39 protein-coding genes and 1 pseudogene (1 of these 40 running past the window's edge) are annotated in these 57,671 nt (G+C 57.2%); 16 read left to right on the top strand and 24 right to left on the bottom strand.

Going from position 1 to position 57,671, the window contains the following annotated elements; translation table 11 throughout:
* A pseudogene (locus tag LEPTO7104_RS41040) lies at window positions 1-289 on the top strand (IS1634 family transposase); the annotation flags it as partial.
* A 508-nt stretch (window positions 290-797) separates the two neighbouring features.
* Here LEPTO7104_RS41040 and LEPTO7104_RS0100010 read toward each other — a convergent pair.
* The 12 genes from LEPTO7104_RS0100010 to LEPTO7104_RS0100065 form a co-directional block, all read right to left on the bottom strand.
* Window positions 798-2,213 carry an oligosaccharide flippase family protein gene (locus tag LEPTO7104_RS0100010; RefSeq protein ID WP_040695214.1) on the bottom strand — a complete coding sequence of 472 codons (1,416 nt, stop codon included), beginning with the start codon at window positions 2,211-2,213 and terminating at the stop codon, window positions 798-800.
* A gap of 70 nt (window positions 2,214-2,283) precedes the next feature.
* Complete coding sequence (locus LEPTO7104_RS0100015; RefSeq protein ID WP_017296489.1) at window positions 2,284-3,849, bottom strand: hypothetical protein; 1,566 nt, start codon at window positions 3,847-3,849, stop codon at window positions 2,284-2,286.
* A gap of 53 nt (window positions 3,850-3,902) precedes the next feature.
* On the bottom strand, window positions 3,903-5,060 hold the full coding sequence (locus tag LEPTO7104_RS0100020; RefSeq protein WP_026072232.1) for a glycosyltransferase family 4 protein: 1,158 nt from the start codon (window positions 5,058-5,060) through the stop codon (window positions 3,903-3,905).
* A 35-nt stretch (window positions 5,061-5,095) separates the two neighbouring features.
* Window positions 5,096-6,517, bottom strand: a complete 1,422-nt coding sequence (locus LEPTO7104_RS0100025; protein ID WP_026072233.1) for an O-antigen ligase family protein — start codon at window positions 6,515-6,517, stop codon at window positions 5,096-5,098.
* A 58-nt stretch (window positions 6,518-6,575) separates the two neighbouring features.
* Window positions 6,576-7,748, bottom strand: coding sequence for a polysaccharide biosynthesis/export family protein (locus LEPTO7104_RS0100030; protein WP_083886966.1), 1,173 nt, complete (start codon window positions 7,746-7,748; stop codon window positions 6,576-6,578).
* Between the two features lie 13 nt (window positions 7,749-7,761).
* Window positions 7,762-9,936 carry a GumC family protein gene (locus LEPTO7104_RS32035; RefSeq protein ID WP_017296493.1) on the bottom strand — a complete coding sequence of 725 codons (2,175 nt, stop codon included), beginning with the start codon at window positions 9,934-9,936 and terminating at the stop codon, window positions 7,762-7,764.
* 149 nt (window positions 9,937-10,085) lie between these two features.
* On the bottom strand, window positions 10,086-12,179 hold the full coding sequence (locus LEPTO7104_RS42690; RefSeq protein ID WP_017296494.1) for a calcium-binding protein: 2,094 nt from the start codon (window positions 12,177-12,179) through the stop codon (window positions 10,086-10,088).
* A 134-nt stretch (window positions 12,180-12,313) separates the two neighbouring features.
* Entirely contained in the window at window positions 12,314-13,465 is a 1,152-nt protein-coding gene (gene wecB, locus LEPTO7104_RS0100045) for a non-hydrolyzing UDP-N-acetylglucosamine 2-epimerase (RefSeq protein ID WP_017296495.1), read from the bottom strand.
* A 60-nt stretch (window positions 13,466-13,525) separates the two neighbouring features.
* Complete coding sequence (locus LEPTO7104_RS0100050; protein WP_017296496.1) at window positions 13,526-13,873, bottom strand: STAS domain-containing protein; 348 nt, start codon at window positions 13,871-13,873, stop codon at window positions 13,526-13,528.
* Window positions 13,874-13,985: 112 nt separating this feature from the next.
* Window positions 13,986-15,146, bottom strand: coding sequence for a glycosyltransferase family 4 protein (locus LEPTO7104_RS0100055; RefSeq protein ID WP_017296497.1), 1,161 nt, complete (start codon window positions 15,144-15,146; stop codon window positions 13,986-13,988).
* Between the two features lie 10 nt (window positions 15,147-15,156).
* Window positions 15,157-16,377: a glycosyltransferase gene (locus LEPTO7104_RS0100060; protein ID WP_017296498.1), complete on the bottom strand. Its 1,221-nt coding sequence runs from the start codon at window positions 16,375-16,377 to the stop codon at window positions 15,157-15,159.
* 389 nt (window positions 16,378-16,766) lie between these two features.
* Window positions 16,767-17,420 carry a sugar transferase gene (locus LEPTO7104_RS0100065; protein WP_017296499.1) on the bottom strand — a complete coding sequence of 218 codons (654 nt, stop codon included), beginning with the start codon at window positions 17,418-17,420 and terminating at the stop codon, window positions 16,767-16,769.
* Window positions 17,421-18,467: 1,047 nt separating this feature from the next.
* Between LEPTO7104_RS0100065 and LEPTO7104_RS0100070 the strand changes: the two genes are divergently transcribed.
* The 12 genes from LEPTO7104_RS0100070 (at window position 18,468) to LEPTO7104_RS32050 (ending at window position 43,450) form a co-directional block, all read left to right on the top strand.
* Window positions 18,468-19,688: a glycosyltransferase family 2 protein gene (locus LEPTO7104_RS0100070; protein ID WP_017296500.1), complete on the top strand. Its 1,221-nt coding sequence runs from the start codon at window positions 18,468-18,470 to the stop codon at window positions 19,686-19,688.
* A 107-nt stretch (window positions 19,689-19,795) separates the two neighbouring features.
* The gene (locus LEPTO7104_RS0100075; RefSeq protein WP_026072235.1) at window positions 19,796-21,031 is read left to right on the top strand and encodes a DegT/DnrJ/EryC1/StrS family aminotransferase; all 1,236 of its coding nucleotides are present in this window, start codon (window positions 19,796-19,798) and stop codon (window positions 21,029-21,031) included.
* 126 nt (window positions 21,032-21,157) lie between these two features.
* Window positions 21,158-22,183: a Gfo/Idh/MocA family protein gene (locus tag LEPTO7104_RS0100080; protein ID WP_017296502.1), complete on the top strand. Its 1,026-nt coding sequence runs from the start codon at window positions 21,158-21,160 to the stop codon at window positions 22,181-22,183.
* Between the two features lie 11 nt (window positions 22,184-22,194).
* On the top strand, window positions 22,195-22,821 hold the full coding sequence (locus LEPTO7104_RS0100085; protein WP_017296503.1) for an acyltransferase: 627 nt from the start codon (window positions 22,195-22,197) through the stop codon (window positions 22,819-22,821).
* 47 nt (window positions 22,822-22,868) lie between these two features.
* On the top strand, window positions 22,869-24,242 hold the full coding sequence (locus LEPTO7104_RS0100090) for an NAD(P)/FAD-dependent oxidoreductase (protein ID WP_017296504.1): 1,374 nt from the start codon (window positions 22,869-22,871) through the stop codon (window positions 24,240-24,242).
* Between the two features lie 113 nt (window positions 24,243-24,355).
* A complete protein-coding gene (locus LEPTO7104_RS0100095) occupies window positions 24,356-25,348 on the top strand; it encodes a class I SAM-dependent methyltransferase (RefSeq protein ID WP_017296505.1) in 993 nt (330 codons plus the stop codon).
* Between the two features lie 34 nt (window positions 25,349-25,382).
* Window positions 25,383-26,762, top strand: coding sequence for a protoporphyrinogen/coproporphyrinogen oxidase (locus LEPTO7104_RS0100100; protein ID WP_017296506.1), 1,380 nt, complete (start codon window positions 25,383-25,385; stop codon window positions 26,760-26,762).
* Window positions 26,763-27,764, top strand: a complete 1,002-nt coding sequence (locus LEPTO7104_RS0100105; RefSeq protein ID WP_017296507.1) for a polysaccharide deacetylase family protein — start codon at window positions 26,763-26,765, stop codon at window positions 27,762-27,764. It begins immediately after the preceding gene.
* Complete coding sequence (locus LEPTO7104_RS0100110; RefSeq protein WP_083886967.1) at window positions 27,761-28,834, top strand: lysylphosphatidylglycerol synthase transmembrane domain-containing protein; 1,074 nt, start codon at window positions 27,761-27,763, stop codon at window positions 28,832-28,834. The genes LEPTO7104_RS0100105 and LEPTO7104_RS0100110 overlap by 4 nt, the downstream gene beginning before the upstream one ends.
* A gap of 1,113 nt (window positions 28,835-29,947) precedes the next feature.
* The gene (locus LEPTO7104_RS0100115) at window positions 29,948-31,309 is read left to right on the top strand and encodes a diguanylate cyclase domain-containing protein (RefSeq protein WP_017296509.1); all 1,362 of its coding nucleotides are present in this window, start codon (window positions 29,948-29,950) and stop codon (window positions 31,307-31,309) included.
* Window positions 31,310-31,608: 299 nt separating this feature from the next.
* Window positions 31,609-40,872 (top strand): PAS domain S-box protein, encoded by a 9,264-nt coding sequence (locus LEPTO7104_RS39715; protein ID WP_017296510.1) that lies wholly within the window; start codon window positions 31,609-31,611, stop codon window positions 40,870-40,872.
* A 742-nt stretch (window positions 40,873-41,614) separates the two neighbouring features.
* Window positions 41,615-43,450: an EAL domain-containing protein gene (locus LEPTO7104_RS32050; protein WP_017296511.1), complete on the top strand. Its 1,836-nt coding sequence runs from the start codon at window positions 41,615-41,617 to the stop codon at window positions 43,448-43,450.
* Window positions 43,451-43,573: 123 nt separating this feature from the next.
* On the opposite strand, the gene LEPTO7104_RS0100130 is transcribed toward LEPTO7104_RS32050, so the two are convergent.
* Window positions 43,574-47,194 carry a WD40 domain-containing protein gene (locus LEPTO7104_RS0100130; protein ID WP_017296512.1) on the bottom strand — a complete coding sequence of 1,207 codons (3,621 nt, stop codon included), beginning with the start codon at window positions 47,192-47,194 and terminating at the stop codon, window positions 43,574-43,576.
* Window positions 47,195-47,740: 546 nt separating this feature from the next.
* Here LEPTO7104_RS0100130 and LEPTO7104_RS36495 point away from each other — a divergent pair.
* From LEPTO7104_RS36495 to LEPTO7104_RS0100140, 3 genes are all read left to right on the top strand, one after another.
* Complete coding sequence (locus LEPTO7104_RS36495) at window positions 47,741-49,423, top strand: hybrid sensor histidine kinase/response regulator (RefSeq protein WP_017296513.1); 1,683 nt, start codon at window positions 47,741-47,743, stop codon at window positions 49,421-49,423.
* The gene (locus LEPTO7104_RS39720; RefSeq protein ID WP_155523456.1) at window positions 49,420-49,563 is read left to right on the top strand and encodes a hypothetical protein; all 144 of its coding nucleotides are present in this window, start codon (window positions 49,420-49,422) and stop codon (window positions 49,561-49,563) included. Before LEPTO7104_RS36495 ends, LEPTO7104_RS39720 begins: the two co-directional genes overlap by 4 nt.
* 162 nt (window positions 49,564-49,725) lie before the next feature.
* Complete coding sequence (locus tag LEPTO7104_RS0100140) at window positions 49,726-50,370, top strand: TraX family protein (protein WP_017296514.1); 645 nt, start codon at window positions 49,726-49,728, stop codon at window positions 50,368-50,370.
* Between the two features lie 58 nt (window positions 50,371-50,428).
* On the opposite strand, the gene LEPTO7104_RS41050 is transcribed toward LEPTO7104_RS0100140, so the two are convergent.
* From LEPTO7104_RS41050 to LEPTO7104_RS0100195, 11 genes are all read right to left on the bottom strand, one after another.
* Window positions 50,429-50,593 (bottom strand): hypothetical protein, encoded by a 165-nt coding sequence (locus tag LEPTO7104_RS41050; RefSeq protein WP_017296515.1) that lies wholly within the window; start codon window positions 50,591-50,593, stop codon window positions 50,429-50,431.
* A 240-nt stretch (window positions 50,594-50,833) separates the two neighbouring features.
* Complete coding sequence (locus LEPTO7104_RS0100150) at window positions 50,834-51,316, bottom strand: SH3 domain-containing protein (RefSeq protein WP_017296516.1); 483 nt, start codon at window positions 51,314-51,316, stop codon at window positions 50,834-50,836.
* A gap of 53 nt (window positions 51,317-51,369) precedes the next feature.
* The gene (locus tag LEPTO7104_RS0100155) at window positions 51,370-52,890 is read right to left on the bottom strand and encodes an AAA family ATPase (RefSeq protein ID WP_017296517.1); all 1,521 of its coding nucleotides are present in this window, start codon (window positions 52,888-52,890) and stop codon (window positions 51,370-51,372) included.
* A 162-nt stretch (window positions 52,891-53,052) separates the two neighbouring features.
* Window positions 53,053-53,562 (bottom strand): YceD family protein, encoded by a 510-nt coding sequence (locus tag LEPTO7104_RS0100160; protein ID WP_026072237.1) that lies wholly within the window; start codon window positions 53,560-53,562, stop codon window positions 53,053-53,055.
* A gap of 39 nt (window positions 53,563-53,601) precedes the next feature.
* Complete coding sequence (locus LEPTO7104_RS0100165; RefSeq protein WP_017296519.1) at window positions 53,602-54,117, bottom strand: Jag family protein; 516 nt, start codon at window positions 54,115-54,117, stop codon at window positions 53,602-53,604.
* Window positions 54,118-54,119: 2 nt separating this feature from the next.
* Window positions 54,120-55,262 carry a membrane protein insertase YidC gene (yidC, locus tag LEPTO7104_RS0100170; protein ID WP_017296520.1) on the bottom strand — a complete coding sequence of 381 codons (1,143 nt, stop codon included), beginning with the start codon at window positions 55,260-55,262 and terminating at the stop codon, window positions 54,120-54,122.
* A 106-nt stretch (window positions 55,263-55,368) separates the two neighbouring features.
* Entirely contained in the window at window positions 55,369-55,764 is a 396-nt protein-coding gene (locus LEPTO7104_RS0100175; RefSeq protein WP_017296521.1) for a PH domain-containing protein, read from the bottom strand.
* Window positions 55,751-56,122, bottom strand: coding sequence for a ribonuclease P protein component (gene rnpA, locus LEPTO7104_RS0100180; protein ID WP_017296522.1), 372 nt, complete (start codon window positions 56,120-56,122; stop codon window positions 55,751-55,753). Before rnpA ends, LEPTO7104_RS0100175 begins: the two co-directional genes overlap by 14 nt.
* Before the next feature lie 103 nt (window positions 56,123-56,225).
* Window positions 56,226-56,363 (bottom strand): 50S ribosomal protein L34, encoded by a 138-nt coding sequence (gene rpmH, locus LEPTO7104_RS0100185; RefSeq protein ID WP_017296523.1) that lies wholly within the window; start codon window positions 56,361-56,363, stop codon window positions 56,226-56,228.
* 63 nt (window positions 56,364-56,426) lie between these two features.
* The gene (locus tag LEPTO7104_RS32060) at window positions 56,427-57,005 is read right to left on the bottom strand and encodes a DUF2808 domain-containing protein (RefSeq protein ID WP_017296524.1); all 579 of its coding nucleotides are present in this window, start codon (window positions 57,003-57,005) and stop codon (window positions 56,427-56,429) included.
* A gap of 255 nt (window positions 57,006-57,260) precedes the next feature.
* Window positions 57,261-57,671, bottom strand: partial view of a DEAD/DEAH box helicase gene (locus tag LEPTO7104_RS0100195; protein ID WP_017296525.1) — the end only. Its footprint extends 2,886 nt past the window's final position; the window shows 411 of its 3,297 coding nt (coding positions 2,887-3,297); its start codon lies beyond the right edge, outside the window; its stop codon occupies window positions 57,261-57,263.

Below are 57,671 nucleotides of genomic sequence, written 5' to 3' on the forward strand. Positions count from 1 at the left end.
GCGGCTGTTAACGCTGGTGGAGTTTCAGATGCGTCAAGCCTTAGCTGGTCACCAAGAAACCCTCTCAGGGCTATATATCGGTAATCCCAAGCGGGCGACGGCACGTCCGACAGCCGAATTACTGTTGGCCAGTTTTCGCGACATTACTCTAGTCATGGTGAATGCACGAGGGCAGACCTATGCCCATCTGACGGAGCTGACGCCTTTACAGCAGCAGATCTTAAAGGCTCTCAACTTCCCGGTAAGTATTTACACCCTGCTGGGGCCCGTATCTGACGAACCACCTTAGAAATGAGCGAACCGGGAGTATTGATTAGGGGGAGCCGCATTGGGGTTCCCTATTTTTTTGCCCCTCCATTGTCTCAAACCCCTATACCGTATGATGTTGATGGCCCTTGTCACCCGTTAAGGGACGGCGGTTATCTCCGGTACTCTATTTAGCTTTGGCCGTATAGATTTTCTCCTTAAAAAAAGTCAGGCAGGCAACAATATGTGCTGGATTTTCAAGTCAGCACTGCTCGACCCAGAAGATCCGGGATGTAGCTCAGGGTGTTGCTGCAAGGCTAGGTATTGCCTGCACAACTTGACTGTAGGGTGCGATCGTCAAGAAACCGGCAAGACTGCTAGGAGAAGAATTTCAAAAATGTCTAAGTAGCTAACTTTGATTATTAGAAAGGCATCACTGCCTGATGAAATCTACCATAATGAGCTTTGAAGGTTGTTAGGCGATCGCAAAGACATATTCTACAGCATCGCTTAATTCAATCTATCCATTGATATCTCTACTCAAGCGATCGCTAAGCTGCGGCCTTCCTTTTCAAAGATGCTAGTAAACCTTTAGGGATTTTCTGGAGATCGGGGTGCAGCAGAAAAACTAAGCTGTAACTAGCAACAAAGATGGATGTCGAAACTAGAGGCGAATAGAAAATGCTGGCGACTAACGGAGGGATAGCTGCTAAAACTAGCAAAGCAGCATCTTTATAACTAGGAGATCCAAAAAAGTACTTAAAGGATTTGTGCATAACCCAAAATGCCGGTAAAGCCAATATTTCTGAAAGCCCATACCCCCAGAGTCCCGCTACAGGCAACAGTAGCAGACAACTTAACCACAACACGCCCACATACCAAAAATTGCCTATGGCTACCTGTCGGTTATTTCCGACGGTATAAAGTACCGAAGCATGCAGATCAAACAGTGCACTGATTAGCGTGCCCAAAGCAATTAAAGGAAAAATGCGAGCACTCAGCAGCCAAGTTTCGCCAAACATTAGCGGAATAATCCAGATTCCAAAGCACGCAAAAAGAGCACATAGAGGACCTATTAAGAGCGCCTGATAGGCCATACCAGTACTAACAGCTCGGCGAGTAGCTGAGGCATCCTCTACCAATCTGGACATAACACTAATCGACATGCGACGTACAATAAAGCGCAGCATAGACATCTGATCAGCAAAACGATTTGCTATACCAATCAGACCAGCCGCTTCAACACCTAATAAACCGCTAACTAGTAAGGGGACACGCAGAGCACGAAAATGTAAAATCCAGTCAGAACTAGAATAGGTTATTCCATAGTGCAGCGCTGGTTTTAGAAATGCCCAATCCCAACGCCAACGCCAGCCTATAGGATAAAAGTAATTAGCTAACCCTAGCTGTAAAACATACTGAACAGCTGTTCCAAGTATTGGCCCCCAATAACTCCAGTGAAAGATCACTAAGATGATGGATACAGCGTAATTACCTAGTTGCGCAAATATCTCGATCAAACCAACCTGAGCAAATCGAAGGTCTCGTTCCAGCATGGCGATAGAAACCATGCCAACCATATCTAGCCAAACTGCTGGGATTAAGACTCTCAAAGCCTGGGTAACCTCCCCTTGTCCGCTCCAATGGCCTATTACGGGAGCGCATGTCCAGAGCAGTGCACAAAGCAAAATACCAAAGGAATTATAAAAAGAAATGACCTGCTGTGGCCCACTTTCTGGCAGGTTAGGTTGTCGAACTAAATAGGTGTTAAGGCCTAGTCGACAAGTCCAAATTAAAAAGTAAAAAATACCAATGGCGACCGTGGCAATACCGTAATTTTTTGGCCCTAATATTCTTGCAATCACCAGAACACTGACCAGGGAAAGCAAGGCTGCTAAAATATTTCTAAGAGTTAAATAAATGCCACCCGTGAGCACCTTTGATTTAAGATTTTCAGAATTAGGCATTATTTGGATATTTTTATGAGAGATCTTTAACAGTCAAACTTTTTAACCAGTCAATTAATCAGTCAAGTAATTATCTGGAATATATGACTGAATCTATATTGGCATCTTTCTTAGTAAGCTTTAAAAGCTTAGTACCATAAAAAAGCTTATGATCTATGACCTTATAATGATCGCCTATATAGGTGTTTAAAATTTTAAAACTAGGCTCAAAAACCTCTTGGCCTTTTAAGACTTTGTTGTCTGCCACTAGCCAAATCTCAGCAGTTGCATTCTGCTGAGCACTGCTCAGGACTACATCGATTTGATCTGGACTTGTTAGCAAAAAGTCATTGATGTTAAAACTTCTATAGTCTATGGGTTTAGGTAAGGGTAAAAGAATATTTTGCCCTGTGTAATAGTAGCTGAGGGCCATGCTAACTTCTTGGTTATACACCAAAATCGGCTGGCTTTTGCTTTCATGGGCCATGAGATAGTCAGCAACTCGCCGATAATCGCCAGGTTTTGCTAAAGGAGTGTAGAGAATACCAATACAGATTAAGCTCAGAGTTAGATTGACTAAAACATAAGCTTTTATCATAGGCCATCGGTAACGAGAACCTGCGACACACATTCCTATCATTGTCATCAGACTGACTATAAACATGGGACTAGCGTGTCGATAATGCAAGTCTTCTATAACCGCAAAAACAACAGAAAACTGTATTAACATAGCTATCATCATTAGCCAAATCAAAGAAATTTGAGGCCGAATTAAACGATAGTTGAGTAGAACAGAACACAGCAATACCACAAATAATGCTAATCTTATCCCGGCCCATGTCTGAGGGGTTAGAGCTGGCAGCCCATGCAAGAAAAAACTCCCGAATGATTTCTGGAGGCCTTTAATTAGGTATGTAAGTATTGTAGGCTGGTCGCTAGCAGTTGATCTTGCAATGTTGTCAGATAGGTTAGATAGTTGATATATGATCATGCCCACAATGGGAAGCGAAATAATCAGAATTAAGACTGCATGAGATAAGTAGTCTTGCCAAGCTTTAGTCTGTCTAAAGATCAGTAAAATAAGCCCATTAGCAACTAAAATAGAGCCCAGAAAGTAGTGCGTATAAAGGCTAATACAGGCTACTAGGATAAAAAGCCAGCGATATCTCTGTGCTTTTAGATATCTATCTTCATCCTGGAGATAGCCGTCATAGAATAACCACAGCAAGACAGTAGATAAAAATATTGAGAATGCGTAGAGACGAATCTCAAGGGCAGCCCAAATTGAAAAAGGATTAACAGCTATTAGTAGAGGCAATATCAAGGGATTAACGCCAGGCAAATATCGCTTAGACAGGTCGGCGCTAAGATAAATAGCAGCCCCTATTGACAATATAGAAAACAACCTAGCGAAAAAGATTCCACCAATAATCTTTTGCCATAAAAAAATAAAGATAAAATACAAGGGAGCTTGTTCTTCAAAGATAATAGCTTGCGAGAATGCTCTTCTCAAAGTGCCACTAGTTGTGTCTAAAGTGTAAGCTTCGTCAAACCAAATGTTTAGCGTGTTTGCCAAGCAAATAGTTGCTACTAGAAAAATTCCCAAAATCAATATTAAGCAGCTTTTGGTTTTATTGAATTTTGCTAGTCCGTACATGGTTAAAATGCTGTAGATTTATTGAGGCAATCAGTCCAAAATTTATCAATAACCTATTTAACTAAGGCTTCTTCGATTTGTTCACATATATTGCTAGATATAGAGTACCAATTTAATTTTTCTCTTACCTTGAGTCGGCCTTGTTCTGAAAAATAGTTTAGCCTTTCTTGATTCTGAATTAATGCAATAACGTTTTCTGCCAGACACTCTGAACTGTGCTCAGAAAGGATCAAGCCATTAATATCGTGATCAACAATTTCTGGCATTCCCCCCACGTTAGAAATGATGGTAGGCAGACCATAGTTCATTGCCTCAACTAATATTTGTCCATAAGGTTCACAGAGAGCCGGGGCTAATAAAATATCAGCTTCTAAGAAGATTCTTTGCATGGCTAAGGGGTCGGAAACCATACCCATGTTATGAATACCATTTTGATTTATTTTATCTAAAGAAAGTTCGTGGCCGACAATAATCAATTCGGCCTCTGGAACAGAAGCTTTTATTTTCTGAAAGGCAGGGACTACTAGATCGCCACCTTTCCGCTCAAAGTCTGAGCCATTAAACAAAATTTTATGACTGCCAAACTTCTTGTGCCCCTTGTATGGATTCAAGAATTGACCAGAGGCTCCAATAGGAAATATTTTATGAGGACTTATTCCGTATTCTTCAATAAGCGACTGCTTTACTAGTTGGCTAAATGTAAAAATACAACTAGCTTTTCGATATGCTATTTTTTCGCATTCTTGCCATGCTTGAAGATCTTCTTTCTTGGAAAAGGGTGCCCATGGGCTCCAAGTTCTATGGGCTAGAGCCATAGTATAGTCTAAATACATCGAGAATGGAAAGTCAGAATAATGCCAAGAAGGACAATACATGCCAAACAAATGAAACACGAAGCTTGGTGGCTTCTTCAGCGATCGAACCTTTCTCTCACATTTAATAGATTGCTTTGTGAAGGTGCTTGCTTGCTTCCTAATGGCGCTTGCTCGACCAGATGTAGAAACAGATAAAGGTACATGGCTAATCACGTCTTTAGCTATTTTCTTTAACCATTTTGAATCATAAAGATTGTCAATTGGAACTAGTTGGACATCTTGAGTATGCTCTGCTAACGCTTCAAATAAAAGCGAAAATCTTTTCTGTCTCAAAAAATTTAGATCACCTGTTACCGCTATTCTTTCTATCTTTTTTTGAACTGATAATGATGACATGGTTAACTCCTAATTTGATTGGCAAATCCGCAAAACTAAGTAGTTTTACTATCAAGCCAGTCCCAGCTTAAAATAGCAAATAGTGTCCACCAATAATAGAAAAGAGTTGTGTGAGTCCAAATATTTTCGGTGCCCATGCCGACCATAAGTGCTCCTAAGAACGCCAGCATAATCTGGGCTAATGCGCGGCGAGGATGGTTGGGGGGAGTACAGATAGCTACTCGACCCAGCCAGATTGCTTGAACTCCAAAAAACATCAAAAATAACCCGAATCCAATGATTCCACCCTCTGCTAAAGATCGGACATACTCGTTGTGGGCGTAGTTCTCAAGTACCGTTAAATAAGAACTGCTATTCAGTCCGTGCCCCAATAGCGGTGCATCCTGCCAAGCGTCGAGTAAAAAAGTCCATTGGGCAATGCGCCAGTTAAAGCTATTTCCGTCGTACCACGACAGCAAAACCGAGCGTGACCAGTTAATGTTTGGATTTAGGAGAGGGGTGTCATAGAGGGAAGCAAGCCGTCTGCGGCCAAATTCAGTACTAACAAACAGCGCTACAATCACCGTGGCTAATATGCCGCTGCCCACCAGCCGAGAGAAAGTAAGCCGGGGAATCGTCACTAGCAAAATAAAAGTGCCGAACATAGCCATGGCACCTAATGCCTTTGTACTTACGAGAAAGAACGCTAGTAATCCCAGCAGCATTAGCCAACCTATCCGCCGAGTGGCGTAGAGTGCTTTCCAATAAGTTAGCCCTAAGAAAAATAAAACGTAGACGCCGAAAGTATTTGAATGGCCCAGGCTACCGCTGATTCGAGAGTTGGCTTCAAATGCGCCGCCGCCATCAAAAACTAAAACGCTCGGCAGCAGGTGGGGGGGGAGCAGCAACTGCAGGAAGGCCGTGAACAGCGGTATGACCAGAGCCAAAAACAAGAGTCCCATTACGCGCTCGGGCGGCAGCCGATCTTTGAACTGCAAAATCAGCAGATAGCCCAGTACCCACGAGAACAGCCGAATCCATTCGCGCAGGGAAACCGACAGCAGGGCACTGTCCATGCCAGTCGCTCCCAGGGCCATCAGAACGACCCAAACCCCTTGTAGCCCGGTCCACAGTGCGAAGAAAACCCAAAACCCATCGAGGTGAACGCGGCGACGGGCCATTAGCAATGTCACGACATAGCCGATCGCTAAGCCATCAATACCCAGGGCAAAGGCCACCGGCAGCTGATAGCCTGAAAATAGGTCCATGCCGCTGCGCAGAATAAACAGCGCCAGCACGGTGTATTCAAACCGGGTGACTAGACTCAGGCCCAAGCCAAAGACTACGATGCCTACGGCAATCATCAGGGGGGAGGCGCTAACCACTAAGCCCACACCCAGACCCACAACCATAGCAATAACGCCTACCAGGAGTGAGCGTTGCCAGGGGAGTGGACCGGAAGATTCAGAAGCAGTCATAGGTTGTAGACTCAGGCAGAATGATGACGCGAAGCCCAGATCTGGGCTGGTGAGAGCGCTAATTATTGTTGTTGAAAATGTTGGACAGAGCGCTAAACGGATTCAGCAGGGTGCCTAGAAAGTTGAAGACACCGCCGACGGCGCTAGTGGTGTTGCGGCCAACTAAAATTACGTCTCCCTGATAGAGCGGACCTGAGTCTTCGCCAAAGTGGTAGGTCTGCCGAAGCATCTGGCCGTTGGCATCCATCCGCAGCAGCTGAATCTCGTTGAGATTGGCCTCTGTGGTTGGTCCCCCGGCGGCGGCGACAGCAGCACTCACCCCGCCGGAGGGATCGACTAAAATGTGGCCCGGTTGGCGTACCTCTCCGGCTACGCTTACGGCTAGCTCGGTGGGGGCAACGGTGGATCTTAAAAACAGCTGCTGCTGCTGGGGTGAGAGCGCTTCGGCTCGAGCCACAACGATCTCGTCGCCATCGGTAATCATGGGATCGTCGGCCAGGCTGCCCTGCTGAATAGCGTCCCAGAGGTTGATATTGATTTCAGCTTTATCGGCGCTGGGGGCACCGGCAGCTTGGGGGGCGCTAGGGCCGCTTTCTGGCGATCGCCGAATTAAGATCCGGCGCAGGTCGGCATTGGGAGTGATGCCCCCGGCCAGGCTGAGGGCGGTGCTGAGGGTGGGGAAGGAGGCCCCCCCTAGCTCCTCGCGGCTGATCTGATAGATGCCTGGCTTTGAGACCTCGCCAGTGATGCTGATGCGCAGGGGCCGAGTCTCGACGACCACTAGCCCCACCTGCGGGCGGCGTACGTAGGGGATGAGGGCCGCCGTCAGCACGTCTACGGCCTGCTGGGGCGTCAGCCCGGCTACGTAGAGGCTGCCTACCAGGGGGAGTTGAAGGGTGCCATCGGCGCTAATGGGCTGCTCCCCTGAGAGATCGGGAAAGCCTACGACGGTGACCTGAATGCGATCGCCCGTCTTCAGAAGTCCGTAGGGGCGCTGGGTTGCCGCCAGGGCCTGGGGCTGACTCTGGGCGAGAGCGGGGGCAATGCCTATCGGGCCTGGGCCGAGGCCAATGGGCAGAGCCGCGATCGCCAGCAGCACCCCCGTCCCAGTTCTGCGCCGCCCTGGGGTGCGTTGCTCGCAGTCGATACCGGCCTGGCCCTTGGTTCTAGCGGGGGTGGCAGGCCACGGCCCCCCCGAGAAGAAACGTTTAAGACTGGATTGGTAGTGCATAGGGTTTGTCGCGCTATCGAGTAGATCTAAGGTGGCTGGCGTAGCCAACCGACTCTACGGGGAAGCCCTGGACAGAGGCTTGAGCCTGGGTCGGGTAGCCGGAGAACAGTTCCTCGGGCAGATAGGTTTGGTTGAAAACGACGCCCAGAATGGAAGTGCCGCTGTTGCGCAGATCGGCGACAGCCTGCTGTAGCTCCCGGCGGCGCGTGTAGCCCGGGCGCACCACCAGGACCAAGCCGTCGGCGTACCGACTGAGGGAGACGGCATCGGCGCTGAGGCTCACCACCGGGGTATCGACAAAGGTCCAGGCGTAGCGATCGCGCAGGGTCTCCAGCAGATCCTCGGTGCGAGGCGATTCTGAGAGGGTGGCCGGATGGCCCTTGACCCGGCCACAGGGCAGCAAAAACAAGTGCTCTAGCAGCGTGGGCTGTATGGCCGTCTCCAGGTCGTGGCTCTGGGTCACAAGGTCGCCAAAGCCGGGCCTGGTGGCGGCGCCAAAGAACCGGGTGGGAGAGGGCTGGCGCAGATCGGCATCCAGAATGACCGATCGCCGCGACAGCATGGCGGCGATCGCCCCTAGATAGATGGCCGTAGCCGATTTGCCCTCCCCCGGCGACATGCTGGTAAATACCACGGTGCGACCGGCACCGTCCAGGCGGCGCTGGCTGCACTGCTGGCTGATCAGGTTGAGCAGCCGCCGGTAGGGTTCCACAAAGACGTCCTCGTCTAGAAAGTCGCGCAGGTGGTAGGGGCTGAGCAGGCCGACGGGCAGAGGGGGCAGCTGCCCCAACACCGGCAGGTCCAGCAGCGCTTCCACCTCCGCCGGACTGTGCACGGTATCATCCAGCAGTTCCAGGCCTGCGATCGCGCCACTCGCCAGCAGCAGCCCCGCCACCGTACCGAGCACCAGCACCACCTTGGCATTCGGGCTCACGGGGTCTTTGGGGGGCACCGGCGACCCCACAATGCGAACGTTACTAACCAGCTGGGCCTCGGCGATTCGGGCTTCTTCCAGCTTGTCCTGAAGCCGTCGCAGCGTTTCTTCTGCGTCCGTGCGCCGCCGCACCAGAGCGGCAAGATTTTGCTGCTTTTCGGGCAGCACTCGCACCACCTGGCTCAGGCGATCCTTCTCCTGCTGAACCAGCCCCAGTCTCTCCACTAGGGCCGACTGCTGAATCCGCCCCAGCAGGTACTGGTTGAGCAGCTCCTGGCTGACCTGACTTTTAGCCTCCTCCGGTGCCCCAGGCACGCCCCCCAACTGCTGCAAATTTTCGGCGTAGAGGGCCTGTAAATCGTCGCGCTGGTCGTACAGGGCCAGCAGGTCTGGGTGCTGATCGCCCAGCCGCGAGCGGGCGGCGGCAATTTCTGCCTCGACCTCGGTCAGGCGCTTGGTCAGATCTTGCAGGGTTTCGCTCTGCCCGGTCTGCAGCGCCTGATAGGCCTGGGTTAGCGTATCGGCTCCGGTGACGTTTTGCAGCAGCCGCTGCTGCTCTTGGTTATCCTGCAAGTCGGCCTGGAGCGAAAACTCTTCGTTTTGCAGATTGCTGAGGGTATCGATCAGATTCTTGGTTTGGGCCTCGATGTCAACCAGGCCGTTTTGCTCCTGAAACTGGCGCTCTGCCTCCTCGGCCTGGGCCAGCAGCGTCTCCTGCTGGGGAATTTTGGTCTCCAGAAAATAGCGCACCGACGACGCTTCCAGGCGAATGGCCGTGATATTTTCCTCAACGCTGCTCTGGGCGATCGCCCTCAGCAGCTGGGCCGAAAACTCGGGGTCGGTATGCCGATAGCTAATTTCTAGGATGTTGGTAGCGGGCAAAATTTTGACGTTGAGGTTGTGCTGAAGCTCCTCAATGGTGGGTACTTCCTCCGGGTTAGGGCCGTCAGAATGGCTAACAGAGTCCAGGGCTGGCCCCAACACCTCCCGCGACATAATCAACTCCGCCTGGGTGGCCAGGGGGTTAACCCCGATGGGGGTATTGCTGTTGAGCTCCGAGAGAGCCTGGCCCAGGGCTGAAATGCTGGTGTTTTTCTGATCGACCATCAGCCGCACGCTGGAGGCATATTCCGGCGGCACCAGCAGCAGATACAGCAGCGAGGCCCCCAGGGTTGACGCCAGGGTGGCCGCGCCGACGGGCCAGTGGCGCCGCAGCGACGACAGCAGGACGTGGAGTAGGGGTGGTTGTCCCATAGGTACCTCGATGTATACAAAGGGCTGTGCCGTTTAGAGTTCAGCCTCACGCAGCAAAAACAATGGCGGCGCTTCCCTGATCCGGGCTCTGTCCAGGCGAGCTGCGTTTCCTGTGCCAGCCTGCGCCGCCAGGGGTTACCCCCTCCACCTCAGGCGCTAGAGTCGTAGATAAAGGCCTGACTCTGGAGCGAGATATCCAGCAGTTCGGGGGGACCAAACAGTACCGCCAGCAGATCTGGCGCTGAGGCCGAGCCTCGGGTCCAGACGAGGCTCACCGCCGGGCGATCGCTCGGCAGAATGCCCGTCAAGCCCGGTAGAACCGACGGCACCAGGCGGTAAGACTCGGCGGTGTCGATCAGCTGAATCTGATCCTGGCTGGGATCAAAGTCCTCGATCACGGCGTAGTTGGGCTGGCCATTGCGGTCCAGGTAGTGCTGATCGCCCGCCTGGGCCAGGATAAATAAATCGCTCCCGCCCCCGCCCATCAGCCAGTCGATTGCTCCCTGCTGGAGCTCGTTGCTGCCCCGCAGGACGTCATCGCCGGGGCCGCCTATTAGACCATCGCTGCCCGTGCCCCCGCGCAGGTCGTTGGCCCCCGTGCCCCCGATCAGCCAGTCGTTGCCCTCGCCGCCGTCCAGGTGTGCGGCACCGCTAAAGGCCGCCGCATCCAGCCAGTTATCGCCCTTCCCACCGACTAGGGTGGCCCGCTCAATACTGGCCAGGGTGCTGCCGGAAAGCTGGCTGGGGCCAATTTCTGCAGGGCCAATGCCCAGGGCTGTGGCGAGCTCGGGCCGGGGCGAGCGTTCGGCAGCCTGCGGGCCGCCGAGGGTGGTATCGGTGAGCTGGATGGCGGTATCGGCGGCGACCAGCAGCGTGTCGGTGCCTTCCCCACCCTCCAGCTGCTCGCCGCCCAGGCGGGCGGCGAGCAGGTCGTCGCCCCCGTCGCCAAACAGCTGATTATTGCCGGCAACGCCATCCAGGTAGTCGTTGCCCTCGCCGCCGTGGAGAATGTTATTGCCCCCATCTCCGTAGAGAAAATCCCCCTGGGGACCGCCGTAGAGAATGCTGTTGTTTTCGTCGGCGGTCAGGTACTGGCTGCGGGGCGGATTGGTGTCCGGAGGTGAGTTTGGGTCGGCGGCCGCAGGCGAGTCTGGGTCGGCGGCCGCAGGCGAGTTTGGGTCGGCGGCCCCCGCTGCGGTCGGATCTGTGACTGGCGGGGCGATCGCCAGGTCTGCCTCGCTCAGCGGTGGCGCCAAAGGCGCGCGGGGCACGCCACCGCCGCCGATGGACTCTGGGCCGTTGTTGTCCACCACCGCCAGGGCCGAGAACAACGTCATCACGTCGTCGTAGAAGGGGCTACTGCTGTCCTCAAACGAGTAGCCATAGTAGGCTTCAAACTCCTCCTTGGCCCCGACCTCCAGGGCAAAGGCGTGGGCATTAAAGGCGGTGTCATCGGCAATGTAGGCCCCGTAGTCCTGAAAGGCGTAAAACAGCTTGAGGGCCGCTTCGGTCTCTAGCCCCAGCTGCTCTGGGGTTAGATCGGGCGGCAGGGCCAGCAGGCTGCCCAGCATCAGGGCGGGGTTAGAGCCGCCGTAGGTGTCGGGGGAGGCGTAGCTGTCGGCGCGATCGGCGGGCCAGCGGTAGCCCCGTCCACCCCCGGCCCCCACCTCGTAGCTAAAATAGCGCTGGGCCCAGAGATTGATCTTGAGGGCGTGGTGAATGGGGTCTGGCCCCGTTAGCTCACCGGTCCGCAGGGTGCCACCGATGCTGGAAAGGCCCGACCCCGCGTGGCCCCCGCCAATGCCCGGTCCCAGAATATCTTCATTGGGGGCCCGCCAGCCGTAGACAAACTCCTCGGTGCCGGGGGTCGCAGGCAGCCGGGTGAGGGCATTGACCTGCACCAGCGTGCGGCCGTCGGGCAGCAGAAAGGCGGCCGAATTGTTGGGTGTATCGCCGGTTTTAGAGTCGGCGATCGCAAAATCATCGGGCAGGGGCAGCGCAATATTTTGGTAGATGGTGCCCGTGGCGCGGCCGTTTTCCCAGTTGCCAATGGAAAACAGCGGCCGCAGGGGGTCGCCATCGGAGAGCACGTAGAAATGGTCTTCATCGACCTGAAGATTGGCCGCGGGCGCGAGGTCGATCGCCACGTATTGGGCCTCAGAACCAATCGGCTGATTCCAGATGGAATCTGAGGCAAAGGGCCAGTCTAGGGGCGATCGCGAGGTGGGTGGAGACGTTGTCATGGCAGTGGTTGCAGGTGGACTAAACTCTCTCTCAGCAGAGGTTGGGGGAAGCTGGGCAACCGTGCAGGAGTAGAACCCAGCGATCGCCAGCCCCAAACCCACGAACCCCAGCCATCGCCAACCCTTCGGCATAGCTATCGAGCGCCCAGGGGCTGCAAGACAGGAGATTTTACGGTCTGCTGGAGGTAGGCCTGCGTAATCTCCAGAATTCGCTGGGCCGCCTGGCCGTCGCCAAAGGGATTGATCGCCTCGGCCATGGCCCGATATGCCTCGGGGTCGGCCAGCAGCGCGGTTGCCTCAGCCAAAATGCGATCGGCATCGGTGCCGATTAGCTTAGCGGTGCCCGCCATCACCGCCTCGGGGCGCTCGGTGTTGTCTCGCAGCACCAGCACCGGCTTGCCCAGGCTGGGAGCCTCCTCCTGGAGACCGCCGGAGTCGGTCATCAGCAGGTAGCAGCGCTGAATTGCTCCCACCAGCTGGGTGTAGTCGAGGGGCTCGGTCAGAAAGGCGCGGGGATGATCGCCAAGGGCCGCCTGGAGCGGCTCTCGCACCGTAGGGTTGCGGTGCAGGGGCAGCAGCAGGGCCGTATCGGGAAACTGATCGAGCACCTTGAGAAAACCAGCCGCGATCGCCCCCAGGGGTTGGCCCCAGTTTTCCCGCCGATGCACCGTCGATAAAATCACCCGATAGTCGCCCCAGTTTAGCCCCGGCACGGCGCATTCGGGCTGGCGATCGGCGACCGCCAGCAGGGCGTCAATCACGGTGTTGCCGGTCTGGTACCTGTGGCCGGTCACCCCCGACTGCTCCAGGTGCTGCATCGACAGAGTCGTGGGGGCAAAATGCAGCTGGGCAATCTGGGAAACCAGGCGGCGATTGGCCTCCTCAGGAAAGGGATTGTAGATATTGTCGGTGCGCAGGCCGGCCTCCACATGGCCCACCGGGATCTGCTGGTAAAAGGCCGCCAGCGCCGCCGCAAAAGCCGTCGTCGTATCTCCCTGCACCAGCACAATGTCGGGGCGGTGCTGCTGAAATAGAGCCTCCAAGCCCTGCAGGCTGCGACAGGTAATGTCGGTCAGGGTTTGGCGCGGCTGCATAATTGCCAGATCCCCGTCGGCGCTCAAGTCAAACAGCGCCATCACCTGATCCACCATCTCCCGATGCTGGCCCGTGAGCAGCACCTGGGTGTCAAAGTCGGGGGACTGGCGGAAGCGCTGGATCACCGGAGCCAGCTTGATCGCCTCAGGGCGAGTGCCCAGGACGATGCAGGCTTTGAATTTTCGGGTCATAGGGAATAGCCCTCGAGGCAAAACATCATAGTCAATATACTTGGGGTCAATACACCGGAGTCATGGAGCCGTTATGGGCAGCGAGTCATTGTGGGGTATGGGAGATGGAATCAGCGTGAGGTACTGATCCAGGCCGGTGAGTTCTAAAATTAGCCGCACCGGAGCCGAGGCCTGATAGAGCACCATCTGCTGCCCCCGCTGCCTTGTCAGGGCGTAGGCCGCCAGCAGCGCCGAAAAACCCGCGCTGTCCATAAACTCCACCCGGCTCATATCGATCCACAGGGGAGCATTGTCATCGCCCTGGAGTGCGGCCTGAAACTGGGCGCTAATCTGGGGCGCACTGTGCTCGTCCACCGCCCCACACAGGTGAATAACAATCTGTCTTGGCCTGATATCCAGCGTTTCCATCTCCAGTGCTCCTTGGCGCAGGTACGATTCCAGTCAGAACCCATTCCCATAAATTCAGTTCCACAGCACCCAATTTCCCAATTTTCAGGCAGTAGCCCCCTATCTCTGTCGATCAAGATTTCAGCGTTGACGCCAGTGCTGGCTGGCCAACCAAATGCCCATAGACCTGAAGCCAATCTGTGGTGATTTGCTCCCAGCTGTGGTGGCTTTGCACATAGGCCTGGGCCTGGGTCGCCATATAGGCCAGGACATCTGGATTCTGAGTGGCCCATTTGAGAGCCGACACGCAGTTGTCAACATTGCCGACCTGAAACAGCAGCCCCCGTCCATCCTCCAGCAGCTGGCGATGCACAGGAATGTCGCTGGCCAGGGCCGGTACGCCCTCAAACATGGCTTCCAGCAGCGCCAGCGGCAGCCCCTCTAGCTCAGAGGGCAACACAAACAGGCCTGCACCCCGCATCGCGTCTGCCAGCTGCTCACCGTGGAGCTCACCGGTAAACTGAATGGCTGGATCGTTGGCTACCAGCTGCTTGAGGCCGTGGATGTAGCTGCTGGTATCGCTGGTACCACCGACCAAAACGAGTTTCCAACCCTCGGGGCGCAGCTGCTGAAACGCTCTGATCAGCAGATCCGGGCATTTTTCAGGGACAATGCGCCCCAAAAAAAGCAGGTAGCGCTTAGGCTCCAGTCCGTAGGCGCGATAAAACTCAGACGAGGTGTCGGCGGTGACATAGCTAGCCGGGGCATTGCTGATGTACACCGAGTCGCGACCATAGGTGGTGAGCAGATAGCGCTGTAGATCTTGGGAAACCACGCCAATGGCGTGGGCAAAGCGAACCGCCGCTTTTTCGCCCAGGTGAATTAGACGGCTGGGCAGCTTCCCCCACTTAGAGCGCTGCCAGTCAAGCCCGTGGCAGGTTACCACCACCCGAGCACCGGGGGAAATAAGGCGGGGGATCCAGGTGAACAGGGATGGGCCAAGGGCGTGAAAATGAATAATATCGAAGCCCTGGAAACTGGCCAGCAGAGCCGCTAGGGCGGAGTTGCAGAGGGCATCAAACCCGCGCAGGGGAATGGAGGGTAGGCTCACCACCCTAACGCCCTGGTACAGGTAGCGGCGGCAGCGATACGAGCGGTCGCTGTAGGAGGAGCGCCCAAACACCACAACCTGATGGCCGCGCTCGACAATGCGCGGATAGATCTCAGCGCAGTGGTGCTCAATGCCTCCCTGCCTAGGTGGAAGTCCCTTCGACCCAATCACTGCAATTTTCATCCCTCACTCCTCAGGTAAATGCGCGCTGGACAGACATCAAATTGTTGTTGTGCCAGCGGCTAAGCATGTCGCTATAAACGCCTTCAACCACGGTTTTGGCGCTGTAGGGACGGGCATTTTGCACACAGGCCAGGCTGGGAAATTGGTCGGGGTGCCGCAGCACGGCTTCCCACGCGGCGGCAACGGTGGCTGGCTGGCGATCGCGGCACACTAGGCCGCACCCTGCCTCCAGCAGACGGGGCGTTTCACCAGCGATGGTGGTCACCACTGGCGTACCGCAGGCCAGGGCCTCTAGCACCACCAGCGGCAGGCCTTCGTAGGCGCTGGTCAGCACAAAGGCGCTGGCCAGACGGTGCAGATGGGCCAGCGCCATCTGATCCACCGGCCCCAGCAGCGTGACGCGGCCTTGCAACCGCAGGCGATCGCGCTCGGCGGCCAGAGTTGCCGCCAGTTCTCCGTCGCCCGCAATCAGGAGATGAACTCTGGCATCGGCCAGGCAGGCCAGCGATCGCAGCAGCAGCAGCGGATCCTTCTGGGGGTGCAGCCGCCCCGCAAACAAGAGAAACTGAGTGTTTTCAGGCAGACCCAACTGCTCTGCCTGCTGGCGGCGACTCTGCTGCCGTTCCTCCTCAGCCAGCGGATAGAAGACATCGCTGTCAAAGCTATTGCGCACCAGTGATATACGCGCGGCCAGCCGGGGGTAGCGCTGCTGGTAGAGCGCCGTCGACTCTGAGTTACAGGAGAGAATCTGCTCAAACTGCGGCAGCAGCTGCCGCTCCAGGGCGAAGTAGAGGCCGGGAAACTGTCGCCACAGAATGCCCTTGACCTCCTCTGAGCGCATCTGCTGGTGGATGTCGTTGTGGACAAACAGCATCTTTTGCCCCGGCCAGTGGTAGGTAAACAGCGTCGGCTCTAGCCGGTGAAAGTGCATGAAATCGGAGGCCAAAGACTGCCGCCAAAGCCCCAGGGAATAGCGCAGAGAGGTGGGAATCAGGCGGCGGCGATCGTCGTCCGCCTGTTGAAAAAGCGGAAAAAACTCTACCTCTCGACCCGCCAACTCTCGCCGCTGCCAGGTACCCACAGCGCCATTACCAGCCTCAATGCCGACTAACCGCACATCAAATTCGGCGGGCGCAAACTTAATAAAGTTGCGCACCACGGTCTGAATCCCGCCGATAGATGATCGCCAGGGATCAAACTGATAAAAGATAGTTAAAACCGGCTTTCTCATAGATGCTTAGTGAATGGATATCTTCCGGCTGCTAGCCAGCGATCGCTGCCCTCAGCAGGGGCGATCGAGAGTAAGCACCTTCAGGGCCAAAATTAAAAAATCCGCCGTTTCCAAAAAATTTAGACTACAAACCCCCTGCCCATACGAGTGAGCCAATCAATCGGATTTAAAGATTCTCATCTTCCTTACAATTCCTCACAAACCGGAATAAACCCAGGAATTTGAGGCCAAGCTAGCGCCGATTCTGAAGCACTTTTGCCCGGCATAAAAGCAGGTACAGACGCTAACTCGGCCTGCTTAAATCAGCAAGACCTGACCTGACTGTAAACTGTAGCTATGGATGCAGAAAACACGCTGAATTAACGCATCTGCCCGGGCCATTATGAGCCTCAGCAGGAGCCCGATCGCTTCAGCAAAACTCCCAAGGTTCTAAGGATTAGCAAGACGTCGTACCAGATAGTCCAGACGGCCTGATACCTCAGGTCGAGGTCTATGATGGCCTCAAAATCCTTGATATTCGATCGCCCCGCAACCTGCCATTCCCCCGTCATACCAGGCTTTACGCGCAGTCGCTGCCAGTGGCGATCGCTGTAATGCTGCACCTCATCGGGGGTGGGCGGGCGAGTGCCCACCAGGCTCATTTCCCCTCGGAAAACGTTCCAAAACTGGGGTAGTTCATCCAGGCTGGTCCTCCTTAAAAACCGTCCTACGCGAGTGACTCTGGGATCGTTAGCATTCTTAAAAACATGGCCAGAACTCTCATTGGCTACCAAACGCTTGAGTGCTTCAGCCCCCACTACCATCGAGCGAAATTTGTAGAGTGTAAACTGATTACCCCCCAGTCCATGGCGCCGCTGGCAAAAGAAAACTGGCCCCGGACTATCTAAACCAATAGCGATCGCAATCGGCAGAATAGCAATACCCAAAACAACCAGCCCAACCAGGCTGCCTAGAAAATCTAAGCAGCGCTTAGGGGTTGAGTACACTGACCTATGGTACGAAAGCACCCTAGGGTCTGAGACCACCTCTCGACCTTTGAGCATAGACCCTGATCCACTCCAATCACCCTACTTGTTGCTACACCACAAACGTTCGGAACACAACTGTCTGGAACACACAAAATCAGCGGTCGTAGAACTTGTGCCAGGCCTAACCAAAGAACCATTGAGACAGGCGACGGCCTTTAACAGCACTGAAGTTCTACTGAGAATTGATTTATCAGATCTATTGAGAAAGCACAATGAATGATAAGAGAAGCTGAAGCATCGCAACTTCATCCGGAAGGTTTTTAGTCTCTTGACTGAATTTAGGTCGCTTTATGACCTAAGCATAAACTTGCCCAAAATCATTTGACAAATCTAGGCATGCATTGGTACCGTAACCGGCCGCACCGCATTTTTAGGACTTCCTCGCTGGAAAGGCCTGAATGTACCGACTCAAGCCTTACAGCAGCAACAGTCTAGGACAAAACAGCAGTGCCACGCCGATGCGGAGCTAGTCTGCTTAGGGAATCAAGCCCAAGATCTAGTTGGTAGCTTTTGTAAAGCAGAATAATTAAGTCAGCCCTATGGGCGACTCCCAACTTAATTGTATTTTTTGTTACTAGCGGCAATCGCTCGATTTTTGAATTTCAATCAAAATATTTTCTGAATTCTTTTGTTTGCAAGCATTTTGGGATTCGAGGGGCAGGCAGGGGATGACCGTATTTTCCGAAATTTGGGTAGCTTTCGCAGTTATTTTTCTTCCAGCGAAATCCGTATTGATACTTATAAGTCTTTCTTATAAAAGATTGACAACGCTGGTGCTCTAGTGAGATACACGTAGACATCCCTGTAAAGCACTGTAGTTAGGCATTGGACCTGGGCATAGGAGTCTCGGGCTAAAGGTTTTGGTCGTTCATGTGGTCGTTGTTTATCTCACGTTGTAGGCAAGTCAAGGGTTTATAAGGTTTCTAGATATTCCAGTTGTTGTGTGTCCCAGGACTGCTGTGAGCCAGATTTAGGATTGGCTTACTGCGGGAGTTAGCGGTTGGGGTCTGGTGAAATGATCCTCAAGCTAAACGACTTTTTGGAGTTAGTTAGGGTGTGGCGATGGTTAGTTTTTCCCGTTTGGGCCACAGTTTGAGGTCATCGGAGGGCAACCGCGATGGCGCCGATGCCGTTAGCACTGATGGCGTCAGCGGTTCAGCCGTTGCTGTACCGAGCCCCGATCGCCCTGGCCCAGGCAGAGACGCGACCAGACCACTGGTTTCGCTGGTTGTGCCTGCGTTCAATGAAGCGGCTTTGCTAACCCAAAACTTGACCCGACTCTGCGACTACATGGCAGCGCTGGAGTCAAGCTATCGTTGGGAACTGATTGTGGTCAACGATGGCAGTTTTGACGATACGGCGGCGGTAGCTGAGCAGTTTGCCCGGGGCAAGCGCCAGGTTCAGGTCTTGCATCACCTGGTCAACGGTGGGCTGGGCCAGGCGCTTCAGTCGGGGGTAGGGGTGAGCCGGGGCGACTATGTGGTCACCCTGGATCTCGATCTATCCTACGCGCCAGAGCACGTAGAACATCTGCTGACCCACCTGCGCCGCACCCAGGCCAAAGTGGTGGTCGCTTCTCCCTATATGACGGGGGGCCAGGTCTCTAATGTTCCCTGGCTGCGGCGAAAGCTCAGTCTCTGGGCCAACCGCTTTCTGGCAGTGACCGCAAAGCGCCAGGTGTCAACCCTAACCGGCTTGGTCAGAGCCTACGACGGCGACTTTGTGCGGTCTCTGAGCCTGCTCTCGCCGGGGATGGAGGTAAACCCAGAAATTCTGCACAAGGCGATGCTGCTGCACGAGCGGATTGAGGAGGTGCCAGCCCATCTCTGCTGGAGTTCACAGCGCCAGCAGCGGGCGATAAAGAAGCCCCAGCGTCGCTCCAGTATGAAAATCCTGGGGCATACCTGGTCAATGTTCTTCTTTGGGTTTTTGTTTCGCCCGGTCATCTTTTTCGTGCTGCCCAGTCTGGCCTTCTTTGGGCTGGCCATAGGATTGAGTCTGCACGGTCTGCTGGCCTACCTGGGCAGTCTGCGATCGCTCTCCCCCCAGGAAACCGCTCTGGGACTGGGGGGCGGCATGTTTCCCCACTCCTACCTGCTGGCCGGAATGGCCCTGATGCTGGCGATTCAGCTGTTTGGCATGGGGCTGCTGGCGGTGCAGAACAAGCGCTACTTCGAGGAAATGTTTTACCTCGGCATGACCGCGAGGCGAAGGTCTCAGTCGGGCCAGGGCGACCAGGGCGATTCGCATGCTGAGACAGTCTGCGATCGCCCCAATGACTGAGATCCCTATAGATTTTGTGTTCCCGTTTCAAATTTTGCCCTCGGCCCCGGCGGGGCCAGAGCTTAGATTCTGAATTTCCTAAACAGTATTTTAAGGAGCCACGTCCTATGGTTAATACCCTTCCTGCCACCCCTGTGCGTATGCAGTTGCCGAACGATCAGGACAGTACTGGTCGCACCCTGGGGTCTGAAGAAATTTTGCTGCTGACCGAGGCCATCCAGAGCGGCACCCTGACCAGCACCAAGGGGACGTTTGTAAAATCTCTAGAGACTCAGTTTGCCGAAAAAATTGGGGTTGGCTACGCCTACGCCTGCTCATCGGGGTCGGCGGCTATTCATACGGCGGTGGCGGCGATCAACCCCTGCCCCGGCGATGAGATTATTACCACCTCCATTACCGATATGGGGGCACTGAGCAGCATTCTGTACCAGAGCGCGGTGCCGATGTTTGCCGATGTCGACCCCCGCACCTGGAACGTGACGGCGGCCACCATTGAACCCTGCATTAGCGACCGCACCCGCGCCATTATCGTCACCCACCTGTTTGGCAACCCCTGCGCCATGGGCGAAATCATGGAGCTGGCGCGATCGCGCGGCATTCCCGTGATCGAAGATGCGGCCCAGGCTTTCATGGCCACCCAAAACGGTCAGCCCGTCGGCACCCTGGGCGATATTGGCTGCTTTAGCCTGCAGCAGGGCAAGCACATCACCACGGGCGAAGGCGGCATTGTGGTCACCAACAACCCGATCATGGCCCGCAAGATGTGGCTGTTTATCAACAAAGCCTGGGGCTACGGCGACAAAAAACCCGATCACTACTTTTTGGCCCCCAACTACCGCATGACCGAGCTCCAGGGGGCGGTGGCCTGCGCCCAGCTGCCCAAGCTCGATGGGGTTGTCGCCCAGCGCCAGGCCGGGGCCGCCAAGCTAACGCAAAAACTTCAGGGCCTGGCCGGGGTTGAACCGCCCTACCACCACCCCAACGATACCCACGTCTACTGGAAGTACTGTCTGCGGGTAGACGGCGACGTCATCCAAGGGGGAGCCGTGGGCCTGGCCCAGTGGCTAAAAGCCGAGCGCGGTATTTTCTCGGCCCCCCGCTACATTCAAAAACCCGCCTTTCGCTGCGAAGTGTTTGCCAAGCAGCGCACCTTTGGCAACTCCCGCTTTCCCTTTACCCACGCTCGCCCCGAAGCCCTCGACTACAGCGCCGAGAAGTTTCCCGGCACCTTTGAAGGGCTAGAGAAAGTGCTGGTGCTGCCCTGGAACGAAGCCTATACCGACGAGCACATTGACTACATTGCCGAGGCGATTCACAGCGCGATCGCGGCACTGAAGCAATAGAACGATTTAGCGGCGTTAGCCCTCCTGTTTTTGCCTACGCCACAGGGCGCAGGCAAAAACAGGAGGGCTAATTGCCCGGATTTGAGCGTATTGTGCAGACTTTTTAGAAATTTGAGGTAGATAACGATGTCTAAGCAGACCGTAAAGTTTGGCCTGGTTGGGGCCGGAGGAATTGCCCAAGCCTACGCCCAGGCGTTTGAAAAGTCCGCTGTGGCCGAGCTGATGGGCGTTGCCGATGTGCGCTCCGAGGCTGCCGCCGCCATGGCCGAAAGCGCCGGTTGCCAAAGCTTTACCTCCTACGAGGCGATGGCGGAAGCGCTGGATCTAGATGCTGTTGTCATCTGCACTCCCCCCGTCACTCACCGGGAAATCGGCGTTTACTTTCTGCGGCGGCAGATCCACGTGCTCTGCGAAAAACCCCTCAGCATCAAGGGAGAAGATGCTCGGGCCATGCGCACCGTAGCCCAGGAGGCCGGGGTGATTTTGACCATGGCCTCTAAGTTTCGCTATGTGGACGATGTGATCAAAGCCAAGAGCATCGTTGAGTCGGGCATTCTGGGCCAAATTGTGCTGTTTGAGAACGCCTTTACCGCTCGGGTAGACATGGCTAACCGGTGGAATGCCAACCCTGCGATCAGCGGCGGGGGCGTGCTGATCGACAACGGCACCCACTCCCTAGACATCATGCGCTATTTTCTGGGTCCCCTGGCCGAGGTGCAGGTGGTAGAAGGCAAGCGAATTCAGGGGCTGCCGGTGGAGGATACGGTGCGCATCTTTGCCAAGAACCACAGCGGCATCATGGGCAATATCGATCTCTCCTGGAGCATCAACAAAGAGCTGGACTACTACATCCGCATCTACGGCTCCCAGGGCACTATTTCCGTGGGCTGGAAAGAGTCCAAGTACCGTCAGTCCTCTAGCTCCGAGTGGATTGTCTTTGGCCAGGGCTACAACAAGGTGCAGGCGTTCGGCAGCCAGATCGACAATTTCTCGCGGGCCATTTGGGGGCAAGAGACGCTGCTGATTACCGCTGATGACGGCGTTGCCTCGGTGGATGCCGTGGAGGCGGCCTACCGCGCCCTCTACCAGAGCCGCTGGACCGCGATCGCCTCCAGTGAAAACGGTGTTGCCGCCAATCTGGCGGTGGCCTAGGGGCGTTATCCATGGGAGTTCGCATTCACCCCACCGCCAATGTCGAAGCCGGGGTTGTCCTGGGGGAGGGCACCTCGGTGTGGGACAACGCCCACATTCGCCACTCAACCCGGCTGGGCGACCAGTGCATTGTGGGGGGCAAAAGCTACATTGCCTACGGCGTTGAGATTGGCCATCGGGTCAAGATCAACGCCATGGTCTACATCTGCAACGGCGTCACCCTCGAAGATGGCGTCATGGTGAGCGCGGGCACGATCTTCACCAACGATCGCTTTCCCCGGGCGACCACGGTCGATCTAAAGCAGCCCTACCCCTCCGAACCCGATGAGCACACTCTGCTGACTCGGGTGCGCGAGGGAGCCACCATTGGCGCTAACTGCACCATTGGCAACGACCTCACCATTGGCCGCTTTGCCATGGTGGGCATGGGCTCGGTGGTGACTCGCTCCGTGCCCGACTTTCACCTGGCCTACGGGGTACCGGCGCGATCGGTGGGCTGCGTCTGCCGCTGCGGCCAGCCCCTGATGCGCTTCCCCGCGGCCGAGCACTTTGAGGCCACCCTGACCTGCTCAGCCTGCGGGCTAGACTACCAGGTCAAGGACCGCGAAGTGTTTGAGCTGAACCCACCAGCCGCCTAGGCCTGAAAGGGTCGTTTCCTGAGAATGACGTTTACATCGAACGCTGTATGACCACACATTCTGTCGATTCCCAGCGCTGGGGCATTGTGGGGGGCGGGCTGCTCGGCCTCACCCTGGCGCTGCGGCTGGCCCAGCAGGGGCACCGGGTGACGGTGTTTGAGGCGGCTCCAGAACTGGGCGGGCTGGCCAGCGCCTGGCAGCTGGGCGACCTCACCTGGGATCGCCACTACCACGTCACCCTGCTGTCGGATCTGCACCTGCGATCGCTGCTGCAAGAGCTGGAGCTGGAGCAGGCCATGCGCTGGGTAGAAACCAAAACCGGGGTCTATGCCGATGGCGAACTGTACTCGGTGAGCAACGCCCTGGAGTTCTTGCAGTTTCCGCCCCTGGGCCTGGTGGATAAGCTGCGGCTGGGGTTTACGATTATCCTGGCTTCGCGCATCAAGCACTGGCAGCGCCTGGAGCAAATTCCCGTCACCACCTGGCTACAGCGCTGGTCGGGCCGCCGCACCCTGCGGCGGTTTTGGCTGCCGCTGCTGCGATCGAAATTAGGAGAAAACTACCGCAAGGCCTCCGCCGCCTTTATCTGGGCGATCATCGCTCGGCTCTACGCGGCCCGGCGCACCGGCCTGAAAAAAGAGATGTTTGGCTACCTGCCCGGTGGCTACGCCCGCCTGCTGCACCGCTTTGGGCAAGTGCTGCGCCAGGCCGGGGTGGATGTGCGACTAAACAGCGCGATTTCCTCAGTGGAACGCCAGAACGGCAGGCTGGTCGTTGATCTGGGGGAGGGGCAGCGCGAGAGCTTTGATCAGGTGGTGGTGACAACGCCATCGCCCATTGCCCTGCGGCTGTGCCCCCAGCTTTCGCCCGAGGAGGCCCTGCGCCACCAGGGCATTCAGTACCAGGGGATTATCTGCGCCTCGCTGCTGCTGCGGCATCCCCTGTCGCCCTACTACGTCACCAACATCACCGACGGCTGGGTGCCCTTTACCGGCGTCATCGAGATGACGACGCTGGTGGATACCGCTGAATTTGGCGATCGCACCCTGGTCTACTTGCCCAAATACGTCGACCCCCAGGATGCCGCCTTTGACCTCACCGATGCCGAGCTTCAGGAGCGATTTGTCAGGGCCCTAGAGCAGATGTATCCCCACTTTCAGCGCAGCGATCTGCTGGCTTTTCAGGTGTCGCGGGTGCGCCACGTGCTGGCCATTTCGACCCTCAACTACTCGCGCAGCCTGCCCCCGGTTCACACCTCGGTGCCGGGGCTGCACATCGTCAACTCGGCCCACATTCTCAACGGCACCCTCAACGTCAACGAAACGGTGCAGTTGGCCAACCAAACAGCGGCCCAGCTGAGTCAGATCGGGGTGGCCCGCAGCGTTGCCTATACCCAACCGGCCTCGGTGTCCTTGTCCTGAATGCCCATGCCTTGAACACTGGGACGCTTTCTGGGACGCCTTTCTCCCGTTCGCGGTTCCCGACGTTTAGTCCATTTCAAACCAGTCGTTACCCCAGCCGTTATCCCGCCTCTATGGACAGCCTCATTACCTCAGCCCGACCCCAGTGGGGTGCCCCGCGCCGCCGGGGGGCCGCCCCACTGACCATGACCGCCACCCGCTGCTGCGTCTGCGACAGCGATGACGCCGCGCCGATGGCGGTGGGTGAAGATTTTGAGTACCGCACCAGCCCCGACTATTTTTTGGCGATGCAGTGCCGCCGCTGCGGCCTGGTGTATCTCAACCCCCGCCCCAGTAACGAAACTCTGGCCCAAATCTATCCGCCCGACTACCACGCCTTTGAGTTTTCGGCTGAGGCCTTTGGGTTTGTCTATCGGGTGCGGCGCTGGCTCGAGGCCCGGCGCCTGCTAGCGTACTGTCGCGGTCTACCGGCCCAGGCCCGCATTCTCGATGTGGGCTGCGGCGATGGCTTTCACCTCGATTTGCTGCGGCAGTACGGCCAGCCTGACTGGCAGCTGGAGGGGGTAGACCCCAGCCCCCTGGCGGCTACGGCTGCCCAGCGGCGAGGGCTACAGGTGCACCACGGCACGGTTCAAACCGCTGATTTGCCCTCGGCCAGCTACGATTTGGCCTTTATGATCGCCACCATTGAGCATGTCGACGACCCGGTGGCGGTGGTGCGGGCGGTGCGATCGCGGCTCAAGCCCGGCGGGCGACTGGTGATTGTCACCGACAACACCGCCACCCTCGATTTTGCTCTGTTTAAGCGACGGCACTGGGGCGGCTATCATTTTCCTCGCCACTGGAATCTGTTTAACCCGGCCACCATTCGCGCCCTGGCCAGTCGGGTGGAGATGGATTTGGAGAGTCTAGGCACCCTGGTCAGCCCGGTGAACTGGGTCTATTCCATCCGCAACAGCCTGGTGGACTGGGGCGCCCCCGCCTGGCTGATCAATCTGTTTAGCCTCAAGTCAACCCTGGCCCTAGGGGTCTTCACCATAGTCGATATGGGGTTTCAAACCGCTGGTCGAGGGGCGCTGCTGCGGGTGGTCCTCAGACGCCCCTAGGACCAGACTTTAGCTGCCGTTGAGGAGCACTACCATGGCAAATTTCGAGGCAAATTCTGACTGCCGTGCCCCCGTGGCCGTTCTCGGCGCGGGCCTGGCCGGCCTCGCCGCCGCCGCCAGCCTGCGCCGCCGGGGCCAATCGGTAATCGTCTACGAGGCTGGTAAGGCGATCGCCGGTCTGGCCCAGAGCTTTCACGACGACGACGGGTTTACCTACGACTTCGGCGCCCACTTCATCACCAATCGCCTGGCGGCGGCGGTGGGCATTGGCGATCGCTGCCGCACAGTGCGCTACTACGGCGAGTCGGTCCATATCCACGGCCGCACCTACGGCTATCCCTTTGGCCTGCTGGGCAATCCCCGCTACCTGCGCGACGGCCTGGCCAGTCGGCTGCGGCCCGCCGATCCCCATTTGGTCAACCGCTCGGCCGCAGACTGGTTTCGCTACACCTACGGTCGCGCGCTCGCCGACGAGGTGGCCCTGCCCCTGCTAGAGGCCTGGTCGGGGGCTCCGGCGGCGGAGCTGTCGGCGGCGGTGGGTAACAAGCTCCAGGGGGGCATTGCCCAGGCCCTTTACCTGAAGCTGGCCGCCAAGCTGAGCGGGCGGGCGGTGGCCAACGGCTACAGCCACGAAATGCCCGAACACCCCCAGCTGTGGCACGTCTACCCCGAGGGCGGCCTGGGTACCCTCTGCGCCCAGCTCGCCCAGGGTTTGGAGTCAGCCATTCACCTGGAAACTCCGGTCGAGGCCATTTTAGTCGAGAACGAGCAGGTTCAGGCGGTGCGGGTCAACGGCCAGGAGCAGCCGGTTTCTGCGGTGATCAGCACCGCCCCCTGCCCGCTGCTGGCCCGCCTGGTTAAAGGGAGCGATCGCGTCGCCGCCATGGCCCGGTTCCGCTATCGGCCCATGGTCTTTGTCAACCTGCGCCTGGAGGGTCGGGGGCTGCTGCCGGATACGGTGCTGTGGCTGCCCGAAGCAAAGTTTCCCACTTTTCGGCTCACTGAAACACCCCTGTCGATGCCCTGGCTGGCCCCGGAGGGCAAAACCCTGATCACCGTCGATATTGGCTGTCAGGTGGGGGACGCGATCTGGAGCATGGACGACGAGAGCCTGGGCCAGTTTTGCCTCGACCACCTGGAACCCCTAATTCCAGACATTCGGCGGCGCTACCTGGGGGCGCGGGCGCTCAAGACCCCGATCGCCTACCCGGTCTACCTGAACGAGTACGAGGGCGATCGCCAGCGGTTTGAGGCCGGTACCGGCATTGCCGGACTCTACAGCCTGGGCCGCAACGGCGAGTTCGCCCACATTTTAATGGAGGACATCTACTGGCGCACCCAGGATCAGACCCGGGCGCTGAGTTCTCCTCCCGCCTCGAACGCTCCAGCCTCTACCCTTGCCCTGGTGAACTAAATGGTCCTAACCCCGAAGCCCAGACGGAAACCGATTGCCAGCCTCTCCCTCGACCTCGACAACCAGTGGTCCTACATGAAGATCCACGGCGATCCGGGCTGGGAAGCGCTGCCCTCCTACCTCGATGCGGTGGTGCCCCGCGCCCTGGCGTTGCTGGCCGACTTTGGCCTCACCATCACCTTTTTCATCGTTGGGCAGGATGCCGCCCAGCCCAAAAATCACCGTGCCATTCGGGCGATCGCCGCAGCGGGCCACGAAATTGGCAACCACTCCTTTCACCACGAGTCGTGGCTGCACCTGTATTCAGAGGCCGAAATTGAGCAGGAGTTGGCCAGCGCCGAACGGGCGATCGAGCCGCTCACCGGCAAAAAGCTGCGCGGGTTTCGCGGCCCCGGCTACAGCTTTTCGCCCGCCGTGCTCAACGTGCTGGCCCGGCGGGGCTACCGCTACGACGCCTCAACGTTTCCCAGCATTTTGGGTCCCCTGGCGCGGGCCTACTACTTTATGACCGCCAAGCTGAGCAAGGCCGAGCGCGAAAAACGCAAGGCTCTGTTTGGCAAGGTCAGCGACGGGTTTCAGCCCCTGAACCCCTACTGGTGGCAGATGGCCGACACCACCCTGCTGGAGATGCCGGTCACCACCATGCCCATCTTCAAGGTGCCGATTCACTTCAGCTACATCTTATATATAAGTGTGTTTTCGCGGCCCCTGGCCCTGCTCTACTTTCGCACCGCTCTGCTGCTGTGCCGCCTCACCCGCACCCAGCCTTCGCTGCTGCTGCACCCGCTCGACTTTTTGGGGGCAGAGGACGTGCCGGAACTGGCCTTCTTTCCGGCCATGAACCTGCCCAGCGACCACAAGCTAGAGACGCTGAGGGGCGCGATCGCCCTGCTAAACCGCCAGTTTAGCGTTGTGCCCGTGGGCCAGCACGCCGAGCTAGTGGCCGAAACGCGTCGCCTGCCCCACCGCCCGCTCGCCCCCACCCTGGCCAAAGCCCTATGAGCCACCGCGCCAGACTTTTACGCCGCAGTCTATACCTGGCCATGGTCGCCGCGCTGACCGTGACGCTGCTCACCTGGGCGCTGCGCGATGCCCGGCCTGGGGAAGTCTGGGCCAGCCTGCGCCAGGCCCACTGGGGCTGGGTTTTAGTCGGCTGGCTGGCCTACATGGCGGTATTTTGGGTGCGGGCCTGGCGCTGGGGCACCCTGCTGTCGGGCAGCGTGCGGCCCGGACGGTTTCGATCGCGTCTAATGGCCACCTTTGTCGGGTACGGGGCCAGCAGCGTGCTGCCCGCCCACGCCGGAGAATTTGTCCGTTCGGCCCTGCTCAACCGCCTGGATGCGGTGCCCTTTGGCCCTTCCCTCGGCACCATTGTGGTCGAGCGCCTGCTGGATGTGGGCGTGGTGTTTGGCCTGCTGGTGTTGGCCGCAGCGGCAGGCGGGCTACCCACCGACTCCCTGGTGGTGGAGGCGCTGGTTTGGCTGGCGACAGCGATTGTGACGGTTTGGCTGCTGCTGCTGCTGTCGGCCCGCTTTCCGGAGCCTATTTTGGCCGCCATTGCCGCTCTCTGCCGCCGCCTGGGGCTGGCTGGCTTTGGCCAGTGGCTGACGCGCCTGGTGGGTGGATTTTTAAATGGGTTAGAGGTGCTGCGGCAGCCCCGTCGCACCGGCATTGCCCTTGGGCAGGCGGTGCTGAGCTGGGGCCTCAATGGCATTACCTACTGGGCCGTTTTGAAAGCGCTAAATATTGACATAGTGGGAGTTTGGGGAGCCTTTTTTACCCAGAGTGCCACCGCCCTGGCGATCGCCCTGCCCTCCTCCCCCGGCTACATTGGCCCCTTTGAAGCAGGGCTACGCTACGCCCTCGGACTCTACGGCGTGCCCGTAGATCAGGTGGTTGCCTACGCCGTTATTATGCGGTTTTTGATGTACATAACCGTGCCCGTCATCGCCGCCGCCATTGCCCTCAGCCTGGGCCTGCGTACCGCCGACTTCACGCCCAAGCGGCAGCCATCCACCGCTCGGTCGATGCCGTCGGCTCCCCTGTCAAAATCGTCCCCGCCCCAGGGGTGAGCTTTGACCAAGCGGTCTGACCGTGGTTCACTTCCCTCAGCAAATCGCGATCGCAACAGTTCAAACCGCTCAAATTCGGAGCGCTTCAGGCCTTGCGGTGGGGGCATTGCTCGCCGCAGTTGCTATAGCCATAGTCACGCTGGTTAGGACATCCAGAAACCCTATGAGCGTTCGAACGTTGAGCGTTCATAGAAGATATGTCTTAGCCAGACTGGCTACAGCTATATTAGTAATGCAGGCTTTCTGGGATTTTCTTGGGTTTGAAGTCCAGATGCAGTGGTTGTCGTGTTTTGCCCACGCCGGAGCACCTTGGTGTCTTGAAAGCAGCTATTTGTTTTGGCCTAAAATTTTGGCATCCTGCGGTGCAATACGTTAACTGAAAGCGCGTTATCGCAATCAGCTAAGCGCTGTTTTTTTCTGGCAAGTACTTTTTAGATAGAGGCGCTGGTGCCGAAGATGTTGGCCAGGGGTATGCCTAAAGGTGCTCTAACTAACTAAAAACCTATAGGATTGCAGCCCAAAGGGGATAACGCTTACGGCCTGCCAGGCCATCTCGTTAGGCCAGGCGACTCGCCTAATACTCACCATGGCTGACAACTGGTAATATTTACAGCAATATCTTCGCGCGGGAGGGCATTTTTAACCTTAGTATGGTCAGCGGTCACTAGGTAGCTATTAGGCGGCTTGAAAGTACCCTCGGCCCATTTCTGGTAATGCTTACTGTGTGATGGTTTTGACGATTAAAGATAGGAGCCAATATTCTGAGCTTAGAAACCCTTCAAAATCCCAAAAGCGCTGTAGATATTTGGCCCCATTTCTACAACGCCTTGAAAGCCTATCTGGGGCGATCGCGTTCGTGTCCATCTCAAGGGATGATGGCTGCCATCGCGCACGGTCTAACCCGGTGGCCATTCAAGACTGTTCGCCAAGGCCAGCAAAGGCAGACATTGCTCAACCGGCACAGCTATACCTATAGTCTCATGACACCTATAGTCTCATGACTATAGGCAGCGCCATGTGCTAGAGCTGAAGGCGTCAGTAAACTGGACTGTGGTTTAGTTGTTGGCCTCTTGTCGGCAGTATTAATTGGTGTCTAAGTTTATCAAAACGATAATGAGCGCTCAGGCAACTAGGCCCAAGGATACTATTCTTGTTGTTGACGATACCCCCAGCAACCTACAGCTGCTTTTGTGGGCATTGACTGAGGAAGGCTACGAGGTGCGCTGCGCTCGAAGCGGGCAAATGGCCATCTCTGGCGCCCAGGCCACCCCTCCCGATCTGATTCTATTAGACATCCTCATGCCTCAGATGGACGGCTATGAAGTCTGTCAGCACCTGCGTCAAAACACTCAAACCTCCGAAGTTCCGATTATTTTTCTGAGTGTGTTGGAGGATGGTTCTGACAAGGTCAAGGCTTTTAGCCTGGGGGGAAACGACTACATTGCAAAACCCTTTATCATCGATGAGGTTTTAGCTCGGGTTCGGCATCAGCTGGTCCTCAAACAGCAGCGCCAGGCGCTTCAGCGCAACACCCAAGAATTGCAGGAGGCTTACCTGCTGATGACGGAGGTCGTCAACAGCCTGGGCGATGGAATTGGGGCATTTCAAGCCGTTCGCGACGGGCAGGGCCAAATTGTTGACTTTACCCAGCAAATAGCTAATCCATCGTTTGATCGCTTAATTAGTTGCGCAGTCGATCGAGATGCCGCAGACGCAGCAGAGCGAATTGCCCAGGAGCAAATGGCCCGGTTAGCCACCGTCGATCTGTTTGATCTGTACGTTCAAGTGCTAGAAACTAACCAGACTATTCAGCAGGAAATATCCTGCCAGCAGGGCAGGAATCAGTATTGGATTGAGATATTTCCCACTGAACTTTGGGATGGTGTTATCACCAGTTTGCGCGATATCAGTGAGATTAAAAAACAGATTGCTGCCCTGGAGTCAGTTAAGCAGGAAATGTATGCTTTAGCGACTACAGACAGTTTGACCCAGATCGCTAATCGCTACTGTTTTGATGCCTACTTGCAGGCGGAGTGGCAGCGTTTGGTGCGCGAACAGCAGCCCCTGTCATTACTGATTGGAGACATCGATAAATTTAAGCGATTTAATGATCTCTGCGGACACAGTATTGGCGATCGCTGTCTGCGGGCCGTGGCCCAGGCCATTCAGTCGGCGGTCAGGCGCCCAGCGGATTTAGTCGCCCGCTATGGGGGCGAAGAGTTTGGCATTGTATTGCCCAATACTCCGCTCCGGGGAGCGCTACAGCTTGCCAACACGATTCAAGCCGCTGTGCGCGGCCTGCACTTTACCGATGCGCCCGTGGCTGAGTGCGAGCAGGTTCGCCTGAGTTTGGGCATTGCCTGTACCCTACCCCAGGACGATCAGCTGCTTCAAAACCTGATAGACGCCGCCGATCGAGCCCTGTATCGCGCTAAAGCCCAGGGGGGAGACACCAACTGTGTCGAAATGATCTGAGCCCTTCTAATGTTGCTCCACCTTATGCGTAGAAATCTTCTGGTCGGCCTCACCGCACACATTTTTGTCACAATACTACGGGAAAATTAGGCAGATCTGAGAGTTAGATTGCAGCGAAAGCCAGCGGCCCAGGCTGGTCTAAGGGTGATTTTGTGGGGCATGTTAGGATTGCGCCTACACATTAGGCGTGGTCTATGTGTGATTTCATTGATCGTTTTACAGGGGAATCTCAACCCACAGCCTATACCTTAGACTGGGTTCTGAGGCTCGCTAAGGCTACATTTCAGAGGTTCTCCACCATGCCCAACCCTGGCCCCGTCGTCTCATTTCTGCTGGAATCTGCCGCTGCGCAGACCCAGCTGCGGTCGGTGCTAGAGGCCGCAGCGGTCTGGCGAGGGCAGGCCGCTGCGGGGGTTGAGGCTTTTGCGATCGCGCCAGAGGCAGCTCCAGAGACACCAACGCACTGCCCGGATGTAATTGTGCTGGACAGGCCCAGCTATGCGGCCCAGAGGCAAGCCCTGGAGGCACAGTGGGGCGACAGGGCTCCCGCCCTGGTGCTGCTGCTGGAGGAGGGCGACTTGCCCCAACCCGCAGACCTCGAAAACGCCGACATTGCCGATTTTTTGGATCGCTCCCAGCTCAGCGGCCCTCGCCTCTGGGTGACCCTGCGCAACCTCTGGCGGCAGCGCCAGCTCCAGCAGCGCCTGGAGGAACGAGAACTGGGCATCGAGGGGCAGCTGGCCGCCTCACCGCCAGACCTGACTGGGACTATAAGCCCTACAACAGGTTCTCAAGGCCGTTTGACAAGCACCGCAGAAAACGCCCGCGATGAGCACAGGGCGCGCTTCAATGCCCTCTACGAGCAGGCCGCCGTGGGCATTTGCCTGTCCGCCGCCGCCTCTGAATCTGTGCTCGCCGCCAACCGGTGGTTCTGCGATTTTTTGGGCTATACCGAGGCCGAGCTGCGATGTATGCAGTATGCCGACTATAGCCACACTGACGACATGGTGACCGACCGGGCGCTGATGGCGCAGCTGACGGCGGGCGAGATTCCCCATTTCACGATGGAAAAGCGCCTATTCCATAAATCGGGGGCCATGCGGTGGGTCATTCTGACCGTTTCTGCGGTGGAGGCATCCGCTGGGTCGCTGACCTATAGCGTGGCGGTCATTCAAGATATTACGGAGCAGAAGCGGCTGCAAGCCGAGCAGCGCCAGGCGGAAATTGCCCTGCAAGAGCATCGCAACTTCTTGCAGACAATTTTGGACAATTTGCCCGTCAGCCTGTTTGTCAAAGATGCCCGCCCCGATCGCTTTGGTCAATTTGTGCTGGTCAACCCAATCTGCGAGGCCTACTTTGGGCGCACCCGAGGGGAGATCTTGGGCAAGACCGACTACGATTTGTTTGCGGCTGATGCGGCTGATGCATTTGCCGCAAAAGACCGGGAAGCGATCGCCGATCGCGCCAAAAAGCACTTCGAAGAGCAGATCGATCGCCCCCACCTCGGGCACCAGATCTTACAGACCATCAAAGTTCCGCTGTACGACCTAGAGGGGCAGCCCAAATACCTCCTGGGTATTTCCCAGGATATTACCGAGACAAGGAAGGCAGAACTGGCGCTGCGGGCCAGCGAGCGTAAGCATCGGGCGTTGATCAACGCGCTGCCCGATCTAATTATTCGCATGAGCAGCGAGGGGGTGTACCTCGATTTCTTTGCCGCCACCAACATGATTGTCGTCGATGGCGAGAGCCTGGTTGGCTCGGGGATTTACGATCGCGGCCTGCCCCATGACCTGGCGGATCAGCGCATGGGCTACATTCGCAGGGCGATCGCCAGTCGGCAGCTCCAGGTTTACGAGCAGGAACTCTTCAACGGCGAAACCACCGTCGTCGAAGAGGTTCGGATCATTCCCTGCGGGGACGATGAGGTCTTGATCATCGTTCGAGACATTAGCGATCGCAGCCGGAGCGAAGCCGAGCGCCAGCGGGTCGAGCAGGCTCTGCGCGCGAGCGAACGCCGCTATGCCACCCTCACCGAAGGCTCCCCGGTGGGGATTTTTCGCTTTGATGCGGCAGGGCAATGTGTGTACGTCAATCCGCGCTGGTGTGAGCTGACCGGACGATTGCCCGAAGAGAGCTACGGCGACAGCTGGATTCAGGTGCTGCACCCCGACGATCGCGATCGCCTGCTGAACACCCTGAAGGGGGCCATCGCGCAGCAGGCGGCCTATCGAACCGAAGGGCGGCACCTGTTTCCCTGTGGCACAATCACCTGGTTTGACTGCCAGATGGTGCCAGAATTTGACGACCGTGGTCTTTTCTTAGGTTACGTCGGCACCCTTTCTGATATTACCGATCGCAAGCAGCTAGAGGCCGAACTCCAGCGGTCTCAAGCCTTTCTGCGCAGTATTTACGACGGCACCGAAGTCGCCATTAGCGTTTTAGAGGTAATGGCGGATGGCAACTACCGCTATCTGGATGTCAATCCCGCCACCACTCGGTTGGCAGGGGTAGATGCTGATTTTCTTCACGGTAAAACCATTGCCGACCTGCAACCCTTTCTCACTCCGGAAGACTACACTCAGCTCCTGGAGCACTACCGCCACTGTGTAACCACCCAGCAGTCGATCCAGTTCGAGAACGCTACCTCCGTAAACGGTCAAGACGTCTGGTGGCTAACCAAAGTGAATCCCTTGGTCAATGCTGAGGGCGAGGTGAATCAACTGATTATTTCGGCTATTCCCATCACCGATCGCAAACAGGCTGAACTGGCCCTGCGAGAGAGCGAACGCCGCTATGCCACCCTGACGGAAGCATCCCCGGTGGGAATTTTTCGCTTTGATGCCAGCGGTAAATGTGTGTACGTCAATTCGCGCTGGTGTGAACTGACCGGGCGATCGCCGGAAGAGGGCTACGACGATGAATGGATTCAGGTGTTGCATCCGGAGGATCGCGATCGTCTGCTGACATCCTGGGCCGAGTCGCTAGCCCAACAAGCTGACCATCGAGAGGAAGGGCGGATCCTGTATCCGGATGGCACCACCCGTTGGTTTGACCTGCAAATGGTGCCCGAATTCGATGATCATGCCCATTTTCTGGGCCATATCGGCACTATTTCAGACATTACTGCTCGCAAACAGGCTGAACTGGCCCTGCAAGCGAGCGAGCGCCGCTATGCTACCCTTGCCGACTCTGCGCCGGTTGGCATTTTCCGGTTTAACCTGGCGGGGCAATGTATCTATGTCAATCCGCGCTGGTCTGAGCTGACCGGACGACCGGCAGAATTCGCCTATAGCGATAGCTGGGATGAGGTGGTTCACCCCGACGATCGCGATCGCCTGCAAGCCGCCTGGATCGACGCCGTTAGCCAAGGGATTGGCTCGCGCGGTGAGGGGCGGCATCTGCTCCCCGATGGCACCATTACCTGGTTTGACTGCCAAATGGTGCCCGAATTTGATGAGTACGGGCTGCTCTCAGGCTATGTCGGCACCATTACTGACATCACCGATCGCAAACAGGCTGAGCTCCACATTCAAGAAATGTCTCAGCGCCTGGCCCTGGCCACCACCTCGGCGCAGATTGGCATCTGGGACTTTGACGTCGCCTGCGATCGCCTACTCTGGGACGACCGCATGTACGAACTCTACGGCATGACGCGATCGGAGGCTGAAAATCGGTACGTCAACTGGAAGCAGGCGATTCACCCCGACGATGCAGAGGCGGTGGAGGCTGCCATTCAGGACGCCCTGAGCGGGCAGAGAGACTATCACCCCAACTTTCGCATCGTCTTGCCCGATGGCCAGATTCGCCACATTGAGGCCCACGCCATTGTCACCCGCAACGCCGAGGGTGCCCCCGAGCGCATGATTGGCGTGAACTGGGATATCAGTGAGAGGGCGCGACTCGACGCCGAACGCAGGCAGGCAGAGGCGGCGCTTCAGCAGGCCTACAACGAGCTGAACCAGCGCGCCGCCGAGCTGCGGTCAGCTAACAGGGCGTTGCAGGAGGCGCTAGAAGAACTCCAGGTGGCCCAGGAAGAACTGCTGCAGCAGAACGAAGCGCTAGACCTGACGCGCCAGCAAACCGAAGCCGAAAAACAGCGGTACCAAGATCTGTTTGATTTTGCCCCCGACGGCTATTTGGTCACCGATATAACCGGCTCAATTCAGGAGGCCAACCAGGCGATCGCCGCGCTGCTGGAAGTAGTGCCCCGGCTTTTAGGGCAGAAACCGCTAAGCCTTTATATCGACGGCCCCGATCGCCCGGCATTTAGAAGCTGGCTCAACGAGCTCCATCAGCGGCCTTGGGGGCAAAAGCTGCAAACCGAGGACTTTCACCTGCGCACCCAAACCAACGCCCTTGTGCCTGTGTCAATCACGGGCATGGCCATTGACCCTGGGCCAGGGCAGTCGGTCAAAATTCGGTTGTTGGTTCAGGATATTAGCGATCGCAAAGAATCTGAGCTTGCCCTCCAGGCCAGCGAAGAGCGCCATCGGGAGTTGGCCGCCCGGCTATCCTCCATCTACGCCAATGCGCCTAGCTATATTTATGAGATCGCCCGCGACGGCACAATTTTGTTTGTCAACCGCACCTATTCTGGCGTCACCGATGAGCAGGTGATTGGCACTAACCTGACAGATTGGTTTCCTGAGCAGCAGCGACCCGAGGTAAAAGCCCTGATTGCCCAGAGTTTTGACACTCTGGTCACCCAAAGCCTGGAGTGCGATGTGCCAGATATCCAGGGCAATGTGCTGTCTTACGCCATGCAAATAGCCCCGATGCCAATGCAGGGCGAGGCGCAGCGGGCGGTTCTCATCGGTACCGACGTTACCGATCGCAAGCAGGCCGAGCTAGCCCTACAGCGAACCGCCGAAAAGCTGGAACAAACCCAGCATATTGCCAAACTAGGCGGCTGGGAGCTAGACCTGCAAACCTGTAAAAGCTACATGTCGCTTGAAGCGCTGGCCATTCATGGCCTGCCGATTGAGGGCGATCTCCCCTCCGCCCTCGATGATCCAGATTACTACCTCAACTTCTACGCCCCCGAAGCCCGCCCTGTCATTCGGGCGGCCCTGCAAGCCGCGATGGAAACCGGCGAACCCTACGATCTGGAGCTGCCTTTTGTCACCCTGCAAGGTCGGCAAATTTGGGTGAGAACCAGCGCCCAGCCCGTGATGGAAAACGGGGTTGTCACCCGCATCAGCGGCATTTTTATGGATATTACCGAGCGCAAGAGTGCTGAACTGGCGCTTCAGCAGCTCAACGAAGAGCTGGAGCTGAGGGTGCAGCAGCGCACTCAGGCACTGGAGCGATCGGAGCGCGATCTTCGCACTATTTTCAACAACGTCTACGACGCGATTTATATTCATGCCTTAGACGGCACTATTTTAGATGTCAACGATCGCGTCCTAGAGCTACATTGCGCCACCCGCGATCAAGTTATTGGTGCTCAGGTGCCAATAATAGCCGCCGCCCATGCCCCACTCGACCAGATTCCAGAGCTACTTCAACGAGCACAGGCCGGAGAGACGCTTCAATTTGAATGGCCCTGTCGGCGGCTGACCGATAACACGACCTTTGATTCAGAGGTTTCCCTACGGCAAGTTACCCTCGGCGATCAATCCGTTATTATCGCTGGAATGCGCGACATCAGCGATCGCAAGCGCGACGAAGCGGAACGCAAGCAGGCCGAAATAGCCCTGCAAGAGTCCCAGCGCTTTCTCCAAACGGTGCTCGATACGTTTCCCCTGCGCGTATTTTGGAAAGATCGGCAATCTGTCTACCTGGGCGGCAACATCAAGGCTGCCGAAGTCTGTGGGTTTGACTCACCCGCAGACATGATTGGCAAGACTGATTACGATATGCCCTGGGGCGAAACCGAGGCAGAGCTCTATCGAGCCGACGATCGAGCGGTGATGGACTCTGGCCAAGCAAAATTAGGCATCATCGAGACGCAGGTGCAGGTCGATGGCTCGCAACTCTGGATCGAAACCAACAAGCTGCCTCTATATAACCTCGATGGTGAGTTAGTCGGGGTATTGGGCACCTATTACGACATTACTGAGCGCAAACAAGCTGAAGCTAATTTGCGAGAAAGTGAAGAACGGTTTCGTGCCACCTTTGAGCAGGCCGCCGTGGGCATGCTCCGGGTTAACCTGGATGGCTATCTGGTGCAGAGTAATCAGAAGTTTTGCGACATTTTAGGCTACGCCTCCCCTGACGACTTGGTCTCAATGCACTTTGCTGAGGTTACCCATCCCGACGATCTTGCCGCCGACCAGGCCAATATCGATCGCCTGCTGGCGGGCGAAGCCTCGACGTTTACTATGGAAAAACGCTATCTCCGGCAAGACGGCAGCGCCGTCTGGGCCAACCTGGCCGTTTCCCTCGTGCGGGGCCTGGAGGATGAACCGCTCTACTGGATTGCCGTTATTCAAGACATCAGCGATCGCAAGCAGGCCGAGGCTGACCTGCAAGAATCGCGCAACATGCTAAAGCTGGTGCTCGACGCCATCCCCCAGCGGGTGTTCTGGAAAGACCGCGAGTCGAGATTTTTGGGCTGCAATCCCGCCTTTGCCAACGACTATCAGCTCACCCCGGCCTATATCGTGGGTAAAACTGATGCCGAATTGCCCTGGGCCGACTGGGCCGAACTGTATAACAACGACGATCAGCAGGTGATCACGGCGGCGACCCCTAAGCTCAACTACGAAGAACCTACGGTCGATCTGCACGGCGAGCAGATTTGGATACGCACCAGCAAGGTGCCCCTCACTAACAGCGAAGGCGAGGTGATTGGGGTGCTGGGCTGCTACGACGACATCACCGATCGCAAGCGGGCTGAGGAGGCGGTGCGCGACAGTGAAGAACGCCTGCGGCTGGCGCTGACCGCCGCCAATCAGGGACTCTACGACCTCAATACCGTCACTGGCGAGGCGATTGTCAGCCCCACCTATGCCACCATGCTGGGCTATAGTCCAATCGATTTCAACGAGACCAATGCCAAATGGCTAGAACGCCTGCACCCCGACGACCACGAGCGGATTGGGGAGGTCTACCGCGCCTACGTTGCCGGTGAAATTCCCGCTTACAAAGTTGAATTTCGCCAGCGCACGAAAAATGGCCGCTGGAAATGGATTCTCTCGGTGGGCAAAATTGTCGCCTGGGATGACAACGGACAGCCCCTGCGCATGCTGGGCACCCACACCGATATCGATGATCGCAAGCAGGCCGAAGCCGCCCTGCAAACCAGCGAAACCCGCTTTCGTCAAATTGCGGAAAACATCAAAGAGGTGTTTTGGCTAACCACCTCAGACCATGAGGTGTTGTACCTCAGCCCGGTTTATGAGCAGGTCTGGGGTCGATCGCCCGAGGCAGAAACCAAAGAAACCTTCTTAGACACCATTCACCCCGACGATCGCGATCGGCTGGAGGCATTTATGGGCCAGCTTACCCAGATGTCTCACCAGCCGCCGCCTGGCCACGCCGCCGAGATCGAGTATCGAATTATTCGCTCCGATGGGGCCGTGCGCTGGATTCGCGATCGCGCCTTCCCCGTTCTCGATGACCAGGGCCAGCTTCAGCGCATTGCCGGCGTTGCCGAAGACATCAGCGATCGCAAACGGCTGGAGCAAGACCAGGCCCGCTTGCTGCGTATTTTAGAAACATCGTCGGACTACATTGGCATAGCCGAACCCGATGGCACCAGCATTTGGATAAATCGACAGTTCAAGCTGCTGCACGGGCTACCGCTAGAGGCAGACACCGCCCGACTCCCCATCGGCACTTACCATCCCCAGTGGGCCACGAACGTGATTCAGCAGGAGGGCATTCCCACCGCCATGCGTGACGGCATCTGGGTCGGCGAAACGGCTCTGCTCACCCCAGACAAAGCAGAAATCCCGGTGTCGCAGCTGATTTTGGCCCACCCTTCACCCACCGGAGAAATCGAGTACCTCTCCACCATCATGCGTGACATCAGCGCCCTCAAACAGGTAGAGCAAGCCTTAAAAAAGGCCAATGCCGACCTCGAGATCCGGGTGGCCGAGCGCACCGCTGAACTGGTCGAAGCCAAAGAGGCCGCCGAGGCCGCCAACCGCGCCAAAAGCATCTTTTTGGCCAACATGAGCCACGAACTGCGCACCCCGCTCAACGCCATTTTGGGCTTTAGCCAACTGATGGGCCGCGATGCCACCCTGCCCAGCAGACACCTAGAAGAACTGCAAATTATTGGCCGCAGTGGTGAACACCTGCTCACCTTAATCAACGACATTTTAGAAATGTCTAAGATTGAATCGGGCCAGGTTGTCCTAAATCCAGACAGCTTCAACCTGCCGCAGCTGCTAAACAGCCTGATGGACATGCTGCGCCTGCGGGCCGAGTCAAAAGGTCTGGCCTTTGAACTCCGCCACCATGCCACGCTGCCCGAATACATCCGCACCGACAACCAAAAGCTGCGCCAGATCCTGCTAAACCTGCTCAGCAATGCGATTAAGTTCACCCAGGTCGGCTACGTCATTCTTCACGTAAAGCCGGGTCAGCCGCAGCCGCAGCGCAGCGAGGGTTGCATCGAGCTGGCCCCAGAGGCAGAGGCCAATGCGACCATGGTGCCCCTGCGCTTTGAGGTCGAAGACAGCGGTATGGGCATCGCTGCCGACGATCTAAACCTGATCTTTGAACCCTTTGTGCAAACCACCAGCAGCCGCCAAGCCCAGGAAGGAACCGGACTGGGGCTGCCCATCAGCCGCCAGTTTGCCCATTTGCTGGGAGGGAACCTGGAGGTCAGGAGCCAGCCCAATGTCGGCTCAACCTTTGGGTTTGAAATTCCAGTACAGGTGGTTGACGCAGCGGCGATCGCTCCCGCTGAACCACCCCAGCGGGTACGGGCGATCGCCCCCGACCAGCCCAAATATCGCATCTTAATTGTTGAAGATAACTGGGCCAACCGGGTTTTGCTGTACAACCTGCTCACCGACCTCGGCTTTGACGCACAAACCGCCACCAACGGGCAAGAAGCCGTCGAGCAGTGGCGCAGCTGGCAGCCCCAGCTCATTTTTATGGATATTCGCATGCCGGTAATGAATGGCTACGAAGCCACCCAGGCCATTCGGCAGCAGGAAGCCTCCCTGCCCCAGGCCCAGCCCAGGCCCTTGCCCACCAAAATCATCAGCCTAACGGCGGGGGTGTTCCAGGAAAATCAGGGCGAATCTGCTCAGGTTGGTTTCGATGACTTTATCAGCAAGCCAATCAAAGAAACCGAAATAACGCGCGCCATTGCCCAGCATTTGGGCGTTCGCTACCTGTACGACACAGATGCCGTCCGCTCAAATTCTGCCGCGCCCTCTGGCATTTTTCTAACCATTGAAACCCTCCAGGCACTCTCCCTAGACTGGCTTACCCAGTTCCAACGCGCCCTAATCCATCTCAACCAGGAGCAAATGCTGGCCCTAATTGCCGAACTCCCCCCCCATCAGACTTCCATTGCCCAGGCGCTAGGCCGCAAGGTCCATGATTTTGACTACGAGCTACTGCTCGATCTCACCCAGTCCATCCTGCAACGTTAACCCTGACAAAACCCCCGAAAGAATTAACAACCGCATTAGAGTATCGGTACAGTAAACAGCCCCCACCTGGCGTCCTAGCTTCCCTGGGCACCCTAGGCTCGCGGCTCTGCCGCCTCAAATGAACGGCAGCGCCCCAGGCGAGCATTCCAAAGCAGAGCCCTGGAACGAGAGGGAGTGAATACTGAACCGACGTTCTTATAGCTAAAGCCAAACCTGGTTGACTAACAAAACCCTTGAAATCCTTATGTTGCCGTAGTGTTTTGTCGAGCTTTAATTTGTAGGTTGGTTGGAGCGCTAGCGGAACCCAACAAAACCGCTACTGGTGTTGGGTTTTGCTTCGCTCAACACCAACCTGCACCAGGACTTTTGTCGGGCAATCAGGAGCCAAACAGGTTAGGAGATTTCAGCTATTTTGGGACGCGACTCAGGGGCGTGGCGAAGTGTCACAAGAATGTCATTTTCCTGGTTTAGGATAGACAGATTTATGCCTTCAAAATCAGAAAGCTATAGCTATAGTCACCTAGGTTAGGGCATCCAGAGATGGTCGAATATTGGAACGTTTTGAGGGAAAATGTCTCAACCGGACTAGCTATAACTTCAACTTTTAGTCTTTATTGGCGCAAAGAAAATTCTTATTAATATAACCCTTGTTGCGCATAAATGCCGATTTTTTAAACCTAAATCCGTGTCAAAACTAAGCTATAGGTGCACCGCCAGGTTATATCAGGAAAGCCGATAGAACATGTTTTTTACCCAAACTAGCTCAATAGACTCCAAAAAGCTAGATATCCCAGAGGCAAGGTCAACCGACATTTTAGTCTTTAAAGAAGAAAATAAAATCGTCGTCAAAAAGCTGGATAAAGAAACCCTAACCATTGGCCGCAGCTCTGACGACGATGTTCTACTGCGCTCAAAAGGAGTTTCCAGGTGCCATGCAACCGTGTACTTTTCTGAGGGCGCCACCTGGATTATCGACGGTGATCTCAAGGGTCGAGTTAGCACCAACGGGCTATTTGTAAATGGTGCTAAAGTCTCTGTATACAGGCTTAACCAGTATGATGTAATCAGTTTTCAGAGAGGCGTTTATGCCCTTTTTCTGAGCCAAAAAAGCTGCTCGGGGACCGTTAACTACCTGGAAGAGGCAATTCAAAACCTGGCCTATTTTATTGCCGGTAAAAATGCTGAAGGCATACCGATCGATCAGCTTAGCCTCCTTGACCAAAGCACTCAGGCCACGGTATTAAATGCAGAAAGAGCCCCTTTGATAGACAGCTTAACTCGACTGCCTAATCGAGAAGCTTTCTTCACAAGGGTCCAAAAGTCTCTGGAGTTCAGGAATAAAATCCTGTCAGACTATAATTTTGCCGTGCTGTTTATTGATGTCGATCGCTTCAAGATGATCAACGACAGCCTGGGGCATTTAGTGGGCGACGATTTTTTGATTCGGCTGGCCAGAAGGCTGAGTCGCTGCCTGCGAGAAGGGGATATGGTTGCGCGCCTGGGGGGAGACGAGTTTGCAATACTATTAGACGACCTTCGCTCTTTTAGTGAAGCCATCGATATTGCAAAACGACTCCAGCAGTCAGTATCAAAGCCTTTAGATGTTGCTCCCCACGAGCTGTATCCCAGCGTTAGCGTTGGTATAGCCCTAAGCTCCCTGGGCTACCAAACGGTAGAAGAGATTATCCGAGACGCAGATACAGCCATGTACCACGCCAAAAACACTGGCAGGTCAAGGTTTGTTGTCTTTGATACTGAGATGCACCAAAAGGCAACAAATTTACTCCGATTGGACAGCGATTTAAGGCGAGCTATAGACAAGCGACAGCTGGAGCTTTACTATCAGCCGATTGTTTCTCTGGCAGACAAAAAGCTCATTGGTTTTGAGGCCTTACTGCGCTGGAATCATCCAGACAATGGACTGATTGGCCCTGATACTTTTGTACCTATGGCAGAGGAAGCCAATCTAATTTATCAAATTGGTCAGTGGGTGCTGGATGAAGCCTGCCTACAGCTGAGCCAGTGGAAAGCGAACCCTGCCATTAAAGATTCCCTATCGGTTAACGTCAACATTTCATCTAAACAGCTGACCGAAAGCCGTTTGGTCGATCGTCTTCTCGCCACGGTAAGAAGACATGACATCAGCCCTGATGCGCTCCATCTTGAGGTGACCGAGAGCATTCTGATGGAAAACACCGTTCAATCTCTCAGGCTTTTGAGTCAGCTCAAGCAGGCTGGCTTCAAGCTGGGGATCGATGATTTTGGCACCGGATACTCGTCCTTAAGCTATCTAAACAGGTTCCCTGTCGACATCCTCAAGGTGGATCGATCGTTTATTTCACAAATAGATAAGTCCGGGAAGAATACCAGCGTTAATATTACCAATTCAATCATCACCCTGGCCCACAGTCTTGGCGTTAAGGTGGTGGCTGAGGGAATTGAAGGGCTATATCATTTGGCCTGGCTTCAGCAGCAAAAGTGTGACTATGGGCAGGGATTTCTATTTTCAAAGCCCCTGACGGCGGAGGATGCCACCCGGTTTGCTGAAAAGGGGCTGGACTGGACCTGGAAATGCTAGAGGCTGTTATCAATTAAACGCCAATGGCCTAAGAATTAGCGGTTACAGCCCTTAGGCTGTCTTTTGGGTCGGGCGTGGCAACGCCTATGGCGTAAAGATTGTAGCGAGAATTGAGGACCCGCCCTAGGACACGGCAATTGCTCCGAGCTTTTGCAATCCTGCGATCGCCGCCGCGCTCAATCCGGTCGCTCCCTGAATCTGCATTCCTTCGTAGAGGCGATCGCCCCTGAGGGTGGCGATCCAGCGCTGTTCGGCCACCGACCACAGTTTGACCAAACCATCTTCTCCGCCGGTAGCCACCGTCTGCCCGTCGGCGCTCCACCCCACCGACCACAGCAAACACTCGTAATTGCTCAAGATGGTCTCGCAGACTCCGGTGCTGAGGTCCCAAATTCGGGCGGTGCGATCGGTGCTGCCTGAGATCAATTTTTGCCCGTCGGGGCTGAACTGAATGTCCCAAACCCGGTTATCGTGGCCCTGCAAAATGCTCAAACACTCGCCGGTGGAAACCTGCCACAGACGAATGGTGCGATCTTCGCTGGCGGAGGCCATCAGAGCGCCGCTGGGGCTGAACTGGATCTGAGTAATGCGATCGGTGTGCCCCGCCAGGGTGAGGCCCAACTCGCCGGTTTTTAAATCCCAAAACCGCAGGGTCTGATCTTCGCTGCCAGAGGCCAGCCATTGCCCATCGGGGCTAAATTGTAGGGCCACTACATCGCTGGCATGGGCCTGCCAACACTGAAGGCAGTAGTGGGTCGTCGGATCCCAAAGACAAATTGCGGCATCGCCGCCGCCGCTGGCCAAGAGATGGCCGCTGGGGCTCCAGGCCACCGCCCAAATGCGATCGTGGCGGTGGCCACGCAGGGACTTTATGGGGTTGCCGGTGGTTGTGTTCCAGAGCTGCACGGTGCCATCGTCTCCAGAGCAGGCCAGGGTTTCACCATCGGGGCTCCAGGCCAGCTCCCAGATCTGCCGGGCGTGGCTGTTTAACCGCCGCAGAGGTACGCCAGTTCCCCGCCGCCAGAGCCACACACTGCCGTCCTGATGACCGCTGGCTAGCTCGGGGCGATCGGCCGCCAGGGTGGCGCAGGGGTTCCAGGCCACCGCCCAGGCGCTGGTGGTAAACCCCTGCAAAAACCTCAGGGCATGGCCAGAATCGGTATCCCACAGGCGCAAGAGCTGGTCGACTCCGCCGGAGGCCAGCAGCGGCTGGTGGGGGTGCCAGCCGAGGGCAGAAACCCCCATGGGGTGGGCCTTTAGTACTTTTACCCTGGTGCCTGTTGCTACATCCCAGAGGCGAATGGTGCGATCGCGGCTGCCGCTGGCCAACCGCCGACTGTCGGCACTAAACCGCAGCGACCAAATCCACTCGGTATGGCCGACTAAAACCTGAACCGCGTGATCCCCCTGGGCCTGCCAAAGGCGCACCGTACCGTCCTCGCCGCCGCTGGCCAACCACTGGCCATCGGGGCTCCACTCCACTGCCCAGAGGCTATCGCTATGGCCGGTCAGCACCTGGCTTTCCCCGGTGCCCAAATCCCACAGGCGCAGGGTGCCGTCGGCGCTGGCCGAGACCAGGGTGGACCCGTCAGGGCTCCAGCACACCGATCGCACGCTGTCGGTATGGCCTCGCCAAACCTGCCGCAGTTCCCCGGTGGCGGCATCCCAGAGATGTACGTTGTGATCTTCGCTCCCCGTCGCCAGCAGCGCGCCCGTGGGGTGCCACCGAACCGACATCACCAGATTTTCGTGTCCTTCCAGAACGGCGATTTCCTGCCCGGTGTGGGTGTTCCACAGGCGAGCGCTGCCATCCATGCTGGCGCTGGCCAGGAGCTGGCCGCTGGGGCTCCAATCTACCGACATGACCCGGCTGCTGTGGCCCACAAACAGAGATTGCGTTTGCAGGTCGCTGGTGCCGTGAATTCGGACGCTGCCGCTGCTGTCGCCCACCGCCAGCCGCTGGCCATCGGGGCTAAAGGCCAGGGCCAGCACAATGCCAAACACATCGGCAAAGCGACTTTTGCGGAAGTGAGCACCTGTGAAGCGCACCCGGTGCAGCGGGGTCGTTTGCAGGTAGGCCTGCCAGATTGGCAGCCCCGAAAAATCGTAGCCAGTCAGGTCTAGGCCGAGATAAGTGACTAAATCAATCCAGTTGCCGGTGCCGTAACCCTGCTGGGTCCACTGCTCCAGCGGCCGCAGCAGGGCCAAGACCCTTTGAAGCTGCTGCTCTAGGGCCTCCGGAGCGCCAAAGGCACTGCGCAGGCGCTCAGCCAGGGGCTTCAAAATCAGCCGCACCTGGGCCTGGCGAACGTAATCTCGGACGGTGGTTTTGACCAGGGCGTAGCGGCTGAACATCGGCAGCGGCAAGAGCGCCGGGGAATTTGCCGCCGCCAGGCGGGGCAGGGGGGTGGCCCCGCTCAATTCGTCGTAAATGGCATCGAGCAGGTGCGCCAGCACGTATTCCATGATGACGGGCTGCTGGCTGTAGCGATCGCCCTCCTGCTCCAGCAGCGATCGCCAGCGCAGGGACTCCAGCGCCTGCAATACCTCCGCACGATTTGCCCCCGGCAAAAGATCGGCGACAAGCTCCTCCGCACTGGTCCACTCGCGGTTGATGGCAATCCAGTAGCTGACCGTGCGCTCCAGGTCGGACAGCCGACTGAACTGCTGATCTAACAGCCAGCGCACGCCACTGAAGACCCGCATTTCCTGGGCTAAAAACAATCCCAGGTCGCCGCCAAACAGATCCTCAATGGAGGCTGCCACAATGTTTAGCACCAGGGGATGGTGATCGTAGTGCTGGCTTAGGGCCTGTCGCTGGGCTTCGCTGCCGGTCAGCTGTTTAGACTGCAAGATGCCCTCGGTGACGGTGGCAGACCCGGTCAGAGCAAAGATTCTGACCGGGGCACTGTCTGCGGCGGCAATAGCCACATCAAAGGGTTTTTCGCGGCTGGTGAGCACCAGGCAGCTGGCGTGGCTGGCCGACCCCACCGCGCTGAGCAGCTCGCCGTAGGCTTCGTACCCGGGCTGGTAATGGCCTGCGGGGCTACCGGTTTGCAGCACCGCATCGAGGTTGTCCAACACGATCAGGCAGCGCCGACGGCGCAGCTGCTCCATCAGATTGGGCAGGATAGGTTCCAGGCTCTGGTGGTCCGACAAAAACGTCACCAGCTCCCCCAGCAGCAGCTCGAAGGGCGGGGCCTGGCGCAGCGATCGCCAGATCACCGCGTCAAACTGAGGCGCTACTCGGTGAGCCAGGTGCGCTACCAGAGTAGTTTTGCCCACCCCCCCCAGACCCAGCACGGTGACGCTGCGGCAGCCTTCGCTCTGAATCCACTGGGTCAGCTGGGTCAGCTCATCCTGGCGCCCATAGAAGGGTTCTCCATCGGGGGCAGTTCCCCAGTCAGTGTGTGGCAAGCCCTGCCTGGGCGCTGGCGCAGCGGCAACCATCTCCGTCGGAGACTGAGGATAATTCAAGTCCTCAGGATCTAGCGGTACCTGAAAGGCCGAAAAACAGAGCTCCAGGGTGCTGAGATCGACGCTGAACTGACGTTTCAGCACTTTTCTCACGGTCTTGGGGGCAATGCGAATGTAGTCGCCTAGCTCCTGTAGATTTAGCCGTCGTCCCTCAAACTCCCTCTGCTCGGTAGCGCGGATGGCAGCGCGCAGGCGAGTTAACCCTCGGGGCGACAGCACCGCCCCCCGCAATCTGCGCTGGGATGATTCTTTTGCTTCTTCAGCCATGGGACAGTCTAAGGGTGCGGCGGAGTTTGGAGCGTTAGCCAGCCTTAAAAAGGCGCTTAAAAGGGCAATCTTACCCTGGCCCTATTCAGCTTCGATGCTATATCTATAGGACTTCCCCCAGGAGGCTGGCGCAGGACCAGCCCCTCTAACCGTTGTTTTTCAGATTAGCCATTCATGATCTTTCAGATTAGCGACGCAGACATCCAGCTATTTCAGATAAGCATATAGCCCCGGTATTGTCGGGTGTAGCATCGCCCTACACGGTTCCCTGAGACTCTTCTCTCAGCAGGCTCAGCTAATGCCAAAATCCACTTTACAACATTGTTCAAACACAGCAACCTACAGAGAAGATCAAGATTCTGTTGGGCAGTAGCCACACTGCCAGCGGTGCTTTAGATTAGGTCTTGGTTTCCGTGGGGCCAGCCAGATCTGATCGCTTAGATTTAATCGCTTAGATTTATCTGATAGTCCCCAAGACGGGTCACGGCCCATAGCCGTAATAACCTCACCCATGCCGATTTTTTAGAGTAAGTGTCCTAACTGAATATGCCACTTCACAGCCCGGTCACCAGCGAAATTGAAAATCCTCAACCAAATATTTTGGTGGTAGATGATATCCCCGAAAATTTGCGCCTGCTAGCCCACCTGCTGATGCAGCAAGGGTATGCTGTGCGCATGGCTCCGAGCGGGCCCCTGGCGCTAATGGCCCTTCAGCGATGGACCCCTGACTTAATTTTGCTGGATATTCGAATGCCGAAGATGAGCGGCTATGAAGTTTGTCAGCAGCTTAAGGCCAACGAGCAGACCCGCCGTATTCCAGTCATTTTTCTCAGCGCCCTAGCGGAGAGTGAGGATAGATCTCAAGCCTTTGAGGTGGGCGCCGTTGACTACATGACCAAACCGCTGAAATCGGAAGAGATTGTGGCTCGGGTGCAGGGTCAACTACAGGTTTTAGCCCTCCAGCGGCAGCTCAGCCGCCAGCGAAAACTGCTGGTTCAGCAAAATCAGCGGCTGCGCAAAGAGATTTGCGATCGCCAGCGCCTGGAGTTAGAACTGCGCCACCAGCGAAACCAGTTGCGCGGCTTTCCTGGGGCAGTTTCAGATTATACTGCCCGCCCAAACCAGTCGGGGCAGCCCCTAGACCCGGACAGGGCTGATGCTGCGAAGCTCGCCAAAAGTGAGTTTCTGCGCAATATCAGCCACGAGCTGCGCACCCCCCTGAACACTATATTGGGGTTTGCGCAGGTGCTAGAGCAAGACGTCGGCCTAAATCCCGAGCAAAAAAGTAACCTGGCCCGAATCTCCCACAGCGGGCAATATTTGCAGTCGCTAATTAATAATGTGCTGCTGCTGACCAAGCTGGAAGCCAAAGAGATAGAGCTCTATAACGTCTGCCTTAATTTGTGGGCGCTGCACCAGGATTTAGCAACTCGCTTCAAACCGCAAGCCGAAGCCAAAAACCTCACCTTTACCGTTGTTGCCACCAGCGAATTGCCTCGGTATGTCTACGCCGATGAAAACAAATTACGGCAGATTTTAACGGGCCTCTTAGATCACGTAATTGGGTTGACCAGGGCGGGGCAAGTGGTGCTTTATATGGAGGCAAAACCGTCGACAGCGAACGCCGCAATTGCCGCTAACCAGTGGAGGCTCGAGTTTAAAATTGAAGCGGCTGGAGTTGTAGTGGCCTCCCGCCGGTTGTCCCCTCAGCAGGGTTTGCTACCGCCAGCCTTCGCCAAGGCTAGCGCCGCAGAACCCGAGACCAGCGGGCCCGCTCAACCGGACATGGGCCTAAGCCTGCACATCAGCCGGGAGTACGTGCACCTGATGGGAGGCGAGATAGTACGTCTCTGCGATCGCGATCGCGGCGCATATTGGCGCATTTGCCTGCCCGTCACGATTGACCCCACCCTGCAAACCACCAACCCAGACCCAGAGTCCCAAGCCCGGCTACTCCAGCCTCAGGAGGGCTACGTGTCTCCCCCCGACGCGGTCGCACTGCCGCACCTGGCGGCAGACCTAGCCCAACTGTCCTCCGATTGGATTTGCCAGCTCGAAAAAGCGGCCATCAAAGGCGCCGACTCAGCGGTAGAACTCCTGATTGGCCAACTCCCTGAAGACTCCGGCGCCCTTAGGCAATACCTGGAAAACGCCACCTTAAACTTTCAGTTTGACACCATAATCGGGCTCATCCAGGCCGCCCGCCAGGCGCTTTCTCTCCGGATATGACCCGAACACTCTGCACAGTAGGACGGAAGCGCCACTGCAACCAGGGCATTGGCAACGGCGCCGAAGGCTGCGACCCCGGTAACTCCCATCCCCACGGTGGCAGCAACGATGAGGGCGGCCGCACCCCCGGCAGCCGCTAATCTACTGTCTCAGTCCTTTTAAGCGTTCCTTCCTTAAGATGTCCTGCGGGACGACTTTTTTTATCCTCACTGCGCCCTGATCGGGCAGCTCCTTCCGGTGGTTCGAGTTCAGCGACTGTGTTAAACCAGAGGGGTTGAGCCAGAGTCTAGCCGTTGCAGCCCATGCAAAGCGCTATCTCCAGGGGGTTGAGCAGCTACTCCATTAAGCTTTTAGCGGCTCTAACCATGCTGATCGACCACATCGGCGTGGTCTTTTTCCCAGATGTCATTGGGTTTCGCATCCTTGGGCGGCTGAGCTTTCCGCTGTTTATCTGGCTGCTGGTGCAGGGAGAAGCCCATACTCGAGACGTGGAGCGCTATGGGCTGAGGCTGGCGGTTTTAGGTCTGGTGTCTCAACCGATCTACCGACTTGCTTTTGGCACCACACGACTCAATATTTTGTTTGAGCTGCTGGTGGGCCTGGCCTGCCTGCGGCTAACTCGCCAGTTTCCCCAGCTTCAGATTCCCATCTGGCTAGGCGGGGCGGGCCTGAGTGAGCTGCTGGCCATGGGCTATGGCAGCTACGGCATTGGCCTAATTTTTCTAATCCGCTATTTTCGTCCCAGCCCGCTGTGGGTGCTGGCCTGGGTCGGGTTTCACCTGGTTTGGGCCAGGCTATTTGGCCTGTTTCAGCTGCCTGCGATCGCGGCGGTGCTGGTGTTTTGGCTGGCCAATGGCGAACGGGGGCCAAAAGCGCGGTGGTTTTATGGGTTTTACCCAGGGCATCTGGCCCTGCTGTGGCTCATTCAGCGCATGGTGCCGTATTAAGCGATCAAAGGGAACGAGAACTTTGCTTACCCATTCCCCTGAGTGCCTGGGGTGAGCGCTAGAGAAAATGGTCGATCGCCACGGCAGAAACCGCCGCAAAGGCCGTAATAGCCAGACCCACTAGCGGGTTTTGCCCCTGGGCCACCGCAAATGAGGTGATAATGCCAGCGCCTAGGGCCGCGATCGCCACAGAGCCAATCCAGTCTTTTTGTAGGTTATGCATGGATGTTCAAAACCAGGATATAACGCAGGAAAATGAGGCCGCTATGTTCAGAGGAACCGCGCACCCAACCCAAGGGAAGTAGGTTGTTTTTCAGACCTCACGCTATCACCCTGGCCTGGGCCAGAACAGGCCGCGCCGGGGAACTGATAACAAGCGTAAAGCTTAGTTAGATTAGTTAACATTTTCCTTAGGAATACCAGATTCCGCCGGGCAAACATAGCGCCAGACCTGGGCTGAGGCCTACTCTTCCCGCCGGGTATTGCCCGCCTTGACCCAGCCTTCCTGGCCATTGGACACCACGCGCACCTTGACCCAGTCCTTATCGGCAGGTTCTTCGAGTACGACCACTGCTTCGTTCACGTCTACGCCCCCCACCTGGGAAAACTCTAGCCCTGGGCCTTCGCGCATGACCAGGCCAATGGGCTGTATCACCACAGCCTTATAGGCCCCTGGTTCCAGGGCGGGCTCCGCTGGGGGAGGTGGCTCTGCCGCCGGGGCGGGCGGGGGCTCAACGCCGGGTGCTGCGGCCTCGGGGGCGGCCTCGGGAGCGGCACCAGGGGCGGCCGGAGTCGGCATTTCATCGCCGTACAGGGGCTTGGGCGGCAGCACCGAGAGCCGACCCATAAAGTAGCGGGCGGTGGCCACACCGGCCATCGACAGCAGAATGAGGGCGATCGCAACGCCCAAAACTAGCTTTGACAGGCCAATGAAAAATCCTTTCATGGAGCGGGCCAGAAAAAATCGTTTACAGCTTGCTAATGGTACAGCACCCCCGGCTAATCGGGATCAGGCAAGGTAGGACGCAGCCGTGGGTCTAGGCCGCTGCGGGAGGCCATCCGGGCTTTGCCCCCGGCGGCCCAGGCCTGGAGGGCCTCGATCTGCTCCTGGGCGGTGCGGGCCAGGGGCACCATTTCGCTGGCGGCGGTGAGAATGTCGTCGGTGGTAAAGTCGCGGTTTTGGCTAAAGCCCAGGTGCATCGCCTCCACGATCGCCTGTTCGATCTCTGCCCCAGAAAAATCTGGGGTTTCGTAGGCCAGGCGAGCGATATCAAAACTCTTGAGGGTGTGGGGCCGCAGGCGGGAGAGGTGGACCTCAAAAATCGCCTGGCGATCGCTCTGGCTGGGCAGCCCGACAAAGAAAATCTCGTCAAAACGGCCCCGCCGCAGCATCTCCGGCGGCAGCGCCTGGATGTTGTTGGCGGTGGCTACCACAAACACGGGCGAGGTTTTTTCCGCCATCCAGGTGATGAAGGTGCCAAAGACGCGGCTGGCGGTGCCGGAGTCACCCCGACCGTCCATGCCCGCAAAAGCTTTGTCAATTTCATCGATCCACAGCACGCAGGGGGCCAGGGCCTCGGCCAGCTGAATCATCTGGCGGGTGCGGGCCTCAGACTCGCCCACCAGGCCCCCAAACAGCCGCCCCACGTCCAGCCGCAGCAGGGGCAGGTGCCAGTGGTGGGCGATCGCCTTGGCGGTCAGCGACTTGCCTGTGCCCTGAATGCCCAGCAGCAGCAGTCCTCGCGGGTGGGGCAGACCGTACTGACGGGCCTTCTCCGAGAATGCTGCTCCCCGCTTCAGCAGCCAGTCCTTGAGGTTGTCCAGACCGCCGATGTCAGATATCTGCTCCCTGGCGGGATAGTAGTCGAGAATTTGGGTCTGGCGAATGCTCTGGCGCTTTTCCTCGAGAATCAGGTCCAGATCGCCGGGATCAAAGGCCCCGTGGTAGGCGATCGCGCGGGCCAGCACGCGGCGAATGCGCTCCAGAGACAGCCCCTGGCAGGTGCGCACCACCTCCTCCAGCCTGCTCGCTGGCAGGTTAGTACTGGTGGCGCTCAAAAGCTGCCGCACCTCCTGGCGAATCGCAGCGGCATCGGGCAGGGTAAACTCCAGCACCGTCACGGTTTCGCTCAGCTCGTCGGGAATCGTGAGCTGGGCTGAGAGAATGATCAGGGTTTTGGGCTGGGCTTTGAGACGGCGGGACAGGTTGCGCAGCTTGCGCGAGATGGCAATGTCATCCAAAAAACGGTGAAAATCGCGCAGCACAAACACCGCCGGGGCGGTGGCGGGCAGTTTCTCCACCAGCTCCAGCGCTTGCAGCGGATTGCGCTTGCCAAACCCGGCGTCGTTGAGGTTGCCCTGGTAGCCGTCGACAAAATCCCAGGTGTAGAGGGCGCGGTTGCCCTGGGCGGCAGCGCAGGCCGCAATGTCGCCCTCGGCCCGCTCTTCTTCGGCGGTGGCGATGTAGATAATGGGGTAGCGGGCCCGAATCAGCAGACCCAGATCTTCAGTAAAGCCCATATCAGCGTAGCTCAGTGATCCCACAGTGCTTGTTCGATGGTTCCAGCCTATCGGATTTTATGCGCTAGATCGTCCTGACCCAGCCCAGAGAGGTCCATGGTGGAGGTGGACTGCCCGGGGCAAGCGGTTGCCCGTCCAGTATCGAGCCAGTGACGTAGACGCCTAAGTCTCAGGGGGGTGAAACTGCTGCTGAAGCCGAGCCAGGGCCGCCCAGCGGTAATCTACGGGTTCGGCCTCGACCGGTTCACCCACCTCAATACCGGGGCAGTCGTCATTGCAGACCTGCGGCTGGGGCAGGGCCAGGCAAATCTGCTCATAGATCCAGGTTTCTGGATAGAAGTAGCCATTGGGGGGCAGGGTTTCAAACAAGTCATCCACCGACACCTCGCGCTCCAGGGGCAGGGTGGCGGGGTCAGGGTCCTCCTCCAGCCAGATCAGTTCCCTGGCGGCGATCGCCACCCGGTGGTTGTAGGCTTGCAGGCAGCGATCGCAGGTCAGCGTCACAATTGTATCGGCCCTGGCCTTGACCTCCAGATAGGTGCCCTGGTGGGTAACGGTCAGCTCACCCCGCACCGGGGTTAGGGTTTCTAGGTCGGCCAGATGGGTATCTAGGTCAACGACGAGGGTCTTTTCAGGCCGCTGTAGCAAATGGGGTATATACACTTTCTCCACTGGTCATACCTCCCTGGATGCGCGCTGCGGACTGCGAGTCTAGCCGTCGTCGGATGGCTCGGAATCTTGGCCGACCCGATGGACCACCAGGCGGCGATCGGGCTCTCGGCCCCGGCTAAACGTCGCCAGCCCCTCGTGGGCGGCCAAAAAGTGGTGCATTTGCCGCCGCTCGGCAGACGAAAGCCCCTGCATTTCATACTCTTCACCGCTGGTCAGCACCCGCTCGGCGGCGGCGGCGGCCATGGCCTTGAGTTCTTCCAGGCGCCTAGCCCGGTACCCCGCCAGCTCAATGGTAAAAGCCTGCTGCTGATCTGGGCCTTTACCCAAATTGAGGGTCGTATTGGCCAGGTACTGAATCGAGTCGAGGACCGCACCTCCCTCGCCAATCAGGGCCTGCACCTGCTCCGAGGACAGCGGCTCTTCAGCTATGGTCAGCCAGCAGCTTTCCCCAGACTCATCCTCAACCGGGTGGGCGGTAACCGTTGACGACAGCCCCTGCATGGTCAGCAGGCTCGTCAACCAGTTCACGCCAGCGGTAGCAGCATCGGTAACCATGGCTAGGCCTTTTTCTTTTTGCTGCGCCCTGGCTCGAAGGGCAGGGTCTTTCTGTCGTCCTCGGCCTTGGCTTCGGCGTCGACAATTTTTTGCAGATTCTCGGGCAGCGGCTCCCGCGAAAGAATAAACGTTTGCAGGGTCTGGAAAATGTTGGCAATCAGCATGTACATCAGCACCCCGGCGGGCAACGGAAAGAACAGAAACATGCCGGAGAAAATGATCGGGGTGAACTTGTTTACCGCCGCCTGCTGAGAGTTGTCGGTGGCAGAGCCCTGCCCCGAAAGCACCTGGTTGAGGTAAAGGCTGGCCCCAAAGCCCAGGATCATGATCAAAATATCCCAGTGAATCGCGCCGTCTTCGCCGGTTACGCCGATGCGACCCAGGGCTTTGATAAAGAGAAAGCCTTTGTTAGCGGCCAGACCGGGAGCCTGCACTCGCACTGTGGCTTCGCCAGGAGCTAAGGCGGTAATGTGGCCTGCTTCATCGACCGAAACGATGTCATCGCCCTTGGTAACTTCCCACTTGGGCTTAAAGCTGTCGATGTCGTCGTTGTACTGGGTGACTAAAGCCTGAATCGTTTCGCCCTCGGCGGTTTGCAGGCGCACGTCGGTTTTTTCGCCCACCACCAGCTTGTTGCCGCCGGGCACTACTGCCGAGATGGGGAAGTGCGACCCGTCAGAGACGTAGATGGCTTTAGGCGGCGTGCTAAAGACCTGGGGCTGAATCTGCTCGATTTTTTCCTGGGGGAAGACCTGGACGTTGACGTCGTAGTTGATGTCGGCAAACGGCGACCCCCGCAGGGTGGCAAATAGGGCAAAGAGAATGGGCATTTGCAGCAGCACCGGGAAGCAGCCCGCCAGGGGATTGCCAAACTCTTTGTAGACCCCACTCATCTCTTCTTGAAGCTTGGTGGGGTTATCTTTGTAGCGCTCCTGGATTTCTTTGACGCGCTTTTGCATCAAAGGCTGGGCCACCTTCATGCGCCGCATGTTGCGGATGGACCCCGCGTTGAGCGGGTAGAGGGCAAACCGAATCACCAGAGTGAGGGCCACAATAGCCAACCCGTAGCTGGGCACGATCCCGTAGAAAAAATCTAGGATCGGCAACATGATGTTGTTGGTCAGAAATCCAATACCAAAATCCATGGGAACCTGAACCCTGCTACAGGGGATACGACATTGACTGCTCAGTTACCTAATCTACCCCATAGTCGGGGAGGCAAGCCGCCCGCTTAGTGAGGGATTGCCGTAGTTAGCTCTCGCCTAGGGCACCGCTGACGGCCTTGGCCTGGGGAGAAATGCGCTCATTGATGTAGTCATAGACCTCGCGAAAGCGGGGCATGGCGCGCAATTCTAGGCGGCTGCCGTCTTTGAGGGTGACCACCATGTCACCCCAGAGGCCAATGCCCCGAGGCACTGTGACAATTTTACTGATTTCGTTGTAGATGAGGTCGGTGCGATCGCGCCCCATCCAGCCGCCGGTCACGGAAAGACGCCGACTGGTGATTCGGTAGCGCAGCCACAGGGCACGGGTAATGGCCCCAACCGTGAGGGGAAGGCAAATGATCGTGAAGCCCAGCAGCACGTTGATGATTAAATCGCCGATGTGGGGGCCGCCCTCGTAAAACACATCCTCACGAATGCCCATGGATAACCTCTAGCTTGGTGAACAACTGCTCTAATTCTCGCAAAAATTCGCCATATTCGCACTGGGTGGCCTCGGGCCGCAGGCTGATCACAATCCAGAGATTGGGTCGCAGGGTCGGCAGCAGCGCCCTCATTGCAGCACGCACCCGCCGCTTGAGGCGGTTGCGTACCACCGCTCGTTTGTGCACCTTGAGGCTGACCACGATGCCCACACAGGGACCGATCGCAGGGCTTGGGGCGGACCCCTGGGGTACTGCCCACACCCGCACAATCAAATGGGCAGAAACAGCTTTTCTGCCCTGGCGATAGACCTGGGAAAACTGCCGCGATCGCCGCAGTCGATTGTGTTTGGGTAGCACTGCCTGCCCCTACCTACAGCAATGGCCCTGGAGCTTGAAGTAGCCCCAGGGCCAATAATGCTTATGCCAGCGCTCTAAGCCAGCCCGTCTGCCCCAGGCGGGGTTAGACGGCGAGCTTGGCCCGTCCCTTGCGGCGGCGCGCTTTGATGACGTTTTGGCCGGTGTAGGAGCGCATACGAGCGCGGAACCCGGAGGTTCGCTTCTGCTTTCGGTTGGTGCCCTCTAGGGTGCGCTTACTCATGGCGTTGCCTGATTCTGATAAAAAGTCACAGTCTAGTATGGTAGCACCGACTATTGCAAAAGACTAGTTATTACCCTGGTTGGTTTCGGCGGCAATTTCTAGCGGCCAGGTGCCAGCGTACTGGTCAATCACATCGCCCTGGTACATCATCCGCAGGTTGAAGTAGTGGTAGCCATAGCGGCGGGGGTTGCGCACGTTAGAAAGCACTACTACCAGGCTGGTGTTGGCCGGAATTGGTTCTTCGGGGATGAGTTCGATCCGGTTCTCATCTTCAATCACATCGGCCACCTTGAGGGGAATCACATCCCGGCCCCGCCAGTCGCCGCTGCGCAGCTCAATGTCGTCGGGGTTAATGCGCCCGCCCACCTCGGTAAAGCTGTCGGGGTAGTCAATTTCTAGGGAAATCACATCGCGGGGCAGCTTGGTTCGCACAATGTTGAGGTAGTACCGGCTGTTGCTGCTGTGGGGATAGTTGAAGTCAATTAGGTAGCCGAGGCGATACTCGGGCTGAATGCCGCCAAAGATGGTCAACCCAGTTTGGGCCTGGCTCGGCTGGGACGTGGCAAGGCTGAGACCCACAGCTGCGGCCACGGCGGCTAGCCCCAGGGCGGTAAATTTAAGGACTTGCTTGAGGGATATCATGGTGTACCTCCAATTAAAACTGTCTGGCCGGGTAGCTTGGGGCAACCGATCTAGACCACCCATTACCATACCCCTAGCCACCTAGAGTAGCACTCTAGCCTGTGCCAGTGGTGCAACCGGGCTGCCCGAGAGCCTGGCGATCGCGCCGCTGAGAGTCGGCTCTGGGCTAACCTGCGGCGGCTGTTTTGATCCTATCACCTCGCCTTTGCTCCCCTGCGCTGCGGCCCCTTTGCGCCCCTGCTCAGACCAGGGCGACTACTCGCCGTCGTCGTCGATGATGGCGTTGCGATCGAGCAGCAGCAGGTTGCGCAGCTGATCGGTGTCGAACTCCGTCAGCCAGCCTTCCCCGGCGCTGACCACCTGCTCCGAGAGGGCCTTTTTGCTCTCAATCATCTCGTGGATGCGCTCCTCCAGGGTGCCGGTGGTGACAAACTTGTGCACCTGCACGTTGCGGGTCTGACCAATGCGAAAGGCGCGATCGGTGGCCTGGTTTTCGATCGCCGGGTTCCACCAGCGATCGTAGTGGAAGACGTGGTTGGCGCGGGTGAGGTTGAGGCCGACGCCGCCCGCCTTCAGCGAGAGAATGAATAACCTGGGTGCGGCGGGGTCGTTCTGGAAGCGATCGACCATCGCCTCGCGCTGGTTTTTGGTGGTGCTGCCGTAGAG

It is taken from the genome of Nodosilinea nodulosa PCC 7104, assembly GCF_000309385.1.
GTDB lineage: Bacteria > Cyanobacteriota > Cyanobacteriia > Phormidesmidales > Phormidesmidaceae > Nodosilinea > Nodosilinea nodulosa.

Coding starts and splice junctions, on each gene's coding strand:
- LEPTO7104_RS0100010 (WP_040695214.1), bottom strand. CDS start 2,213: ATGCCTAATTCTGAAAATCTTAAATCAAAGGTGCTCACGGGTGGCATT.
- LEPTO7104_RS0100015 (WP_017296489.1), bottom strand. CDS start 3,849: ATGTACGGACTAGCAAAATTCAATAAAACCAAAAGCTGCTTAATATTG.
- LEPTO7104_RS0100020 (WP_026072232.1), bottom strand. CDS start 5,060: ATGTCATCATTATCAGTTCAAAAAAAGATAGAAAGAATAGCGGTAACA.
- LEPTO7104_RS0100025 (WP_026072233.1), bottom strand. CDS start 6,517: ATGACTGCTTCTGAATCTTCCGGTCCACTCCCCTGGCAACGCTCACTC.
- LEPTO7104_RS0100030 (WP_083886966.1), bottom strand. CDS start 7,748: ATGCACTACCAATCCAGTCTTAAACGTTTCTTCTCGGGGGGGCCGTGG.
- LEPTO7104_RS32035 (WP_017296493.1), bottom strand. CDS start 9,936: ATGGGACAACCACCCCTACTCCACGTCCTGCTGTCGTCGCTGCGGCGC.
- LEPTO7104_RS42690 (WP_017296494.1), bottom strand. CDS start 12,179: ATGACAACGTCTCCACCCACCTCGCGATCGCCCCTAGACTGGCCCTTT.
- wecB (WP_017296495.1), bottom strand. CDS start 13,465: ATGACCCGAAAATTCAAAGCCTGCATCGTCCTGGGCACTCGCCCTGAG.
- LEPTO7104_RS0100050 (WP_017296496.1), bottom strand. CDS start 13,873: ATGGAAACGCTGGATATCAGGCCAAGACAGATTGTTATTCACCTGTGT.
- LEPTO7104_RS0100055 (WP_017296497.1), bottom strand. CDS start 15,146: ATGAAAATTGCAGTGATTGGGTCGAAGGGACTTCCACCTAGGCAGGGA.
- LEPTO7104_RS0100060 (WP_017296498.1), bottom strand. CDS start 16,377: ATGAGAAAGCCGGTTTTAACTATCTTTTATCAGTTTGATCCCTGGCGA.
- LEPTO7104_RS0100065 (WP_017296499.1), bottom strand. CDS start 17,420: ATGCTCAAAGGTCGAGAGGTGGTCTCAGACCCTAGGGTGCTTTCGTAC.
- LEPTO7104_RS0100070 (WP_017296500.1), top strand. CDS start 18,468: ATGGTTAGTTTTTCCCGTTTGGGCCACAGTTTGAGGTCATCGGAGGGC.
- LEPTO7104_RS0100075 (WP_026072235.1), top strand. CDS start 19,796: ATGGTTAATACCCTTCCTGCCACCCCTGTGCGTATGCAGTTGCCGAAC.
- LEPTO7104_RS0100080 (WP_017296502.1), top strand. CDS start 21,158: ATGTCTAAGCAGACCGTAAAGTTTGGCCTGGTTGGGGCCGGAGGAATT.
- LEPTO7104_RS0100085 (WP_017296503.1), top strand. CDS start 22,195: ATGGGAGTTCGCATTCACCCCACCGCCAATGTCGAAGCCGGGGTTGTC.
- LEPTO7104_RS0100090 (WP_017296504.1), top strand. CDS start 22,869: ATGACCACACATTCTGTCGATTCCCAGCGCTGGGGCATTGTGGGGGGC.
- LEPTO7104_RS0100095 (WP_017296505.1), top strand. CDS start 24,356: ATGGACAGCCTCATTACCTCAGCCCGACCCCAGTGGGGTGCCCCGCGC.
- LEPTO7104_RS0100100 (WP_017296506.1), top strand. CDS start 25,383: ATGGCAAATTTCGAGGCAAATTCTGACTGCCGTGCCCCCGTGGCCGTT.
- LEPTO7104_RS0100105 (WP_017296507.1), top strand. CDS start 26,763: ATGGTCCTAACCCCGAAGCCCAGACGGAAACCGATTGCCAGCCTCTCC.
- LEPTO7104_RS0100110 (WP_083886967.1), top strand. CDS start 27,761: ATGAGCCACCGCGCCAGACTTTTACGCCGCAGTCTATACCTGGCCATG.
- LEPTO7104_RS0100115 (WP_017296509.1), top strand. CDS start 29,948: ATGAGCGCTCAGGCAACTAGGCCCAAGGATACTATTCTTGTTGTTGAC.
- LEPTO7104_RS39715 (WP_017296510.1), top strand. CDS start 31,609: ATGCCCAACCCTGGCCCCGTCGTCTCATTTCTGCTGGAATCTGCCGCT.
- LEPTO7104_RS32050 (WP_017296511.1), top strand. CDS start 41,615: ATGTTTTTTACCCAAACTAGCTCAATAGACTCCAAAAAGCTAGATATC.
- LEPTO7104_RS0100130 (WP_017296512.1), bottom strand. CDS start 47,194: ATGGCTGAAGAAGCAAAAGAATCATCCCAGCGCAGATTGCGGGGGGCG.
- LEPTO7104_RS36495 (WP_017296513.1), top strand. CDS start 47,741: ATGCCACTTCACAGCCCGGTCACCAGCGAAATTGAAAATCCTCAACCA.
- LEPTO7104_RS39720 (WP_155523456.1), top strand. CDS start 49,420: ATGACCCGAACACTCTGCACAGTAGGACGGAAGCGCCACTGCAACCAG.
- LEPTO7104_RS0100140 (WP_017296514.1), top strand. CDS start 49,726: ATGCAAAGCGCTATCTCCAGGGGGTTGAGCAGCTACTCCATTAAGCTT.
- LEPTO7104_RS41050 (WP_017296515.1), bottom strand. CDS start 50,593: ATGCATAACCTACAAAAAGACTGGATTGGCTCTGTGGCGATCGCGGCC.
- LEPTO7104_RS0100150 (WP_017296516.1), bottom strand. CDS start 51,316: ATGAAAGGATTTTTCATTGGCCTGTCAAAGCTAGTTTTGGGCGTTGCG.
- LEPTO7104_RS0100155 (WP_017296517.1), bottom strand. CDS start 52,890: ATGGGCTTTACTGAAGATCTGGGTCTGCTGATTCGGGCCCGCTACCCC.
- LEPTO7104_RS0100165 (WP_017296519.1), bottom strand. CDS start 54,117: ATGGTTACCGATGCTGCTACCGCTGGCGTGAACTGGTTGACGAGCCTG.
- yidC (WP_017296520.1), bottom strand. CDS start 55,262: ATGGATTTTGGTATTGGATTTCTGACCAACAACATCATGTTGCCGATC.
- LEPTO7104_RS0100175 (WP_017296521.1), bottom strand. CDS start 55,764: ATGGGCATTCGTGAGGATGTGTTTTACGAGGGCGGCCCCCACATCGGC.
- rpmH (WP_017296523.1), bottom strand. CDS start 56,363: ATGAGTAAGCGCACCCTAGAGGGCACCAACCGAAAGCAGAAGCGAACC.
- LEPTO7104_RS32060 (WP_017296524.1), bottom strand. CDS start 57,005: ATGATATCCCTCAAGCAAGTCCTTAAATTTACCGCCCTGGGGCTAGCC.